The sequence below is a fragment of the Kushneria aurantia DSM 21353 genome (assembly GCF_000382245.1).
In the GTDB taxonomy this organism is placed as follows: Bacteria; Pseudomonadota; Gammaproteobacteria; order Pseudomonadales; family Halomonadaceae; genus Kushneria; species Kushneria aurantia.
Genome location: NZ_KB907881.1, coordinates 1 through 57,671, shown reverse-complemented (window position 1 = coordinate 57,671; position 57,671 = coordinate 1). Strand labels below are relative to the sequence as shown.

The 57,671-nt window shown below is 62.6% G+C and carries 50 protein-coding genes and 2 pseudogenes (1 of these 52 running past the window's edge); 32 read left to right on the top strand and 20 right to left on the bottom strand.

The window, feature by feature from the left end:
• The 6 genes from H146_RS0113465 to H146_RS0113440 all read right to left on the bottom strand — a co-directional run.
• On the bottom strand, nt 1-126 hold the 5' end (the start) of the coding sequence (locus tag H146_RS0113465; protein WP_019952406.1) for an oligopeptide/dipeptide ABC transporter ATP-binding protein. Its footprint begins 858 nt before the window's first position; 126 of the gene's 984 nt are visible here — the first part of the coding sequence; its start codon is at nt 124-126; the stop codon falls past the left edge of the window.
• Complete coding sequence (locus H146_RS0113460; protein WP_019952405.1) at nt 123-1,136, bottom strand: ABC transporter ATP-binding protein; 1,014 nt, start codon at nt 1,134-1,136, stop codon at nt 123-125. Before H146_RS0113460 ends, H146_RS0113465 begins: the two co-directional genes overlap by 4 nt.
• Nucleotides 1,136-2,044, bottom strand: coding sequence for an ABC transporter permease (locus H146_RS0113455; RefSeq protein ID WP_019952404.1), 909 nt, complete (start codon nt 2,042-2,044; stop codon nt 1,136-1,138). The genes H146_RS0113460 and H146_RS0113455 overlap by 1 nt, the downstream gene beginning before the upstream one ends.
• A 2-nt stretch (nt 2,045-2,046) precedes the next feature.
• Complete coding sequence (locus H146_RS0113450) at nt 2,047-2,985, bottom strand: ABC transporter permease (RefSeq protein ID WP_019952403.1); 939 nt, start codon at nt 2,983-2,985, stop codon at nt 2,047-2,049.
• 19 nt (nt 2,986-3,004) lie between these two features.
• Nucleotides 3,005-4,588 (bottom strand): ABC transporter substrate-binding protein, encoded by a 1,584-nt coding sequence (locus H146_RS0113445; RefSeq protein ID WP_019952402.1) that lies wholly within the window; start codon nt 4,586-4,588, stop codon nt 3,005-3,007.
• A gap of 170 nt (nt 4,589-4,758) precedes the next feature.
• Complete coding sequence (locus H146_RS0113440) at nt 4,759-6,771, bottom strand: CocE/NonD family hydrolase (RefSeq protein WP_051091023.1); 2,013 nt, start codon at nt 6,769-6,771, stop codon at nt 4,759-4,761.
• A 115-nt stretch (nt 6,772-6,886) separates the two neighbouring features.
• Between H146_RS0113440 and H146_RS0113435 the strand changes: the two genes are divergently transcribed.
• From H146_RS0113435 to H146_RS0113410, 6 genes are all read left to right on the top strand, one after another.
• Nucleotides 6,887-7,693: a helix-turn-helix domain-containing protein gene (locus tag H146_RS0113435; protein ID WP_019952400.1), complete on the top strand. Its 807-nt coding sequence runs from the start codon at nt 6,887-6,889 to the stop codon at nt 7,691-7,693.
• 106 nt (nt 7,694-7,799) lie between these two features.
• Entirely contained in the window at nt 7,800-11,300 is a 3,501-nt protein-coding gene (smc, locus tag H146_RS0113430; protein WP_019952399.1) for a chromosome segregation protein SMC, read from the top strand.
• Nucleotides 11,301-11,489: 189 nt separating this feature from the next.
• Nucleotides 11,490-12,791, top strand: a complete 1,302-nt coding sequence (locus tag H146_RS0113425; RefSeq protein WP_019952398.1) for a cell division protein ZipA — start codon at nt 11,490-11,492, stop codon at nt 12,789-12,791.
• A gap of 115 nt (nt 12,792-12,906) precedes the next feature.
• Nucleotides 12,907-14,952: an NAD-dependent DNA ligase LigA gene (gene ligA / locus H146_RS0113420; RefSeq protein ID WP_019952397.1), complete on the top strand. Its 2,046-nt coding sequence runs from the start codon at nt 12,907-12,909 to the stop codon at nt 14,950-14,952.
• Nucleotides 14,949-15,218, top strand: coding sequence for a YheU family protein (locus H146_RS0113415; RefSeq protein WP_019952396.1), 270 nt, complete (start codon nt 14,949-14,951; stop codon nt 15,216-15,218). Before ligA ends, H146_RS0113415 begins: the two co-directional genes overlap by 4 nt.
• A gap of 54 nt (nt 15,219-15,272) precedes the next feature.
• Nucleotides 15,273-15,866 carry a pentapeptide repeat-containing protein gene (locus H146_RS0113410; RefSeq protein WP_019952395.1) on the top strand — a complete coding sequence of 198 codons (594 nt, stop codon included), beginning with the start codon at nt 15,273-15,275 and terminating at the stop codon, nt 15,864-15,866.
• A 35-nt stretch (nt 15,867-15,901) separates the two neighbouring features.
• Here the strand turns inward: H146_RS0113410 and H146_RS0113405 are convergent, their stop codons facing one another.
• From H146_RS0113405 to H146_RS0113395, 3 genes are all read right to left on the bottom strand, one after another.
• A complete protein-coding gene (locus H146_RS0113405) occupies nt 15,902-16,207 on the bottom strand; it encodes a helix-turn-helix transcriptional regulator (RefSeq protein ID WP_019952394.1) in 306 nt (101 codons plus the stop codon).
• Complete coding sequence (locus tag H146_RS0113400; protein WP_019952393.1) at nt 16,200-16,403, bottom strand: hypothetical protein; 204 nt, start codon at nt 16,401-16,403, stop codon at nt 16,200-16,202. The genes H146_RS0113405 and H146_RS0113400 overlap by 8 nt, the downstream gene beginning before the upstream one ends.
• Before the next feature lie 222 nt (nt 16,404-16,625).
• Complete coding sequence (locus H146_RS0113395; protein ID WP_019952392.1) at nt 16,626-17,939, bottom strand: 2-hydroxycarboxylate transporter family protein; 1,314 nt, start codon at nt 17,937-17,939, stop codon at nt 16,626-16,628.
• A 269-nt stretch (nt 17,940-18,208) separates the two neighbouring features.
• Here H146_RS0113395 and H146_RS0113390 point away from each other — a divergent pair, with 269 nt between their 5' ends.
• A complete protein-coding gene (locus tag H146_RS0113390; protein WP_019952391.1) occupies nt 18,209-19,879 on the top strand; it encodes an ATP-binding protein in 1,671 nt (556 codons plus the stop codon).
• A 14-nt stretch (nt 19,880-19,893) separates the two neighbouring features.
• Nucleotides 19,894-20,598: a response regulator gene (locus H146_RS0113385; protein WP_019952390.1), complete on the top strand. Its 705-nt coding sequence runs from the start codon at nt 19,894-19,896 to the stop codon at nt 20,596-20,598.
• 23 nt (nt 20,599-20,621) lie between these two features.
• Here H146_RS0113385 and H146_RS20325 read toward each other — a convergent pair whose 3' ends face one another.
• On the bottom strand, nt 20,622-21,167 hold the full coding sequence (locus H146_RS20325; protein WP_019952389.1) for a bactofilin family protein: 546 nt from the start codon (nt 21,165-21,167) through the stop codon (nt 20,622-20,624).
• Nucleotides 21,168-21,548: 381 nt separating this feature from the next.
• On the opposite strand from H146_RS20325, the gene H146_RS20320 reads away from it, so the two are divergent.
• On the top strand, nt 21,549-22,136 hold the full coding sequence (locus H146_RS20320; RefSeq protein WP_019952388.1) for a polymer-forming cytoskeletal protein: 588 nt from the start codon (nt 21,549-21,551) through the stop codon (nt 22,134-22,136).
• On the opposite strand, the gene mnmC is transcribed toward H146_RS20320, so the two are convergent.
• From mnmC to H146_RS0113360, 3 genes are all read right to left on the bottom strand, one after another.
• On the bottom strand, nt 22,131-24,131 hold the full coding sequence (gene mnmC, locus H146_RS0113370; protein ID WP_019952387.1) for a bifunctional tRNA (5-methylaminomethyl-2-thiouridine)(34)-methyltransferase MnmC2/FAD-dependent 5-carboxymethylaminomethyl-2-thiouridine(34) oxidoreductase MnmC1: 2,001 nt from the start codon (nt 24,129-24,131) through the stop codon (nt 22,131-22,133). The two genes, H146_RS20320 and mnmC, sit on opposite strands and share 6 nt — an antisense overlap.
• 183 nt (nt 24,132-24,314) lie before the next feature.
• Complete coding sequence (locus tag H146_RS0113365) at nt 24,315-24,614, bottom strand: YciI family protein (RefSeq protein ID WP_019952386.1); 300 nt, start codon at nt 24,612-24,614, stop codon at nt 24,315-24,317.
• A 32-nt stretch (nt 24,615-24,646) separates the two neighbouring features.
• The gene (locus H146_RS0113360; RefSeq protein WP_019952385.1) at nt 24,647-25,192 is read right to left on the bottom strand and encodes a septation protein A; all 546 of its coding nucleotides are present in this window, start codon (nt 25,190-25,192) and stop codon (nt 24,647-24,649) included.
• 132 nt (nt 25,193-25,324) lie between these two features.
• Here H146_RS0113360 and H146_RS0113355 point away from each other — a divergent pair, with 132 nt between their 5' ends.
• Nucleotides 25,325-26,239 carry a PHP domain-containing protein gene (locus H146_RS0113355; RefSeq protein ID WP_019952384.1) on the top strand — a complete coding sequence of 305 codons (915 nt, stop codon included), beginning with the start codon at nt 25,325-25,327 and terminating at the stop codon, nt 26,237-26,239.
• Nucleotides 26,236-26,856, top strand: a complete 621-nt coding sequence (locus H146_RS0113350) for an L-threonylcarbamoyladenylate synthase (protein ID WP_019952383.1) — start codon at nt 26,236-26,238, stop codon at nt 26,854-26,856. Before H146_RS0113355 ends, H146_RS0113350 begins: the two co-directional genes overlap by 4 nt.
• A 23-nt stretch (nt 26,857-26,879) precedes the next feature.
• On the opposite strand, the gene H146_RS0113345 is transcribed toward H146_RS0113350, so the two are convergent.
• Entirely contained in the window at nt 26,880-27,911 is a 1,032-nt protein-coding gene (locus H146_RS0113345) for an ion transporter (protein ID WP_019952382.1), read from the bottom strand.
• A 287-nt stretch (nt 27,912-28,198) separates the two neighbouring features.
• Here H146_RS0113345 and H146_RS0113340 point away from each other — a divergent pair, with 287 nt between their 5' ends.
• Nucleotides 28,199-30,001: an EAL domain-containing protein gene (locus H146_RS0113340; protein ID WP_019952381.1), complete on the top strand. Its 1,803-nt coding sequence runs from the start codon at nt 28,199-28,201 to the stop codon at nt 29,999-30,001.
• 7 nt (nt 30,002-30,008) lie between these two features.
• Here the strand turns inward: H146_RS0113340 and H146_RS19385 are convergent, their stop codons facing one another.
• Entirely contained in the window at nt 30,009-30,908 is a 900-nt protein-coding gene (locus H146_RS19385; protein WP_083920880.1) for a CYTH domain-containing protein, read from the bottom strand.
• Nucleotides 30,909-30,997: 89 nt separating this feature from the next.
• On the opposite strand from H146_RS19385, the gene H146_RS0113330 reads away from it, so the two are divergent.
• The 8 genes from H146_RS0113330 to H146_RS0113295 all read left to right on the top strand — a co-directional run bounded on the left by H146_RS0113330 (nt 30,998) and on the right by H146_RS0113295 (nt 42,549).
• Nucleotides 30,998-31,678 (top strand): TIGR00153 family protein, encoded by a 681-nt coding sequence (locus H146_RS0113330; protein ID WP_019952379.1) that lies wholly within the window; start codon nt 30,998-31,000, stop codon nt 31,676-31,678.
• Between the two features lie 39 nt (nt 31,679-31,717).
• The gene (locus H146_RS0113325) at nt 31,718-32,986 is read left to right on the top strand and encodes an inorganic phosphate transporter (RefSeq protein ID WP_019952378.1); all 1,269 of its coding nucleotides are present in this window, start codon (nt 31,718-31,720) and stop codon (nt 32,984-32,986) included.
• A gap of 131 nt (nt 32,987-33,117) precedes the next feature.
• Nucleotides 33,118-34,431: an amino-acid N-acetyltransferase gene (argA, locus tag H146_RS0113320; RefSeq protein WP_019952377.1), complete on the top strand. Its 1,314-nt coding sequence runs from the start codon at nt 33,118-33,120 to the stop codon at nt 34,429-34,431.
• A 699-nt stretch (nt 34,432-35,130) separates the two neighbouring features.
• Nucleotides 35,131-36,660, top strand: a complete 1,530-nt coding sequence (locus tag H146_RS0113315) for a sensor histidine kinase (protein ID WP_019952376.1) — start codon at nt 35,131-35,133, stop codon at nt 36,658-36,660.
• Entirely contained in the window at nt 36,660-37,211 is a 552-nt protein-coding gene (locus H146_RS19380) for a hypothetical protein (protein ID WP_019952375.1), read from the top strand. The genes H146_RS0113315 and H146_RS19380 overlap by 1 nt, the downstream gene beginning before the upstream one ends.
• A gap of 53 nt (nt 37,212-37,264) precedes the next feature.
• Entirely contained in the window at nt 37,265-38,665 is a 1,401-nt protein-coding gene (locus H146_RS0113305) for a sigma 54-interacting transcriptional regulator (RefSeq protein WP_019952374.1), read from the top strand.
• Between the two features lie 409 nt (nt 38,666-39,074).
• Nucleotides 39,075-40,502, top strand: a complete 1,428-nt coding sequence (locus H146_RS0113300; protein ID WP_245558741.1) for an MFS transporter — start codon at nt 39,075-39,077, stop codon at nt 40,500-40,502.
• 76 nt (nt 40,503-40,578) lie between these two features.
• Nucleotides 40,579-42,549: a glycoside hydrolase family 127 protein gene (locus H146_RS0113295; protein ID WP_019952372.1), complete on the top strand. Its 1,971-nt coding sequence runs from the start codon at nt 40,579-40,581 to the stop codon at nt 42,547-42,549.
• A gap of 154 nt (nt 42,550-42,703) precedes the next feature.
• Here H146_RS0113295 and H146_RS0113285 read toward each other — a convergent pair whose 3' ends face one another.
• Both H146_RS0113285 and xseA read right to left on the bottom strand, forming a co-directional pair.
• Nucleotides 42,704-42,961: a helix-turn-helix transcriptional regulator gene (locus H146_RS0113285; RefSeq protein WP_019952371.1), complete on the bottom strand. Its 258-nt coding sequence runs from the start codon at nt 42,959-42,961 to the stop codon at nt 42,704-42,706.
• 100 nt (nt 42,962-43,061) lie between these two features.
• Nucleotides 43,062-44,399, bottom strand: a complete 1,338-nt coding sequence (gene xseA / locus H146_RS0113280) for an exodeoxyribonuclease VII large subunit (RefSeq protein ID WP_019952370.1) — start codon at nt 44,397-44,399, stop codon at nt 43,062-43,064.
• Between the two features lie 187 nt (nt 44,400-44,586).
• On the opposite strand from xseA, the gene guaB reads away from it, so the two are divergent.
• The 3 genes from guaB to H146_RS0113265 all read left to right on the top strand — a co-directional run bounded on the left by guaB (nt 44,587) and on the right by H146_RS0113265 (nt 49,251).
• Entirely contained in the window at nt 44,587-46,053 is a 1,467-nt protein-coding gene (guaB, locus tag H146_RS0113275; protein WP_019952369.1) for an IMP dehydrogenase, read from the top strand.
• Nucleotides 46,054-46,147: 94 nt separating this feature from the next.
• Nucleotides 46,148-47,722, top strand: coding sequence for a glutamine-hydrolyzing GMP synthase (gene guaA / locus H146_RS0113270; RefSeq protein WP_019952368.1), 1,575 nt, complete (start codon nt 46,148-46,150; stop codon nt 47,720-47,722).
• Between the two features lie 308 nt (nt 47,723-48,030).
• Nucleotides 48,031-49,251: a tyrosine-type recombinase/integrase gene (locus H146_RS0113265; RefSeq protein WP_019952367.1), complete on the top strand. Its 1,221-nt coding sequence runs from the start codon at nt 48,031-48,033 to the stop codon at nt 49,249-49,251.
• Here the strand turns inward: H146_RS0113265 and H146_RS19375 are convergent.
• Nucleotides 49,240-50,273: pseudogene (locus tag H146_RS19375) on the bottom strand (IS30 family transposase). The gene H146_RS0113265 and the pseudogene H146_RS19375 overlap by 12 nt on opposite strands.
• Before the next feature lie 610 nt (nt 50,274-50,883).
• On the opposite strand from H146_RS19375, the gene H146_RS21465 reads away from it, so the two are divergent.
• Nucleotides 50,884-51,090, top strand: a complete 207-nt coding sequence (locus tag H146_RS21465; RefSeq protein ID WP_156826819.1) for a hypothetical protein — start codon at nt 50,884-50,886, stop codon at nt 51,088-51,090.
• A gap of 92 nt (nt 51,091-51,182) precedes the next feature.
• On the opposite strand, the gene H146_RS20780 is transcribed toward H146_RS21465, so the two are convergent.
• Nucleotides 51,183-51,422, bottom strand: a complete 240-nt coding sequence (locus tag H146_RS20780) for a hypothetical protein (RefSeq protein ID WP_156826818.1) — start codon at nt 51,420-51,422, stop codon at nt 51,183-51,185.
• Between the two features lie 128 nt (nt 51,423-51,550).
• On the opposite strand from H146_RS20780, the gene H146_RS19365 reads away from it, so the two are divergent.
• The 7 genes from H146_RS19365 to rpiB all read left to right on the top strand — a co-directional run bounded on the left by H146_RS19365 (nt 51,551) and on the right by rpiB (nt 56,941).
• A complete protein-coding gene (locus tag H146_RS19365) occupies nt 51,551-51,838 on the top strand; it encodes a hypothetical protein (RefSeq protein ID WP_019952364.1) in 288 nt (95 codons plus the stop codon).
• 138 nt (nt 51,839-51,976) lie between these two features.
• Nucleotides 51,977-52,225, top strand: a complete 249-nt coding sequence (locus H146_RS0113240) for a hypothetical protein (RefSeq protein ID WP_156826817.1) — start codon at nt 51,977-51,979, stop codon at nt 52,223-52,225.
• A gap of 621 nt (nt 52,226-52,846) precedes the next feature.
• Entirely contained in the window at nt 52,847-53,617 is a 771-nt protein-coding gene (locus H146_RS0113235) for a FadR/GntR family transcriptional regulator (protein ID WP_019952362.1), read from the top strand.
• A 7-nt stretch (nt 53,618-53,624) separates the two neighbouring features.
• Nucleotides 53,625-54,611 carry a TRAP transporter substrate-binding protein gene (locus H146_RS0113230; protein ID WP_026351981.1) on the top strand — a complete coding sequence of 329 codons (987 nt, stop codon included), beginning with the start codon at nt 53,625-53,627 and terminating at the stop codon, nt 54,609-54,611.
• Between the two features lie 110 nt (nt 54,612-54,721).
• Nucleotides 54,722-55,189, top strand: coding sequence for a TRAP transporter small permease (locus H146_RS0113225; RefSeq protein ID WP_019952359.1), 468 nt, complete (start codon nt 54,722-54,724; stop codon nt 55,187-55,189).
• A gap of 9 nt (nt 55,190-55,198) precedes the next feature.
• Entirely contained in the window at nt 55,199-56,473 is a 1,275-nt protein-coding gene (locus H146_RS0113220) for a TRAP transporter large permease (RefSeq protein WP_019952358.1), read from the top strand.
• 21 nt (nt 56,474-56,494) lie between these two features.
• A complete protein-coding gene (rpiB, locus tag H146_RS0113215) occupies nt 56,495-56,941 on the top strand; it encodes a ribose 5-phosphate isomerase B (RefSeq protein WP_019952357.1) in 447 nt (148 codons plus the stop codon).
• 101 nt (nt 56,942-57,042) lie between these two features.
• Here the strand turns inward: rpiB and H146_RS21460 are convergent, their stop codons facing one another.
• Nucleotides 57,043-57,180 carry a hypothetical protein gene (locus H146_RS21460; protein WP_019952356.1) on the bottom strand — a complete coding sequence of 46 codons (138 nt, stop codon included), beginning with the start codon at nt 57,178-57,180 and terminating at the stop codon, nt 57,043-57,045.
• 322 nt (nt 57,181-57,502) lie between these two features.
• Between H146_RS21460 and H146_RS22180 the strand changes: the two are divergent.
• Nucleotides 57,503-57,671: pseudogene (locus H146_RS22180) on the top strand (IS5/IS1182 family transposase); the annotation flags it as partial.

Sequence of the window (57,671 nt, the reverse complement as noted above, 5' to 3'; positions counted from 1 at the left end):
GGCTTCGAGGGTGAAGGAGACGTCACGCACGGCCTCGAAATCGTGTGGCTCGCCGCGCAGTGCTGCAGCGATGCGCCCCTGGCGCGGGTAACGAATGTATAGCTTGTCGACCTCCAGCAGGCTCACGTTTTGCCCTCCTCGGGATTCAGCAGATGACAGCGTGCGCCGTGATGCGTCTGTGCGACGTAAAGCGGCGGATGGTCGCTGGCGCAGCGCCCCCACGCCTGCGGGCAGCGCGCGCGGAAGGCACAGCCGACAGGTGGGCGACGCAGGTCGGGCAGGCTGCCCGGAATGGTCGGCAGCTGTCGGGTAGCGATGCCAATACGGGCCGGGTCGCACGCCAGCAGCGCCTGGGTATAGGGGTGCTGCGGGTGGTGAAAAATCTGCCTGGCGCTTCCCTTCTCGACCATCTCACCGGCGTACATCACCGCCACGTCGTCGCAGAGCTCGGCCACCGTGCCGAGGTGGTGCGAGACAAACAGCACCGCGCAGCCAAAGCGCTGCTGGAGCTCGCGCAGGAGATCGACGATCTGCATCTCGAGCGTGGCATCGAGAGCCGTTGTGGGCTCATCGGCGATCAGCAGGTCGGGGCGGGTCAACAGGGCCATGGCGATACAGACGCGCTGCCGCATGCCGCCCGATAGCTGGTGTGGATAGACGTCGAGTCTGGCGGCCGGATCGGGAATCTGTACCTGACCCAGAAATTCGATCGCGCGCGCACGTTTTTCGGCTTTCGAGAGTGACTCGCGGTACTGGATGTCGATCATTTGCCGCCCGATGTTGAGCACCGGATTAAGCGCGGTCATCGGATCCTGGAAAATCATCGCGATGCGTCGGCCGCGCAGATCGCGCCAGCCGGCGGCGTTCAGACCGGCCAGATCTCTGTCCCCCATGCGGATCGCTCCATTGACCACCCGGGCGTTATCGGCCAACAGGCCGATCAGTGAGTAGGCGAGGGTGGACTTGCCGCAGCCGCTCTCTCCCACAAGGCCCAGCACGCGCCCTTTCTGTACCTCGAGGGAGACATCGCGCAGCGCATGAACGGTACCGCCGGCGGTGTCGAAGTCCACCGACAGCGAATCGATGGCCACCAGCGGCCCGGCGTCAGCCGCCGTCGTATTCCCGGTGAGCGCCATTAGTGGGTTCTCCTCAGTCTGGGGTCAAAGATGTCACGCAGCGCTTCGCCCATGAAAGTGAATCCCAGGGTAACCAGAATAATCGGAATCGACCCGCTGATGACCGGCCATGGCGAATTGCGGATGAAGTTGTAGCCATCGTTGAGGATGACGCCCCATGAAGGCGTTGGCGGGCGTACTCCCATACCCAGAAAGCTCAGTCCTGCCTCGGTGGCAATCACCAGGGGGACATCCATGGAGGCAAGAATCAGCAGTGGTCCCAGCACATTGGGTAGTACGTGTACGAAAAGAATGCGTGCTATGCCGGCTCCCATGGCGCGCTCGGCGAGAATGAATTCGACGTTTTTCAGTGCCAGCGTCTGGGTGCGCACGATGCGGGCATAGATGGGTATCGAGGTGATCGCCACGACCAGAATGACGGTGAACAGGCTGGGGCCGATAATGGTCACTACAGCAAGGCCGAAGACGATGGTTGGAAAGGAGCGCAGGGCGTCGAAGATCAGCAGCAGGGTATTGTCCAGCCAGCGCGGCCCCAGTCCTGCTATCAGACCCAGCGACAGACCACCGGTAAGTGCTGCACCAAGGGCGGCAGCGGCAACCAGCATGGCGACGCGGCCGCCAGCAATGACGCGACTCAGCAGGTCGCGACCGAGATTGTCGGTCCCCAGCCAGTGTTCTGGCGAAGGGGGCGCCATACGCGGACCGGTCATGATGGCGGTGGGGTCGTAGGGAGCAAGCCAGGGGGCAAAAATGGCGGCGAAGACGATCAGCGCAACCAATACAAAGCCGATCGCACCGCTGCGGTTGCCGCCAACAAGGCGCAGGCTGCGCGTGAGCAATGAGGGTTCCGACAACAGCCTGTCGTCGGCATCCGGCGCTGTGGGGGAGGTGGCCGAGGTCTCGTTCATGGTTATAGCTCCTCACGCTGACGCGGGTCGAGCCAGGCGATGACAAGGTCCGAGATCAGGGTGGCCAATACGATGATGGCGGTGGTAACCAGCACCGCACCCAGCACGATCGGATAGTTGCGTTCGTTCACCGACTGCACGATCAGCGCGCCGATCCCGGGACGAGCGAAGATGACCTCGACAAAGACGGCGGCCGAGAAAAGATGCGCCACGCCAGTGCCGATCAGGGTGACGGCCGGCTGCACTGCGATACGGAGAATGTGCGAGGTGGTGATAAGCCGCTCGCGCAGGCCGAAGGCGCGGGCCATGCGCACATGGGCATAGCTCATCACTTCGAGCATCGAGGCGCGCACCATGCGCGCGACATAGCCCACCCACGAGATACCGATCGCGAATGCCGGCAGGATCAGATGGATAATGCTGCCGCCCAATCCTTCGCCGGCACCGATCGAGGGTAGCCAGCCCAGCCACACGGCGAACACCAGCACGGCGTAGAGGGCCATCACGAAAGAGGGAATCGAAATGGTGCCGACCGATAGAATGCCGCTCAGGGTGTCGAGCCAGGTGTTACGCCGCAGCGCCGAATAGCAGCCCAGTGCGATACCCAGCGCGGCCGACCAGAGGATGGCGACCGAGATGAGCACCAGGGTATAGGGCAACTGCTCGAAGACGATCTGTGCCACCGAGCGGTTGGTGAACACATCCCGCCCCAGATCGCCGTGCAGGATATTGCCGAAAAAGGTCAGAATCTGGATCGGCAACGGCTGGTCGAGCCCCATCGACTGTCGCGTCTGCGCGATCAGTTCGGGAGTGGCGCGGGGACCGAGAATCATGACGGCGGGATCCCCGGGCACCACATGCAGCATCACAATAAGGATAGCGATCGCAACCATGACGATCACCACCGACAGGGCGAAGCGTTGCAGAGCGTAGCGTAGCAAGGTGGTTGACCTCCCGGGGCTAGAGCGTGCCGGAAAACTCGGGGTAAAGCGGCTGGCCGTCGGGGCGCAGTGCCGGCTCGAGCCCCTTGCGATACATCACCGGCGTGCCTTCATGCGTGATGAACTTGTAGGCACCGCTGGCCTCCATGAGATCCTGCATGCGGCGATACATGGCCGCACGCTTGTCGGGGTCGGTCTCGCTGAGGGCCTGCTGCTGGAGCCTGTCGAACTCCGGGTTGGAAAAGCGCTCCCAGTTCCAGATCCCCACCTGGTCGCTGGTAAACCAGCTGGTGGCGTAATAGGGATCCGGCAGCATCGAGAAGCGGTTGAGCACCAGCTGCATTTTTTTCCAGCGATCGCCTTCGCTCTCCATGCCAATGGTCCAGAAAGAGCCGCTATCCTGGACATTGATGCGTGTCTGGATACCGATCTGCATCAGCTGTGCCTGGATGACTTCGGCCATGGTCTTCCACACCGTGGCGTTGAGTGCGTCAATGGTCAGCGGCTCGCGAGGTGGGCCGCCGCCGGCGGCGAGAAATTCGCGTGCCTTGTCGAGGTTGCCATCAATCGGCACCGTCGGCTTCTCACGATGTCCCGGCAGGCCCGGTGCGATCAGCCCGTTCGCCGGTTTGGCCTCGCCGAAATAGGCGGCGTCGATGATCTGGTCGACATTGATGGCGTACTGGATCGCCCGCCGCAGGTTGATATCGCTCAGCGCCGGATTATCGATATTCATGCCCAGCCACACATAATAGAGAGAGGGGTATTCCTCGATCACGGTGTTGGCGGGCCTGTTGTCTCGGAACTGGGCCAGTGACGATAGCGTGATTCGGGTGAAGTCCAGATCACCGGCCTCATAGGCACGCTCGGCGGTCTTGGTATCATCCATGGGCAGAATACGAATGTTGTCGAACCCCGGAGCCTCTCCGTTCCAGTCGGGATTGCGGACCAGATAAATAGATTGGTTGGGTTTCCACTGCTCGAGAATATAGGGACCGGAGAAGCAGGGCGGATTCATGCCAAAATCGCCACCGTCGCCGGCTTCCAGCACTGCCTTTTGGGAGACGATATGTCCGGTACCGTAGGGCAGAGCGATAGTCCACAGCGGCACGAAAGGCTTCTTGAGCACGATGGTGCCCTCGTACCTGCCGGTCACCTCGACATGGTCCAGCGGCCCCCAGTCGCTTTTTACCGGGCTGTCGTGGAGCAGCACTCGCTCGAAGGAGAATTTGACATCCTCGGCGGTAATTTCGCCGTAGCCGCCGGTAAACATGAGACCCGGTTTGAGTCTGAAATGAATGTGGGTGTCGTCGACCTGCTCGATCGTCTCTGCCGCCTCCAGTTCCCAGTCCCATTCGCGCCCGGGCTTGTAGCGGATCAGTTTGGTATAGATGCAGTTCATCACATCGACGTTGTAGCCGTTCTGATAAAACCCCGGATCGAGTTCATCGATGTCGGCGTAGGCACTGACCCGCAGGGTCTGTCCCTGCTGCGCCCAGATCCGTGCGCTGATCGGCATGGCAGCAGCGATGCCGGTGGCCGCGACACCTTTCAGAAAGCTGCGGCGGCCGATCCCGGGTATGAAAGAGGGGTGATGCGGCATAGGGGCTCTCCCATGGTCCTTGTAACGGGACACTTTGTTGTTGGCTTCAGGGCGCACGATGCACGCCATGTTGCGTTTCATCATGATCCCCTGAATCGATCACGCCAATTTCGCAATTTTCGCAAATTGACGCATATTGAGCGTCATATTGCGCAATCTGCTTGACAGACTCAGGCGAGATCGCGGGGTATTTCCAGATCCCAGCGCTCTTCATGAGCGACTTCGTCGCTTTCGCAGGCGCGCAGATGGGCGCGAATCCGAAAGTGAGTGGCGCTGGCCGTCACTTCGGTCTCGGTATGGCTGGTAATGCCCCATCCCTCGCGTCCAAAAGCCAGCTCACTGACCACATGGCCGCGGCAGGAGCGCCAGTCGGTAGCGTTAAAGGAGTAGCTCTCTACGGTAGTGGCATCGCTGATGACACCATTGTCGATAATGCGCTGGGCGCCGCTGTCGTTGGTCACTACCACCCGGGTTTCACCACTGGCGAGGCTTTCGTGCACCACCCAGTCGCTATGCGGCGAGCGCAGGGTTTCCACTGCCAGCGGCGGTGCGCCCTGAGGTGTGTCCGGATACGCAGAGGGGCGATCATCCCCTGCATGTCGTACCGGCAGCTCAAGCAGGGTCGCACCGGTATCGAGGGTGAGAGTGACCGGCTGCGGCGATGGCCAGGCCACCGGGAAGTAACTGGTGGACAGTGAGAGGCGCAGGCGGTGGCCGCGACGCAAGCGTTGAGCGATATGCTTGAATGCCAGGCTGGCACGACAGGTTTCGCCGGGCACCAGTGCCTCGGGAGTTTCATGGCCATGGCGATGAGTCAGGTTGAGCAGTCCATAGCTCACCCTTGTCGCCGCGCCGTCGGGGGCGATATCCACCAACCTGGCGGCAAGCTGCGCCACCGGCTGGTCAACGCTGAAGGTGAGATCGAGGCGAGCATCGCCAAGAATCTCGAGGTCAGACGTCAATGGTGCGGTCTGAAACACAAGGCTGCCAGCGTCGTCGCGGCGCTGGTCGACCGGCTGATCGCCCGGGCGGGCATAGGAGCACCATTTGCCGCCGGCGATTCCCGTGGAAAGTGGCGAGTGGAGGGCAAGTCTGCCTGCCTGATGCGATGCCACGCCTTCGACCAGACTGGCATCCGCTCCCGGGGCGTAAAACACGCGATCAACGTTGGGCGATGGCCACGCCGGCTCTTCGATCCAGCGACCGTCGCGATGGGCATAGTAACTGGCCGGCCGGGCGTGATCCTGCATGTACAGGCGCAGCGGTGGCTCCGACATAATGCCGGTATCAATACCCTTGAGCCACTGGTCCCACCAGCGCAGTTCTTCCTGTAGCCAGTCGATGGCCGGACCGGGCACGCCGATATGCGGATACTTGTGGGCCCAGGGTCCGACAAGGCCTTTTCTGGGGCCCTGCAGGGTTTCCATAAGGCGAAATACGGTACGGGTATAGCCATCGGCCCAGCCGCTTACCGCATAGACCGGCACCTTGATCTGCGTAATATCCTCGCAAACCGAGCCGTGTTTCCAGAAGTCGTCGCGGCGCTGATGCTCCAGCCAGTTTTTCAGCCATAGGCCGGAACCACGCAGGCGGTCCAACCACATATCGCGCCAGCGGTCGCCGACCAGTTCGGGATCGGGAGGCAGGGTATTGATGGCGAACATGTGCGATGCCCACGAGATCTGGTCGATCACCATGGTGCCGCCCATATAGTGGACATCATCGGCGTAGCGGTCATCGGTAGAGGCGATCGAGACGACCGCTTTCAGTGCCGGCGGCTGCAGCGCAGCAATCTGCAAACCGTTGAAACCGCCCCACGAGATTCCCACCATGCCGACGTTGCCATCGCACCAGACCTGTTCGGCCAGCCAGGCGATGACTTCGCAGCCATCCTGTAGCTCACGATGAGTGTACTCGTCTGTCATGATGCCCTCGGACTCGCCGCTGCCGCGGATATCGACGCGTACATAGGCGTAGCCGTGAGCAGCTATCCACGGCGCGCGTACCGCATCTCTGGGCAGGGTATGGTCGCCCTTGCGATAGGGGAGATACTCGACGATGGCGGGAACCGGTATCGTGTTGCGCGGACGCCAGATTCGGGCGGCAAGGCGACAGCCATCGGCCAGTCTGATTTCGACGTGTCGCTGTTCGATGACCTCTTGCCGGGCGGTAGAATGTTTCATGATGACAGGGCTCTCCAATCCGAAGCCCTGAAAGATTGTCATGGGTATCTCAAGCCCACCATTTCGCTGCCTTTCGCAAGTTGACTTTGTTTGTGCTTCAGTTAGCTTAAGCAGGATGAGTGACGACAATCTTGCGCTTAATCTGGCCTGCGCCTGCAGCGTGCTGCCTTCGATCGCCGAAGTCTGCCGGCGCGTCGGCATCAACCGTCAGCAGTTCAACAAATATCTTGCCGGCAGCGTCCATCCGTCGCGCTACAACATGCGTCGGATCTGCGATTTCTTCGGCGTTACCGAGGCCGAACTCCTCATGGAGCCGTCTCGCTTTGCCGAACTTGTGTCACTGCGCCGCCGCCCCGGGCTCAGCGAAAAAGCCGATATTCTTGGCCCTACCTTCAGGCGTCTGTGCAACGCCTCGGCACCGCTTGACCGCTACTGCGGCGCCTATTTCCGTTACTTTTATTCCTATAGCCATCCCGGTCTGATTGTCCGCTCGCTGGCGGTTCTGGGGCACCGTGACGGCCACTATCTGTGGAAAAATATCGAACGAGGCCCGCCGGGCGCGCACGGCGCCCGGGTGGTCTCCAGATACGAGGGCATTGCGTTTCTGCTGGGGGAGCGTATCACCGTGGTCGAGAACGAATGCGTACTCTCCTCGTCGATTACGCAAATGACGCTCTACCCCTCCTATCACACCGGCGTTGATTACCTGCTGGGCATTCAGACCGGCGGCCCCCTGAAGCGCGGTCGCAAGCCGGCGGCCTCACGGGTTCTGCTCGACTATCTCGGGCAAAACGTGGACTTTCGACGGGCACTGGCCCAGTGCGGCATGTTCGATCCGTCCGAGCTCGAGCCCTGGGTGGTCACGCTGGTGAATAACCGTATGCCACCGGACGCCTCGGTTTTTGATGTCGAGCAGCTCTGATCTACTTCTGCGGGTGTCATGTGGGTTGAGTCTCAACGTAGAGCGCATCCGCCGTAGGGTGTAAAGTGGCGCGTTTGATCGCCCTTTCCCGGAGCAGACCGCCGGCATGCGCCTGACATCCATCAAGCTGGTCGGATTCAAGTCCTTCGTCGACCCCGTGACGGTGCCGTTCGATACCGATATGACGGCGATTGTCGGGCCCAACGGCTGCGGCAAGTCCAATGTGATCGACGCCGTGCGCTGGGTGATGGGCGAGTCCTCGGCCAAATACCTGCGCGGCGAGTCGATGGCGGATGTCATCTTCAATGGCTCCACCGCACGCAAACCGGTGGGGCAGGCTTCCATCGAGCTGACCTTCGACAACCGCGAGGGGCGGCTGGGCGGTGCCTGGGCGCAGTACGCCGAGATCGCCGTGCGCCGGCTGGTGACGCGCGACGGCCAGTCGCAGTACTTCTTCAACGGCCAGAAGTGCCGCCGCCGCGATATCGCCGATCTGTTCATGGGCACCGGGCTGGGGCCGCGCTCCTACGCCATTATTGGTCAGGGCATGATCTCGCGGCTGATCGAGGCGCGCCCCGAGGAGTTGCGCGCCACCCTCGAAGAGGCCGCCGGCATCTCGCGCTACAAGGAGCGCCGCCGCGAAACCGAAAACCGCATGCGGCGCACCAGCGAAAACCTCGAAAGGCTCGACGACCTGCGCGAGGAGCTCGACAAGCAGCTCGAACGGCTCAAGCGTCAGGCCGAAGCGGCGCGCCGCTATCGCGAGCTGAAAAATCGCGAGCACCAGTTGAAAGGCGAGCTGGCGCTGATTCGCGCCCGTGCCCTGCGTGCCCGTCAACACGCTCGCGAAAGCCAGCAGCGCGAGCTGGAAAACGGCGTCGAGCGCAACCTGCTGGGGCTGCGTGAATGCGAGAACCAGCTGGAACAGTCCCGCGAACGCCACGATGAACTGAGCGAAAAACTGGAAGCGCGCCAGCGCGCCTTCTACGACACCGCCGCCACCATCGCCCGCCTTGAACAGCAGCTGGAGAGCGCCCGCGCCCGGCGTCAGCAGGGCGAGGCGGATATCGCCAGCGCCGAGCGTGACCTGAACGAACTGGCCGAGATGAGCGGCGACGATGACCGCCGTTTTGGTGAGATCGACCGCCACCTCGAAGCGCTGACGCCGCAGCTGGAGGAGGCCGGCGAGGCGCTCGAAGTGGCCGAGGCGAGCCTCGAGGACGCCCGCGAGCGCGAGCAGCAGGCACAGGAGCAGTGGCAGGCGTTCAACGACAGCGACAGCGAAGCGAAGCACGGCGCCGAGCGCAGCCGCAGTGAAGTGCAGCGGCTGGAGGAGGCGATCAATGACCTCAATGCCCGCATCGCCAGACTGGAGAGCCAGCGCGCCGAGCTGCCGTCGCGCACCGCGCTCGAAGAAGAGCGCGAGCAGGCCGCCGAGCGCCTTGCCGAGCGCGACCTTGAACTCGAAGGGATCGAATCGCAGCGTCTCGAACTGCGCGAGGCCCAGCAGCAGCACGAAAGCGAACTGGAACGGCTTTCCGGCGAGCGCGAACATCTCGCCGGCCGGCGCAGCGTGCTGGAAGGCGAGCGCGCCTCGCTGGAGGCGCTGCTGCGCGCCGCACTGGAGAGCGACGACGACAGCCTGGCCGATCATCTTGCCAACAGTGGACTGGCGGATGCGCCGCCGTTGGCGGAGCGATTGAAGGTCGCCGAGGGCTGGGAGACAGCGGTGGACATTGTACTCGCTCCCTGGCTGTCGGCGCGGCTGGTCGACGCCGACGCCTTCCGCGCCGCGCTCGACCCGCTGCCCGGCGGCGCGCTGACCCTGCTCGACGCTGCGGCGCCCGCCGCCGTGGCTCCCCCCGACACGCTGGCTGCCCGGGTCGAGGGTGCCGGTGCGCTGGCGCCGCTGCTCGAACGCATTCATACCGCGGCCGATGACGACCGGGCCTGGGCATTGAGCGCGCGCCTCGACGTCGGCGACAGCGTCATTGCCCCCTCGGGACTCTGGCTTTCGCGCCACTGGGGGCAGCGCCGGCTGGAGGAGAGCGGCGGCGGCAGCGTGATTGCCAACCGTCAGCGGCGCGACCGTATCAATGACGAACTGGGCGAGCTCGACGAGCGGCTGGTGCAGATCGAAACGGATATCGAGGCGCTCAGGGAGCATCGCACGCAGCAGGCCGAGCGGCTGGAGACACTGCTCGGTGAGCAGCGCGAACACCAGCGCGGCCGTGAACAGCTGGCGCTGGAGGCGTCGCAACTGGCCACCCGGCTCGAGCACCTGCGCGGACGTGACACCGAACTGACCGAGGAGCTCGAGGAACTGCGCGAGCGGCTGGAGGAGCGCCGTCTGGAACTGGAGAGCGCTCGTGAGCAGTGGGACCGCGCGCTGGCCGCCGTGGAGGACAACAGTGCGCGGCGCGAGACGCTGGAGCGCCAGCGCCGCGAGGCGTCGGAGGCGCGTCAGGCGCAGAGCGAGCGGCTGGCGCCGGCGCGCGAGCGGCTCAACGCCCTGACGCTCGAGCGCCAGCGGCTGACCACCGAGCGCGAAGGACTCGGAGCCCAGCGACAGCGTGCCCACGAGCAGCGTCAGCGGCTGGAGGAGAAACTGGCGACGCTGCGCGAGCAGCGTGAAGAGGTCGACGAGCCGATCGAAACCTTCGAGCAGTCGCTGGAGGAGGCGCTGTCGCAGCGCAGCGACGAGGAGCGCCGTCTCAACGAGTGCCGCGACAGTGCCGGCGAGGTCGCCAATACCCTGCGCGAACTGGAGCAGACCCGCCAGACTCACGAGCGTGAGCTGGCGTCGCTGCGCGAGCGCCTCGAGGGCGAGCGTATGGAGGTGCAGGCGCTGCGCCTCAAGGCCGAAACCCAGGAGCAGCAGCTCGTCGAACTGGGCCATGATGCCGCCGCGCTGGGCGAACAGCTGCGCGAGGATGCCGAGGAGGCCGGCTGGCAGAGTGAGCTGGAGTCGGTCAGCGACAAAATTCGTCGGCTGGGGGCGATCAATCTGGCGGCGATCGAGGAGTACGACCAGCAGCTCGAGCGGCGCGACTATCTACAGGGCCAGCACGATGAGCTGACCGAGGCGCTGGAGACCCTGACGCGGGCGATCCGGCGCATCGATCAGGAGACCCGCACGCGCTTTCGTGAAGTGTTCGACGACATCAACCGTCGCCTCGGCGAGCTTTTCCCGCGCGTGTTCGGTGGCGGCTCGGCGTGGCTGTCGCTGACCGGCGACGATCTGCTGGAGACCGGCGTGGCGATCATGGCCACCCCGCCGGGCAAGAAAAACAGCACCATTCACCTGCTCTCCGGTGGCGAAAAGACGCTCACCGCGCTGTCGCTGGTGTTTGCCATCTTTCAGCTCAATCCGGCCCCTTTCTGCATGCTGGACGAAGTGGACGCACCGCTCGACGACGCCAACGTGGGGCGTTATGCAAAATTGGTGCGCGAGATGTCGCAGGACGTGCAATTTATTTATATTACGCATAACAAGGTGGCGATGGAGGCTGCCGATCGCCTGATGGGGGTCACCATGCAGGAACCCGGCGTGTCGCGGCTGGTGTCGGTGGGCGTTGAACAGGCGGCCGAGCTTGTCGAAGTCTGATGCCGTGCACTCACCGTCTGGTCGGCGGCGGTTACACGGGCCTATACTGACGCCATAATTGCGCTATATGGCCTGATCGCGTCATATTTGCAGATATCGGGCGGCATGACCCACCCGGGTTGACCGCTCAAGGGATTAAACGATCGCACTATCCAGGGACAGTATGGTGCCAACAACGGGCAGGCGGACATGGAATTGAGAGAGTGGCTCATCATTCTGGGGCTGGTTCTCGTCGCCATTATTCTGGTGGATGGCGTACGGCGACTGCAGCGCCAGCGACGCGGTCTGCGCATGGATCTCTCCAGGGATATCAATGCCGACGATCCGCCGCGGGACCAGCAGGACATCGAGCGCGAACGGCAGATGAGCTGGGAGCTGCCCAACGGCGGCGCGCGGGTTGTCTCCCGCCATGATGACGAACGACCTGAGCCCGAAGCGGGCGCGCGCCGCACTGCCGCTTTCGATGAGGAACCTTTCGACGATGATCGTTTCGACGACGGCCGCTTCGAAAGCGACCACTTCGATGATGATCGCTTCGACGATCATCCTGACGATCGGCGCCGTGAAACCCGGCGTGGCCGTACCGAGGCGCCGCGTTTTACCACGCCGTCGCTTGACGATGATATCGAGCCCGACGATGACGACCGTTTCGCAAATGACGATCGCCGCGATGAACCACACTTCGAGGATGAGCCGCCGCGGCGACGTCACGACATGGCGCGGCGTTTCAAATCGGTACTGCCGTTCGGACGTGGTCGTCACGATGAAAGCGAAGAGGACACCGATCGCAGCGCACCGTCGATTGAACCGTCGCATGAGCCCGACCCGCTGTTCGAGCGTGAAGAGCCGCGCCTGAAAACCTCCGCGCCGCGCGATGACGCCCCACCGCCAGCGGATGATGTTGCTCATCAGCCCGCCGGCGTTCACCGCCGTGCGGCGTTTGACGCGCCTACCGACGCGCCCCCCGAAGAGGCGCCGCGCCACCCGGCGGTGGAGCGCGCCGCACGCAGTCGGGTCAACGGTGAGAAAGCCTGGCAGGTGCTGAGCGACGCCGAAGAGGTTGTCGTTATCAGCGTCATGTCGCGTGATGACGAAGGTTTTCGCGGGCCCGATCTGCTGCAGCTGGTGCTGGCCTGCGGCCTGCGCCTCGACGAGCGCGGCGTGTTCCACCGCTTCGAGGCCGAATCCGGTCGCAGTCCGCTGCAGTTCTCGATGGTCAACGTGCTCAAACCCGGGGTTTTCGACCTCGCTGACATCGAGGAGGAGGGGGTGCCCGGTGTGACCTTTTTGATGCCGCTGCCCAGTGCCGACTCCTCGCGTGATGCCTTCGAGGCGATGTTTGAAACCGCCATGGTGCTGGTACGCAACCTGGGCGGCGAACTCAAGGATGAAAACCACAGCGTGATGACGGCGCAGACGGTCGAGTTCGCCCGCCAGCGCGTGCACGAATTCGAGCGCCGCTGGCGGCTGCATCGCCACCAGGCCAACTGACCGCCGCCATGCCAATCGCAGGCCGCGGGATTCGGCATCGCTCGCACTCCGGGCGCTGCCGATAAATTCCCCGTGCGGTGCTGCCCCCCCTTTTGTAACGGAAACGCTTGCCGCCATGTGTGCCACCCGCCACCCCGAACCCGCCGATGAGGCCCGCGAGCTGCGTGGTCGTCTCGAGGAGGCCAACTACCGCTACTACGTCGAGGACGCACCGTCGATTACGGATGCCGAATACGACCGTCTGCTGAGGCGCCTGCAGGATCTGGAAGCGGCGCATCCCGAGCTGGCCACCGCCGACTCGCCGGCGCAGCGCGTTGGCGCACCGCCTGCCGAGGGCTTTCCCGAGGTGAGGCACGCTATCGCCATGCTGTCGCTGGACAACGCCTTCGACGAGGACGAGGTGCGCGCCTTCGCCCGCCGCGTCGCCGAGCGGCTGGAGCGCGACGAGGCTGACATCGACTTCTGCTGCGAACCCAAGCTCGACGGCCTGGCGGTATCGCTGGTGTATGAAAACGGCCTGCTGGTGCAGGGCGCAACGCGCGGCGATGGCCGCAGCGGCGAAGGTATCACCGCCAATCTGCGCACGCTGCGCTCGATTCCACTGCGCCTGCGCGGTGAATCGCCTCCCGAGCGCCTTGAGGTGCGTGGCGAGGTCTATATCAGCCACTCCGGCTTCGAACGTCTTAACGACCAGGCCCGCAGGCTGGGCGGCAAGGTATTCGCCAACCCGCGCAATGCCGCCGCCGGCAGCCTGCGCCAGCTCGATCCGGGTATTGCCGCCGCGCGGCCGCTGGAGTTCTGCGCCTACCAGGTGGCGGATATCGACGCCGACCGTCTCGAAGCTACTCACTCGGCACTGATGGCGCGCCTGCGCGAGTTCGGCTTTCGCGTCAGCCCCGAGCTTGATGCCGTGCGCGGTACCGAGGGATTGCTCGACTTCTGCCGGCGCATGGGGGAGAAGCGCGACACGCTCGATTACGATATCGACGGCGCGGTGATGAAGGTCGATGACCTGCGCGCCCAGCGTGAACTGGGCTTCGTCTCGCGCGCCCCGCGCTGGGCGATGGCCTGGAAGTTTCCCGCCCAGGAGCAGACCACCACTATTCGCGACGTCGAATTTCAGGTCGGGCGTACCGGTCGGCTGACGCCGGTGGCGCGGCTCGAACCGGTGCAGGTCGCGGGCGTCACGGTGGCCAACGCCAGCCTGCACAACATGGACGAGATCGCCCGCCTCGACGCCCGCATCGGTGACAGCGTCATCGTGCGCCGCGCCGGCGACGTGATTCCGCAGATCGTCAGCGTGATCGTTGAGCGCCGTCCTGCCGATGCGCGCACCATCGAGCTGCCCGAACACTGCCCGGTATGCGGCGCACGGGTCGAGCGTATCGGCGAGGAAGTCGACGCCCGCTGCGCCGGCGGTCTCTACTGTCCGGCGCAGCGCAAGGAGGCGCTCAAGCACTTTGCCTCGCGCCGCGCGCTGGATATCGACGGCCTTGGTGACAAGCTGATCGACGCTCTGGTGGCGCGTGAGTGGGTGCGCACGCCGGCCGATCTCTATCGCCTCGAGGCCGAGCGGCTGGCCGAACTGCCGCGGCTTGCCGAGAAGTCCGCCAACAACCTCGTGGATGCGCTGGCGCGCTCGAAGCAGACCAGCCTGGCGCGCTTTATCTACGCCCTCGGTATCAGCGAAGTGGGTGAGGCCACGGCTCTGGCGCTGACCAACCACTTCGGTGAACTTGAAAAGCTGATGAACGCCGAGCGTGACGCCCTGGAGCGGGTTGCCGATATCGGCCCGGTGGTGGCCGAGCACATTCACACCTTCTTCGCCCAGCCCCATAACCGCGAGACCATCGAGGCGCTGATCGCGGTCGGGGTGAGCTGGGAAGAGGTCGAAATCGAGGATAGGCCGCAGCCGCTGACCGGCCAGAGCTGGGTGCTGACCGGCACCATGGAGGCGATGACCCGTGATCAGGCGAAGGCGCGCCTTGCGGCACTGGGGGCGAAGGTGACCGGCAGCGTGTCGAAAAAGACCCACGCCGTGGTCGCTGGCGAGGCCGCCGGCAGCAAGCTGGAGAAGGCACAGCAGCTGGGCGTCGAGGTGCTGGCGGAAGCTGCTTTCATTGCACGCCTGGAGCGCCTGGAGCAGGGAGAGAGCGAATGAGCGACGGCCGTTTTATCGAAGTGCCCCACCGCATGCTGCCGGCTGACACGCTGCAGCGTCTGCTGGCCGAATTCGTCACCCGCCAGGGCTACGACACCACCGACACCGGCGCGGGCGAGCGCGGCTGGACCGACAGCCTGCGAGCCCAGCTCGAGCGCGGTGAGCTGCTGATCGTTCACGATCTGCAGACCGAGCTGACCGAGGTGATGACGCTGACGCAGTGGCACGCCTTCGGTCGCCAGCTCGGTGACGACGAAGAGGGGTAGCCGCCGGCCGCGGCCGGCTAAACGACTGCCGCAGGCGTTGAGAGGGAGCGCATCATGATCGACAGCAACGGGGACTACGACAATATTGCCTTCAGCGAGGAAGTGCTGGAGGGCCGGACTCTCGAGAACAGCCGTTTCGACAGCTGCTCTTTCACCGCCTGTCACTTTGCCGAGTCGCTATTCAAAAGCTGTCGATTCGTGGAGTGCTGTTTCAGCGACTGCAATTTCAGCATGGCGCAGTTCGATGGCACCCTTTTGAGCAACGTCGATTTTCAGCGTTGCAAACTGATCGGTATCGACTGGACCCGGGCGCGCTGGCCCTCGATCAACATTCCGGATGCGCTGTCATTCGAGGAGTGCGTGCTCAACGACAGCTCTTTCTTCTCACTCTACCTGGCCGGCGCGAAGATGGTCGGCTGTCGGATACATCGGGTCGATTTCAACGAGGCCGACTGCGAGGAGGTCGACTTCTCCGACAGCGACCTCGAAGGCGCCGCATTTCGCCGTACCTCTCTGCGCGGCGCCAATTTTGTCGACGCCATCAATTACAACATCGATATCTTCGAAAATGACCTCAAGGGCGCGAAATTCGCGCTGCCGCAGGCGATAGCGCTGCTCAACGCTCTGGATATCGAACTGTATCAATAGGTGTCGGATGGAGGCATTGGATTGCCGCGCCGACGTCAGGACGCCCGCGTCAGCAGCTTTCGGCGCATGTGTCGATCGCGCGGCAGCAGGCCGATGCTCAGCCCGAAGGGGCGAAAGGCACGGTTGAAGGTGTCCAGCGTGTGCTGATTGCGGTCGGTCTCGATCGCCGACAGCGTGCGGCGGCTGATCGAGGCGAGGGCAGCGTACTCCGTCTGATTCATGCTCAGTACCTCGCGGCGCAGGCGTTTGAGCAACTGCCCGGGTGTGATCTGCTCGTCGAACAGCTGGTCAAGCAGTTCAAACAGCAGCGTTTCGCGCTGCTGCGGGGATAGTTCACTCATGGTAGCGTACCCTCAGTTCCACCGGCATGTTCAGGCTGCAGGCGTGCTCGTCGTCGCGCGCCATCCAGTCGATAGCGTAGCGACTGCAATAGCCGAGACTAACCGCAGCGCGTCGGCCGCTTTCGGGGTCACTGAACGTCAGCTCGGCGGCGTCGTGCCACTGGCCGTGGTGGTGGATCTGCAGCGTCAGGGTCATGGCGAGATTCTGAGCAAGAATGCGCTCAATTATTACGGCAAAGGTGACTTATGCGCAAATCATTACTCAAAAATAGAATAGAAATGGGTATTTTGAGCAAAAATGTGCGTATCACCTTGATGGCAGGCGCTTGTCCTGCCCTCTGTACGAAAAGGTAAGCCCCAATAAAAACCGCCGCCGGAGCGACGCCGGCGGCGGTTTTGCGGGCATCGGTATGGGCCGTCAGCCAAACAGCAGCGGCACGATAATGCTCGAGAGCAGCAGGATCAGTGCCCCGCCAAGGCGCGAGGAGATCTGGGCAAAGGGCATCAGCTGCATGCGCCGCGCCGCAGAGAGCACCGCCACGTCGCCGGTGCCGCCCATGTTGGCCATGCACAGGCCCGCAGTAATCGCCGACTCGATCGGGTAAAAGCCTACCAGCTTGCCGACCAGGCCGGCACCGAAGGCGGCGCCCGCCACGACGGCAAAAACGATCAGTACGTAGGTGATGGAGATGGCGTCGATCACCTGACCGAGATCGGTGTAGGCGATGCCGATACCGAACAGCAGGGCGAAGGTCCAGTTTTTGGCGACGAACTTGAACCACTGCGAGGCGGCCTCGTTGATCGACTCCGGCATCAGGCCCGCGACCTTGACCAGCGCTACCAGAATGATCATCAGGGCGTAGGGGTGCAGCGGAATGAAGCTGCCCAGAATCTCGCCGCAGACGAAGAAGGTCAGGGCGGCCACCAGGCCGATACCCAGCTTGCCGAGATCGGGGCGCTCCGCCTTCTCCTCGATCTGAACGCCCGGCATCATCTGGCCGTCGCCGGTCAGCCCCTTGAAGCGGTTGCCAAGGCCGTTGAGCAGTCCGGCGATGATGATGGCGAAGACGTTACCCAGCGCCAGAGCCGGCACCAGAATCGAGATGTAATAGCTCGCCGGCTGGCCCAGCAGCTCTTCGTAGATCTGGCTCAGCGGCACCGCGCCGGCGCCCATGCCGCCACCCATGATCGGCAGAGTGATTACCACTACCGCATCCTGTGGCGAGAAGCCCATGATCAGACCGACAATGACGGCGAACAGGGCAGCACAGGCGACCGCGCAGATCAGCGGCAGCGCGAAGCGCGACCCCACCTTGACCAGCACCTTCGAGTCCATACCCAGGATACTGCCGGTGATCAGGGCGGCAATGTAGAAGTTGAGAAAGCCGCCGCCCTTCATGAACTGGGTGACCGTTTCGTTGACGCTCTGCGGCAGCCAGCCCAGATAGACCAGCGCTGCGGCGCCGAAGATGGCGAGAATGGCACCGCCGCCCAGATAGCTCTTGAGAATCGGCGTACGGTCACCGATAAAGCCTAAAAGCTCGCCCAGCACCATCATCACCAGCAGGGCGCCGATCATGCCGGCGGGTAGCGCACCCAGCGACATGGCGGCGATCAGCACCAGGGTGGCGATAGCGAAAAGGGGCAGCGGCAGACCAAAAATTGTCGTCTCGCTCAAAAAGCTGCCCTGCTTCGATGAGGAGACGGACGTGGCCGTTTCACTTTGTGACATGGTGGATAACCTCGGTCCCTGTACGCTCCCGAGCGGAGCGTTCGGCAAGCATGGAGATCTGCAGGACGGAGCAGATGGTGTGTCGTTGCAAGCGGCGAGGATACGAGGTGCTGCCGTTCAACCAAGGTTTTGAAACTAAAAAAACCTTTGCGTAGCTATTAAAAACAAAATGGCGCCGACCGCCATATTGTGGCTCGGGGAGAAATACCACCATGGTCGATACGCCTTCGGTTGTACTTCCCCATCGTCAATTCAGGCAGGAGATTTTGATGTCACAGCGGGCACAACAGTATGCCTGGCCGGCGCGGTCGCCGATACGTCTCAATGCGCTGGCGGCGCTGCTGGCCTTTGCCATGATCGCGGTGTCGCTGCTGGTCGCCTGGGCGGTGTTCAGTAACCAGCTGTGGCGCAGTACCGCCAGCGCCCAGGCGCAGCGGGTGGTCAATGTGGCCACCGTGCTGGCGCAGAGCGAAGCGGTCATCGCGGCACTCGAAAGCGATACTGCACCCGCCGCTGACAGCGCCATTCAGACGCGCATGAGCGCGCTTCGACAGCAACTCGACGTCAACTTTATCGTCATCATCGACCGCCATGCCAATCGCCTGACGCATCCCGACCCGCAGTGGATCGGGCAGCACTTCCGCGGCGGCGACGAACAGGCGGCGCTTGCCGGGCAGCGCTACAGCTCGCAGGCGGTCGGTACGCTGGGCACCAGTATCCGCGGTTTTGCGCCGGTCCATAACGCCGACGGCAACGTGATCGGTGCCGTATCGGTGGGCGTCACCCTGTCGCATCTGGAGCTGCTGCTGCAGGCCTCGCGGGATCGGCTACTGCTGCTGCTTTTGGTCATTCTGGCCATCGGCGGGCTGGGGGCTGCCTGGCTGGCGCGTACCATCCGACGTCGACTGATGGGCATGGAACCGGACGAGATCGCGCGGCTGGTGGCGGAGCGGCGCGCCACCCTGGATGCCATCCACGAAGGGGTGATCGCGGTTGACGCCGAGGGTCGGGTGACGCTGGTCAATCCGGCGGCGCAGGCACTGCTGGCCGACAGCGGCGCCGAGGAGATTTTGCCGGGAAGAGCGCTCGATACGCTGCGGGTCAATGCCGAACACGAACCGCCGCGATTGACCGCCGGGCCGATGATCAACCGCCGTCTGCCGCTGGGCGGGCGCTCCTTTCTGTGTAACTACCAGCCGATACTGGCCGAGCCTGTGCCGGTTGGTGCAGTGATCACCTTCCGCGACAGCGGCGAGATGCAGACGCTGGCCGAGGAACTGACCGGCGTGCGCCGCTACGCCGAGGCACTGCGTGCCTCGACCCACGAGTTCAAGAACAAGCTGCACGTTATTCTGGGGCTTACCCGGTTGCGCGACATGGAGACGCTGGAGCGTTATCTTCACGAGCTGGTCGACTACCGTGATGCGGTATCGACGCCGATCATCGAGCAGGTGCGCGAGCCGCTGCTGGCCGGTTTTCTGATCGGCAAGCAGAGCGAGGCGCGCGAGAAGGGAATCATCCTCGAGGTAGTCGCCGAGACCGCGATTCCGCCCGCCGACGAGAGCACGACACTGCACGCGCTGGTCAGTATTATTGGCAATCTGCTGGAAAATGCCTTCGAGGCGATCGGCGACCGACCGCAGGGCCGGGTAGCGATCCATATGGCGCTGGAGGCGGGTGTGCTGTCACTGCAGGTGCAGGACAACGGTGGCGGTATGGCGCCCGAACAGGAGGCGCGCATTTTCGACAAGGGGTTTTCCAGCAAGGGAGAGCAGCGCGGCCTGGGGCTGTGGCTGGTGCGAGAGCAACTCGATGCGGTCGAGGGCAGCCTGTCGCTCTACTCATCCCCGGGCGAGGGCACTCTGATCGAGGTGAGCTATCCTTATCGCGTTGCCGGCGACGGAGTGCCTCGCGGTCGCTCCGGCCGGGAAGGGCGCTGACGAATCGAGGAGCCATGAGAGTACTGATCGTCGAAGATGACCCCATGGTCATGAAGCTCAACGTCGACTATTTGGCGCGACTGGGAGATATGACCCTGGTGGGGCGCTGCAGCGATGTCACTACCGCGTTGGTGGTACTCGAGCGCGAGCCGGTGGATGTGGTGCTGCTGGATATCTATCTGGGGCGGCGCAGCGGTCTCGAGATTGCCGGCTGGCTGCGCGAGCGAGAAATCGACACCGATGTGGTGCTGATTACCGCCGCCTCGGAGGGCGATACGGTGCGCGAGGCGCGGCGCCTGGGGGTCACCGACTTTCTGATCAAGCCGTTCGAGTTTCGGCGCTTTCGCGAGGCGCTGGAAACCTGCCGGCAGCGGCGCCGTACGCTGGAGGTGCTGGGCACGCAGGTGGATCAGCAGGCGCTGGATAACCTGTTTCGCGCCGACAGTCAGCGCGCCGGGCGCATCAGCGGGCTGCCCAAGGGGCTGACCGCGCACAGCCTCGCCCAGGTGTGCCAGACGATCCTGTCACTGACGGCGGAGGAGTTTTCCACCGAGCAATTGGCGGAGGCGGCCGGCATGTCGCGGGTGTCGATCCGCAAGTATCTCAAGTACCTCTCCGATCGTGACATTCTGAGCGAGTCCTTCAGCTACGGTCAGGTGGGGCGTCCCTCCTTTTCCTACCGCTGCGTTGACCGCGAGGCGCTGGCTAGGCTGGTATAGGCGCTGCCCCTGTGTCAAAACGCTCAATCGCGGCGCTCGTCGACTTCCTCCTGCGTATCGTCACGGTCCGCGGTATTTCGCGCCGCTGAAGTGACGTCGGGTTCGTCGCTCTCGGCAATCCGGTGCTTGTGCTCGGCGACCTCGTCAAGCAGGGGATTATCCTCGTTCATGTCGACGCTGCCGTGGAAGGCCGCTCCCTCTTCCAGTATCAACCCGGGCGTGTGCAGCTCGCCCTCGACATCGGCACCGGCGTGGATGGTGATGCGTCGGGCGGCGATCAGGCGTCCCTTGACGTGGCCGGCTACCGCCAGCGTTTCGGCGTACAGATCTCCCAGCACCTGCCCCTCCGGGCCGATGCTGACGCTACAGTCGCGACACCAGACGTTGCCCTCGACCTGGCCCTCGATGCGCAGATCCTCGTCGCCGATGATATCGCCCACCACCCGGGTGGCGCTGCCGATCAGGGAGCCCCTGGAGGCGGCATCGCCGGCAGTGTGGGGCAGGGGCTCGACATTGCTCGATGCCGTGCTTCGCGGCCTGTTGGCCTCGCTGGCCGATTTTTGGAACATGCGCTGTGTCTCCTGGTTCGGGTTGGACGGTGCCGAGTCGACCCTTTTACGTTCTCACAATCGTCTCATGCCGGCGAGTGGTAACCGCTGTGAGAGGGTCATGGCGGCGATATAGCGGTGCCCGCTACTGTCATGATCGACATCGGGGCGGATGACTTCAGGGCATTGCCGGCGAAATTTGCCGCCATTTATCCACCGTTATCGACACTTCAGTTTCGGTGCGAACAGGTCGATACTGGTCAACGCAAGCGAGCCGGGTATCGGCGTGCGAACATCGCTCGGCCAGGTGCCGACTTCAGCGTACTCCCATTCAGCCGATGGGCTGAATGGTTTCCCGGCGCCACGAATGCCCTGATGCCCTGTAGACCAGCAGGAGTAAGCATGGAACCCGTGCAGTGGTTGATACTGTTGGCGGCGGTAGCCGGCGTGCTGATCCTGGCCGATGGCCTGCGCCGCGCGCGCCGCACCGTCCGCGACGAGCAGCAAAAGCATGACCGCACGGCGTTCGGCGAAGACGCCGCAATGCCTGCTGTTCCGCACCGCGTGGCGGACGAGCCGGCAGCGCCGGTTGTGGCCGCCGACTCCGACTCACTGCCGCTCGCGTGTAGCCGTATCGGTCCCCGTCTGAGGGTGGTCGGTCATATCGAAACGGCGGAGTCGCTGGTGGTAGCGGGTCGGGTCGAGGGCCGGATCGAAGCCGACGGGCAGGTCGTTACGCTGCTTCAGGGGGCCAGCACCGGCCCTTTCCTGCACGCTCGTCAACTGATCGCTGCGGGGCACCTCAGCGGCAGAGCGGTGGTAACCGAGCGCGCCAGCCTGCTGGCCGGCGCCTGCTGTGAAGGGCAACTGGATGCCGCTCGCCTCGATTGCCGTGAAGGGGCCCGGCTGCAGGGGCGCAGTGATGTCGGCGAGGTTGACGCAGATCGGCGTCCCCGCAAGATGCTGGCAAAACGGCAAGCGGCGCTATAGCGTCCTTCTGATCATCGCCCTGATCAAACGCCGCCCCGGATGCAGGTGCTCGACCAGTTCGTCCTCCAGCGGCAGCGCCTCGTCGCACAGCTGCGAGGCGATCAGTTCGGCGCTCAGCGGCGCGCTCACCAGCCCGCGCGAGCCGTGGGCGAGATTGACCCATACCCCCGGCAGATAGCGGCCGTGGCGAAACGGCATGCGCGTGGCGTCAAAAGCCAGCGCCGCGTAGTCGTGACGCCAGGCGTTCGCCGCCGGCAGCGGCCCCACCCAGGGGGACTTGTCAGGGCTGGCGCAGCGCACGGCGCTGCGCGAGGCGAGCGGCTTGCAGCTCTCGAGCGCTTCGTCAAGCGCCGGCAGGGCGCGTGCCAGCTCCGCCCGGTTGGCGCTGTCCTCCGCCGCGCGCAGGCCGCTGTCGGCGTCGTTGGGTACGAAGGAGGCGCCCAGGCTCTGCACGCCGTCGAGCGCCGGCGGTACATAGCCGCCGGCGCACACCACACAGCGCGGCGACAGTGCCATGCTGCTGTCATTCAGACGAAAATGGCTCACCTGACCGCGCACCGCCTGTAGCGGCAGAAAGGCGTCGTCAAACAGTGCCGCCGCGCCGCCGGCGCAGGCCACCACGACGCGATCCGCCGACAGCGACTCGCTGCCGTCGAGGGTTACCAGCGGCCGTTCGGCGTCGTCGTGGCCAATCCGGGTGACGGCGGCGCGCCGGAACGTCACTCCCGGGGTATCGGCGAGCCGTTCACAGAGCCGTGCCGGGCGCACCCAGCCGGCGGTGGGATAGTAAAGCGCGCCTGCCACGGCGTCGGCCAGCGGCTGGCCGGCCAGCTGCTCGGCTTCCCTGCGGTCGACACCGCGCACCAGCTCGGCCGGCAGCTGCCAGTGGGCCAGGGTGCGCCGTTGGCGCTCGGCCTCGCGCGGGCCGCCGGCCAGCTGCAGCACGCCGCAGGGCTGCCACAGCCGCTGCGCCGGGTCCAGCTGCGCCAGCCAGCGCAGCGTCCAGCCCAGTGCGGCGAGATAGAAGCGACTCTGCGGATTACGCTCGGCGGCAAGGCGAATATAGAGCGCGCCCTGGTGATTGCCGGAAGCACCGGCGCCGGGCGCCGCGGCGTCGACAAGCGTGACCCGTCGGCCGCGCCGGGCCAGGGCGTGGGCGGTGGCGCTGCCGGCGATACCGGCGCCGACCACGACAATATGGGCATCCTGTCCGACAGCCCGGTGGACAGCGCCGAAGCGCCAGGGCGCGCGATGGTACGCCAGCGGCGACGCGGCAAAATGGCCGCACAGCATCTCCCGCTTGCGGCCGAAGCCCGGGCGCTTGCCGATTTGAAATCCCACTGCCTTGAGACCGCGCTTGACCACCCCGGCGCAGGTGAAGGTAGCAAAGGTGGCCCCGGGGCGGCTTGCCTGTGCCAGTGCCGCGAACAGTTCGGGGCGCCACATCTGCGGATTTTTGGCCGGCGCGAAGCCGTCGAGACACCAGGCGTCGATCCGGCCGACCAGCTGTGTCAGGCGTTCGGCGGCGTCGCCGAAGTGCAGATCGAGGGTGATGCGCGGATGCAGCAGCAGCCGATGCACCCCCACCTGCGGCGGCGGCCACTGCTCGATCAGCGCTTCACGCAGGTCGGCAAGATCCTCCTGTGCACTCAGCGCGCGGGCCAGATCGGCGGCGCTGAAGGGGTGGCGTTCGCTGGAAACGAGGTGAAGACGCGCGCGCTCGGGGGCGCAGTCGAGAAAACAGCGTGCCACGCACAGCATGTTGAGCCCGCTGCCGAAGCCGCTCTCACCGACCACAAAGGGACGCGCCCGCTGCCACTGTGAAAAGCGCGCCGGCAGGTCGTTGCCGTTGATGAAAACGTGCTGCGTCTCCTGCCGCCCGCTCTCGCGAGAGAAGTAGATATCGCCGTAGTCGAGCGCCTCGGGGGCGTTGTGCTCGCCCCAGCCGAGGTGCGCGTGCTCGAGGGCGAAGGGTTCGGGGGGTGGAGTATCCACAACGCGCTTCCGATTGCTCAATAATTAAACAATTATGACAGGGCCGGCGCTGATAACGGCTGGCGCAATCTGTTCGCCGGCCCCGCACAGCGTTGTCACAGTGTTATCCACCGCCGGTGTGCATAACGCATATCCTTTGGATGAATGGCGGTACGAAGGGGTCGCCATGTCAGGCGAACGCCTTCAGGGCAGCACCTTTTTGAAGGGTTTGACGCTGACCTGTGAATAAACGCCGGCGCCCATGTAGGGGTCGGCATCGGCCCATTCGCGCGCCTGCGCCAGCGATTCGAACTCGGCCACGATCAGGCTGCCGGTGAAGCCCGCCTCGCCCGGGTCGCTGCCATCCACTGCGGGAAAGGGGCCGGCCAGCAGCAGGCGCCCCTCGTCGCGCAGTGCCTCGATGCGCGCCAGGTGGTCGGGGCGTGCGCGGTGGCGCGCCTCGAGGCTGTCGTCCACATCCTCACCGATAATGGCGTAGAGCATGTTGTGCTTCCTCCGTGGTTGAAAACAGGTGATCAGTCACTGCGCTCGTCACGAGGCAGGTAGCGGGCCATATAGGCGCCCTGGGCGAGCACGAACAGCAGCGTCAGCCCCATCATGCCGAACAGCTTGAAGTTGACCCAGGTCTCCTCGCTGAACTGCATGAAAACGGCGATGTTGACCGCGCCCATGGCAATAAAGAACAGCACCCAGGCGAGGTTGAGTCGTCGCCAAACGGCCTGTGGCAGGCTCAGCGTCTGACCCATCATGCGCTCCAGCAGCACTCGGCCGCCAAACAGCGGCGAGACGAGAAAGGCCACCGCGAATAGCCAGTTGACCACGGTCGGTTTCCACTTGATGAAATCGCCGTCGCCCAGCAGCACGGTAGCGCCGCCCATAACCACTACCAGCGCCAGGGTGACCAGGTGCATCTTCTCCAGCCGCTGCCAGCACCACCAGCTTACCAGCACCTGGAGCACGGTGGCCGGAATCAGCACGGCCGTGGCCAGGACAATATTGTGAGTGACGTGATAGACCACCACGAAGATCGCGATGGGGAGAAAATCGAGCAGCATTTTCATGGCGGTGTCTTCAGGACTCCCTGTATGACGGTGAGATTGATTCTCCTCGATAGCGCCCGCAACATGACGCTATTCGGGGCGTGCGCCCCATCGAATTCGAGGAGCCCGGCTATCGACGTTTTCTCTACGCGGATGTCGCTCGGCGAGACGCGCCATCTCGATCTGCACATGCACTCCACCGCCTCCGACGGCCGGCTTGCGCCGGCGGCGCTGATCGAGCTGTGTCAGCGGCGCGGTCTCTCCTGCGTGGCGCTGACCGATCACGATACCATTGACGGCGTCGATGAGGCAGGGCAGCGCGCCGCCGAACTGGGGCTGACGCTGGTGCCGGGGGTGGAGCTGTCGACCCGCTGGCAGGGCGTGGGTATTCACGTGGTGGCGCTGTGGTGCGGCGCGCCCGGGGCTGCGCTGGGGGCATTGCTGGCGCGCCAGGCGCAGGCGCGCGAGGTGCGCGCCGAGGAGATCGCCGCGCGGCTGGAGAAGATCGGGCTGGATAACGCCATGGCCCGGGCCCGCGAGCAGAGCGACGGCGCGCGTCTGCTGGGCCGCCCCGATTTCGCCCGCGCGCTGGTCGAAGCCGGGCTGGTGCCCGATATACAAGCCGCCTTCAAGCGCTACCTGGGGGCCGGCCGGCCCGGCGATGTGAAGCTGCACTGGCCGGATTTGGGCGAGACGCTGACGGCGATCGCCGACGGCGGTGGTGTGGCGGTACTGGCGCATCCGCTTCGCTACCGCCTGACGCGTCGCAAGCTGAGCATGCTGCTGGATGACTTCGTCGCCGCCGGTGGCGAAGCCGGCGAGCTGGTCAACGGTTTTCAGAATGATGATCGCAGCCGCGATCTCGCCTCGCTGTTGGCCAAAAGGGAGCTTTACGCTTCGCTGGGAAGCGACTTTCATTATCCCGGCGGGGCGCTGGCGCCGGGCACCTTTTCACCGCCGCCGCGCAGCGCGCTGGCCCCCATCTGGCAGCATTCACGGCTGGTGAGCGCTTTTACAGCGGCCGAGCGCACTGGCGCTGCCGACACCCTGTCAGGAGAGACACCATGAGCCAGTTCTTTGCCCTTCACCCGGAAACGCCGCAGAAGCGGCTGCTGGACCGCACCCGCGATATTCTCGAGCAGGGCGGGGTGATCGCTTACCCGACCGACTCCGGCTATGCGCTGGGCTGTCTGCCCGGCAACAAGAAAGGGGTGGAGAAGATCAAGTGGCTGCGCGGCCTGGACGACCGTCACAACTTCACCCTGGTGTTTCCCGATCTCAACGAGATCGGCAGCTACGCCCGTATGGACAGCCCGGTGTTTCGCCTGCTGAAGGCGCACACCCCGGGCGCCTATACCTTCATCCTGGATGCCACCAGCGAGGTGCCGAGGCTGCTGTTGCATCCCAAAAGACGCACCATCGGTATTCGCGTGCCGGATCACCGCATCGCCCGCGCCATCGTCGAGGCGGCCGGCGCCCCCTTGATGAGCGTGACCCTGATTCCTCCCGGTGAGGAGTTGGCAATGACCGAGGCCGAAACGGTGCGTGAGCGCTTCGGCGCCCATCTGGAGGCGGTGATCGATGGCGGCGCCTGTCCCATGGAGCCGACCACGGTGCTGGATATGCGCACCCTGCCGCCCGAGGTGCTGCGCGAGGGCAGGGGAGATCTCGCCCCCTTCACCTGACGGCAGCGGTCCCCCGAGAGCCTTCAGCGGCGCTCGTCGCTGTTGTCTTCGGGGGGCTTGTCCTCATCGGCGTCGTCCCCCTCTGCACCGCTCTCATTGTCGCGCTCTTCCGCTTCGCTACGTTCGCGCTCGACCTTCGCGGTTTCTTCCTTGAACGCCTCGCGCTCCTCGCGCAGTTTCTCCTTTTCGCGCTCCAGCGCCTCGCGGTTGGGGTCGTCGCTGTCCTCGTCCAGCCAGGTGCCGCACAGCCGGCAGTATTGGGCGTCCTTTTCGTGGCCTTCGTGGCCGCAGCCCGGGCAGGCCTCCTCGGAGTAGCGGTTCTGGCGAATCGAACGCATCACCTCGGCGGAGAAGACCCCGGTGGGGACGGCGAGAATCGAGTAGCCAAGAATCATCATCATCGCCGAGATGAACTGCCCCAGCGGCGTGATCGGCGCGATATCGCCATAGCCGACCGTGGTCATGGTGACGATTGCCCAGTAGATGGAGCGCGGAATGCTGGTGAAACCCGCTTCGATCGGCTCGATCAGATAAATCATGGCGCCGAACACGATGACCAGCGCCATTACGGTCAGAAAGAACATCAAAATCTTGGCGTGGCTGCGCCTGAGCGCTTCCATCAGCAGATGCCCCTCGCCGACGAACTCCATCAGCCGCAAGACACGGAAAAGCCGCATGATGCGCAGTACGCGTACCACCAGCAGCGAGTTGGCGCCGGGTATGATCAGGCTCAACCAGGAGGGCAGAATGCTGATCAGGTCGATCAGCCCATAGGGACTGCGGGCATAGCGCAGCGGTCTTTCGAGACAGTAAAGGCGCAGTGCGTATTCGAGTGTGAAAATCAGCGTAAAGCCCCACTCGAGGGTATGGAAAAGCGTGCCGTACCGCGCCCGCCACGCGGCCACGCTGTCGAGCATGACCACCGTGACACTGAGCAGTATCAGCACGATCAGCACGATATCGAAGCCCCGCGCCATCGGCGTATCCGATTCGAAGATGACATGAAAGAGGCGGTCGCGCAGGGAAGGTCGTTTCTTTTGTGAGGTTTCGTTCACGCTCTCTCCGTTGGCGCTTGCCTGCAGGCGTTTACCTGCATCCGCGTAGACGCTTCAGGCAAAAACGCAATGTCATGAGATGCAGGCTTCAAGTTTTTGTCCGAACGGCCGTTACACAATATGGCTGATAAACCGGTAGGCAGGTCAGCCCTGGGTCGAGGCCGCTAACAGGATAGCCTCTTGATCGTGAGCCGTCCGAAGACGTTTACCTGTGGCCGGACATTATAGAGTTAATGGGGTAGAGCATGAGTCCTTCGCAACCAGCACTGCGGCAGGAGGTTCGTCGCTTGACCGACGAGCTGACAGCAGTACTTGAAAGCGATAGCAATGACGCCCGCACAGAGCTGACGGCCATGCTGGTGCGCTGTAGCTCGCTGCTGGATCGGCTCGAGCAGGCCGACGGCCACCCCCCTGACGAGCCCGCCGGCAGTGATACCCTCGAGCGTCTGCTGGTCGGCGAAAGCGATGTCAGCTGGGAGTGGAATCCTCGCCACGACAGGCTGGTCATGTCACCCCAGTGGTGCGCGCTCTATCACTACGATAATGATGCCCTGGAGCAGACCATCGAGCAGTGGTGTGAGCGCGTCTATCCGGCGGACAGCCACCTGGTGCGCCGGCTGTGTCATAACGCTCTGAGCGGTGAGGGGTTGCAGTGCGTGGCGCTGCGACTGCGCGACGGCAACGGCAGCTGGCGCTGTGTGGCGCTGCGCGCCCTCGGTGTGCGCGGTGAGAAGTCCGGCAGGCCGATAGTGGTTGGCGTTTTGAATGACATTACCGATCAGCAGTTTCGCGATTCGCAGACCGGTTTCGGTAATGCCGAGCTGCTCGAACAGCTGATCGAAGACGGTCTGCTGGCCGAGCCGCACCAGCAGCATGCGCTGATCAAGATCAGCATGGTCAATGCGCTGATGCTGGTGGAGTCCAATCACTTCGCCACGACCTGCGATCTGCAGCGTCATATCGCCGCCATGCTGCGCGGCCTGTTGCCGGATGCCGAGCTGATCGCGCTGCCGGATTTCAACTATGCGCTGGTGCTGCGGGTAAGCACCCCTGACACCCTCGAGCAGTATCTTGACCCGCTGACCCGGGCACTGAACCGTCCCCTCGAGACCCGCATGGGGCGGGTATGGCTGTCGCATGTGATCGGGGTGGTGAGATTCGCCGCCGACTGCGGGCTGAGCATCGAGGAAGTGCGCAAGCGTGCCAGAATGGCACTGCACAGCGCCAGAGACGCCGGCGTGGGCAGCGTGCATCACTATGACGAGCTCCTTCAGGAGCGTGTCAACCGCGCCAGCCGCGGTGAGCAGCTGATTCGCGCCGCGCTCGCCAACGACGGGGTGCTGTGTTTTTTACAGCCGATCGTCAGCCTCTCCAGGCAGGGCCGGGTGGTCGCCTTCGAAGCGCTGATGCGCCTCGCCGACGGCGAGGGCAATATTGCCAATCCGGGTGTCTTCATCGAGGCAGCGGAGTCTACCGGGCTGATTCACATGCTCAGCCAGCAGCTGATCGACAAGGCACTACTGCTGCTCAAGGATGACGCCTTCGCCGAGCGCTTCGGCAGTGATTTCGTCATCAACATCAATCTTTCCCGTCAGCAGCTCAAGGACCCGGCGCTGGTCGATAACATCATGGGCATGATCGGCCACCATGAGGTGGACCCCAGACGGGTCAGCCTTGAAATCACCGAATCGGCGGTGCTGGCCGAGCCGACACTCGCCCAGCGTCATCTGACCCGGCTGCGCGAGGCGGGGGTATGCGTGGCGCTGGACGATTTCGGCAGCGGCTACTCGTCGCTGTCGCAGCTCTGCGAGCTGCCGCTGGACTGCGTCAAGATCGACCGACGCTTTGTGATGGATCTCGAACACGATTCGCGCAAACGTCATGTCATGACGGCGGTGCTGGATCTCTGTCGCCGGCTGTCGTTCGACGTGGTGGTCGAGGGGGTCGAGGAAGCCGGCACCCTGGAAGCGGTGCGTCGCATGGGGGCGGAGCAGATTCAGGGCTTTATCTATGCCCGGCCGATGTCCTCACCGGATGTGCTGTCACGGCTGCAGTCCAACCTGCAGCCGCTGCCACGGCCGATGATGTGAGCCGCCCTCAGCGGCCACGCAGCGCCCGCATCAGCACCAGCCAGTACTGCCCGAAGCGCTGGTCGAGCCAGTTGCTGCCGGTCAATGCCTGCACCAGCCGTGACGCTGCCCCCGCGACCACCGCGTCGTCGTGGTGGCTCAGCAGGGTCAGCGCCCGGCGCGCCGCCAGCAGATAGTCATTGTCGCCACTGTCCTGAAAAGCATCGAGCGCTGCAATGGCGCGCTCCAGGCACGCCTCGGCCTCGAGCTCGGCCGAGTCACCGCCAGGCAGTGCCGGTTGACCGTCGCGCAGTGCTACCGCTCGCGCAGCCTTGCTGGCGTTGGCGGGACGCATCGGGCAGTGCTCGGCCAGCGTTTCCACCAGTGCCCAGAGATCGGCCTCTTCTCCTGACTTGAGCTCCAGCTCCAGCTCGAAAATCGAGGTGCGACGCTCGCCCGCGACGATCTCTCCTTCATCCAGTGCCAGCTCGATGTGGCTGCTTTTGAACGCGACTTGCCAGCTACGCCGGTCGAAATCGGTACGATAGACCGGCATCAGTGACTCACGCAGCGCCGCATCGTCGAAGGGCGCGATACCCAGCCGGGCCAACCAGTGGGTATCAAGACATTCGCGCTCGCGCTCGACTTCCCATTCGCCGCGGCTGTGAAGGCCGCCCCGGCCACTGCCGGCGGTCTTGACCGTTTGTACGCAGCGCTCGCCGTCAGCGCGCAGGCGCAGCGCGATGCGGTGGCGCTCCAGCGATCGTTCGGGCGTATCGAAATAGACGTTGGCCAGCCGCTGACGCTGCGGCGCCAGCCCGGCCAGTGGCGGATGAGACGCCAGCGCCTCTGCGGCGCCGGTGCCCAGCGCCATCTTGAGTTCCACTTCCTGCGGGGCGGCGCTCGCCGATGATAGGCCTTGTGACATGTTGATCGGATCCGTTGATGCAAATTTTCATGACGACAGGATGACGGGCGCGTACCATGGCGGCGTCATTTACACCGCAAGATAGAGCCATGGTGTCATCCAACCCTTTTTCCGCACTGTTTGGACGTTCGCCGTTCCAGCCACTGATCGAGCATATCGACAAGACCGTCGAGTGCGCCGATCTGCTGCCACCCTTTTTCGAGGCCACTCTGGCCGGCGACTGGCAGCGGGCGAGCGAGCTGCGTGATCGCATCAGCAACGGCGAGCGCGATGCCGATGAGCTTAAAACGCGCATCCGTATGAGTCTGCCCAGCAGCATCTTTCTACCCGTGTCACGCTCCGATCTGCTTGAACTGATCAGTGTTCAGGACAAGATCGCCAACAAGATCAAGGATATCGCCGGCATTATGCTGGGCCGGCAGATGCAGATCCCCGCAGCGATGGTGGAGACTTTCAGCGAATACCTGGGCACCGCCGTGGCCTCGGTCCACCAGACCCGCGAGGCGATGGCGGAGATGGACGATATGCTGGAGTCGGGCTTCGGGCGCAACGTCTCCGAGCTTCTCACCGATCAGATTCGCAAGCTGCATGATCTTGAGCATCAGGCCGACGAGCAGCAGGTGATGATTCGCCGTCGGCTGTTCGAACTGGAAAAGACACTGCCGCCGGTAGACGTCATGTTTCTCTACAGGATCATCGACTGGATCGGCGAAGTTTCCGATCGTGCCGAACGCGCGGGCAGCCGCCTGCAAATTCTTCTTGCCCGCTAGGTACAGGTGGCCGGGCCCTGGCTGGACTTCTGATCGACCATGGATATCATCGCACAGCATGGCGGGCTCTTCATTCTGCTCGCCTGTCTTTTTGGTTTTTTCATGGCCTGGGGGGTGGGGGCCAATGACGTCGCCAACGCCATGGGAACCTCGGTGGGCTCAAAGGCCATCACCATCCGTCAGGCGATTATCATCGCCGTCATCTTCGAATTTCTCGGCGCCTGGCTGGCCGGTGGCGAGGTTACCTCGACCATTCGGCGAGGCATTATCGACCCCGGGTTGCTGGATGAAACGCCACAGTTTCTGATCTACGGCATGCTCTCATCGCTGTTGGCGGCGGCTATCTGGCTGCTGATCGCCTCGCGCAAGGGCTGGCCCGTTTCCACCACCCACTCGGTGGTGGGCGCTATCGTCGGTTTTGCCATCGCCGGGCTGGGGCCCGCCTCGGTGCAGTGGGGCGCGGTCGGCATGATCGCTTCCAGCTGGATCACGTCGCCGCTGGTGGCCGGGGTGCTGGCCTTTTTGCTGTTTCGCTCGATTCAGGCGCTGATTTTCGAAAATCAGGACCCCTTTGCCGCCGCCAGGCGCTACGTACCGGCCTACATGTTCATGGTCGGCTTCATTATCGCCATGGTGACGCTGCTCAAGGGGCTGAGCCATGTGGGGCTCGAGCTGAGCTTCACCGATGCCCTGCTGTGGTCGCTGGGAATCGGCGCCACCATCACTGTGCTGGGTATTTTGCTGGAGCAGCGTATCAGCGTCGACACGCACAATGGCAGGGATCGTTTCCACTTCTCCGGGGTGGAGCGCATTTTCGGCGTGCTGATGATGTTCACCGCCTGTGCAATGGCCTTTGCCCACGGCTCCAACGACGTCGCCAATGCGGTAGGTCCGTTGGCGGCGGTGGTCAGTGTGGTGTCGCATCACGGCGAGATCGGCGGCAGCGCGGTACTGCCCTGGTGGATTCTGATTCTCGGCGGCGGCGGTATCGTGGTGGGGCTGGTCACCTATGGCCATCGGGTGATCGCCACCGTCGGCACCGGCATTACCGAACTGACGCCGTCGCGTGGCTTTGCGGCCACCCTGGCGGCAGCGACCACGGTGGTGATCGCTTCCGGCACCGGCCTGCCGATCTCCACCACCCATACGTTGGTGGGTGCAGTGCTGGGCGTCGGCCTGGCGCGCGGCATGCGCGCGCTCAATCTGCGCGTGCTGGGCACCATCGTCATCTCCTGGCTGGTGACGCTACCGGCCGGCGCGGGTCTGTCGATCATGTTCTTTTTCATGTTCAAGGGCATGTTCGGCTGAGCGGCCCACCGCGGGCGCTGTCGCGGCCGGTGATGAACACTGCTCGTGCAGTGATATAGTGGATCGGCATCTTCCGCTCGGTCGGCATTGCGTCGCCGACCGCTATCCCCCTGCCCGCGCCCGGAGTCGCCTTGGACACGTCATTTCCCTTCGCCGACTGGTTTCGCAGCTCATCGACCTACATCGACGCGCACCGTGGTCGTACCTTCGTGGTGCTGATCGAGGGCGAGGGATTGGAGGCGGAGCGCCGAGCGCCGCTGATTCAGGATCTGGCGCTTTTGCACACCCTGGGCGTGCGGCTGGTGCTGGTGTTCGGTGCCAGGACCCAGGTGCGCCGCGCGCTGGCGCAGGCTCGGGTCGAGCCGCGCCGCCATCAGGGGCGGTTCGTGGTCGACGAGCAGGCCATGACGATTATCGAGCGCGAAATCTCGGCGTTGCGACTGGCGATCGAGGCGCGGCTGTCGCCGGGACTTTCCAACACGCCGCTGCACGGTGTCGAGATCAACGCCATCAGCGGCAACCTGGTCATGGCGCGTCCGCTGGGCATTCGCGAGGGGGTCGATTTCCTGCGCGGCGGTGAGGTGCGCCGGGTTCGCACCGCAGCGATCCGCAACCTGCTCGACCAGCGTTCACTGGTGGTACTGCCGCCGCTGGGCTATTCGAGTACCGGTGAGGTGTTCGATATCGACGCCGCTGATATCGCGCGCCACGCCGCCGTTTCACTGGTCGCCGACAAGCTCATCATTCTCGGCCATGCCCGCGGCCTGTATGACGCCCAGGGCGGTCTGCTGCGGCAGTTGAGCCCCGGCGAGGCGCAGGGACTGGTATGTGACGACGACGGCGAGCTGGCCGAGCACGTACATATCGCCTGCACGGCCGCTCGTCAGGGTGTAGCACGCACCCACCTGCTGTCGTGGCGCGACCGCGATGCGCTGCTGGCCGAGCTGTTCACTCGCGACGGGGTGGGCACCATGATCACCCGCGAACGCTACGAGCAGCTGCGCACCGCACGCATTGACGATATCGGCGGCCTGCAGGAGCTGCTGCGCCCGCTGGAGGAGCGCGGCATGTTGGTAGCGCGCTCCCGTGAGCGCCTCGAGCAGGAGATCGACGACTACGTGGTGATCGAGCGCGACGGCATGGTGATCGGCTGTGCGGCGCTATACGCCTACCCGGAAGCGGCCTGTGGCGAACTGGCCTGCGTGGCGGTGCACGGCAGCTATCGCGGCAGTGACCGCGGCAGCACTCTGCTGGCAGAGGTTGAAAAGCGCGCCAGGGCGGCAGGGCTTGAGCAGCTTTTTGCTCTTACCACGCATACGCTGCACTGGTTTCTCGAGCACGACTTTACGCTTGCCGACCTTGAGGCGCTGCCCCGGCGGCGGCGCGAATGCTACAACCTTCAGCGCAATTCTCGCGTGCTCATCAAGGCGCTGGCGGCGGCGTGACGGGTGGCATCTGTCGCTTTTTGCCGACAGCCCGCGGCAGGCTGTCGCCGTGGAGAGACAGCATAAACGCCTTCCTGGTCAATGGCTTGATCAAAAAACAACTTCACGCTGTCGCCGATCAGCGACGCTTTGCGCTCTCTTCTGGCCGCCAGTGTCCTGGATGGGCGCATCCGGGCCTGCTTTTTACCCGTATGCTTTTGAATTAAAAATATTATTTTGATTGTGGCACGGTTCTGGCTATTCGACTGGTGAAGTGTCGGTAAAGTTTCCGCCGCCAGGGCGGCGCGATCGGCTTTCGATGAGGCTCATTGAAGGGACGCTACGGCATGGATAGCCGGGCATGGATGCCCCCGACATTGCACGACACCAGCGGCAACGCCTCCGACCGACGCCGTTTGTCATTGTGATTTTTCAGTTCCCTGCGTACTTATGGCCGGCTATCGTCGGTCTTTTTTTTGTACCCGGCCATCCCTGGCGGGTACCCGACGGGCCGCCTGCGGCGTCAAAAATCGCTCCCGGCGATTTTTTGTTGGGCGATGTTGTGCATGTTGTTTCCGAAGCCCATTCGGGCGCTCATCCGACAGGCTCGAAGGGTGTAATACAGTATCGTTGCGTTATCGAGCGTTGGGTTTATCGGTTATTCTTTGTCTGCAGGTATATTTTGTATCGTTTGACCCGCCTATCGGAGACCGCTCGCCAATGGCCTCAAGTGAAAAGCGTCTGTGGCGCCCTCGCTCCTTGTTACAGCAGGTGCTGACCGCCTTTTTGCTGGTGATGGTACCGATCGGCGTGCTGATCCATCTGGCCAGCCAGAGTTTTTCCGAGATTTCCCAACTGGCCGACATCAGCGCCCGGGAAGCCGTCGATCAGACGCGCCGCGCTCGCCAGCTCAACAACCTGGCCACCGACATGGAGCGCAGCGCCCGCCAGTATGCGGTGCTGGGCGACCGGAGCATTCTGGATATCTATGACGACCGCCAGCAGCGCTATCGTGAGCTGCTGGGCGATCACGCCGCCTTCCTCGGTGACACGCCACTGATCGATTCCCTCAGGCGTCAACTGGACGCTTTGCGGCCGCCGGCAGAAGACGCGGTCGAAGGCGACAGTGCCGGTCTGAGCGATCAACTGGCGCGTTTTCAGCGCTTCTCCGAACAAACCGAGCAGCTCGCCGATCAGACGCAGCAGCTGGTGGATGCGCGTATCGACAGTATTCGCGCTCGCGCTGAGCGCGTCTCGAGCAGACTCTGGCAGACGACGCTGGTGCTGGTGTCGCTTAGCCTGCTGCTGATTCTGTTTTTCACCTGGCGCATTATCCGTCCTATTCGCCAGCTCGAAGCCCGCATACAGAGCATTGGCGGCGAGCCCGAGTCGCAGTACCGCAAATCGATCAAGGGGCCTCTGGAGCTGGTCAATCTGGAAACCCGGCTCGACTGGCTGTCGCAGCGGCTGCGTGAGCTGGAGGAGCAGAAACAGCAGTTTCTGCGCCATATGTCTCATGAACTCAAGACGCCGCTGGCCAGCATCCGCGAAGGCTCGGGGTTGCTGGCCGATGGGGTGGTAGGGGAACTGAGCCAGCGCCAGCGAGAGATCGTGCTGCTGATCGACGACAGTGGTCAGGAGCTTCAGACGCTGATCGAACAGCTGCTCGATTACAACCTGCTGCAGCACAATCGGCGCCTCAATGTCAGCAGCTTCGATGTGGCCGGCGTCATCCGCGACGCCCTGGCCAAGCATCGGCTGGCGCTGGAGCAGAAGGGCATCAGCGTGGTCGAGCGCCGCGCGCCGCTTTACTGGCAGGCGGACCGTGCCCGCACCATGCGCATTATCGACAACCTGGTGTCCAATGCGGTGGCCTACGGTGCCGATAACGGAGAGCTCTACCTGTCGGCCAGCGCCGATCAGCAGCATTTGACCGTGGAAGTGGCCAACACCGGCACGCCGATCGCCGCGCAGGACCGGGCTCATCTCTTCGAGCCCTTCTATCAGGGCGCCAGCCAGCGCAAGGGGCCGCTCAAGGGCTCCGGTATCGGCCTTTCGGTGGCGGCCGAAAGCGCTCGTGCCCAGCACGGCAACCTGGCCCTGATCGATGACCCGGCACAGCGCTGCGAGGTCTGTTTCCGGCTGGTACTGCCCTGGATCGACGACGCCTCTTCGGGCGACAATTCTTCGGGTGACAATATTGCTTCATCAGCGATGGATACATCTCAAGAAACGCTGGCAGGAACATGATGATCAGGCACAACCGATACGCTGCAGGCCTGCTCGGCCTGACGCTGTTGCTGGGCGGCTGCTCGCTCACCGATAGCCGCCTTTCCGGTACGACCGAGCAGCACTGTGTGACCCACGGCATTCCAAGCCTCGTGGACGACGAGTGCCTGCTGCCCACCTGGGTGGCCTTTGGCCGTACCGCCCAGACCGGCAGCGCCCAGTGGCGCGATGAGGTACTGCATTACATGCAGGACGACTCGCCGCGCGCAGGGCTGGTGCGCGCTCTGGTTTATGCCTACCAACAGCCGGCGCAGTGGTCGCAGAGTGTGGCACTGCTGCGCCGCTACAGCGCCGAGGCACCATCCTCCATTCAGCCGCTGCTGCAGCAGTGGCGCCATGACGTTGAGCAGCGCATTGCGCTGAATGCGCGCCTCGATGAGCAGCAGAGCCGCAGCAGTGCCGGCAACAGCCGCCAGCGCGGACGCATTCGTGAGCTGGAGGCGCAAAACGCCGAACTGCGCCGAAAGCTGGACGCCCTGACGGCGATCGAGCAGAGCATGAATCAGCGCTAGTCAAGACGTTGCAACGGTCACCCCTGCATGGCCGGCACCGGCAGGCGCTGGCGATGAATTCCTTTGAAGTGGATACCCTGCAGTATGAAGCGGGGAGCGGAGTCAAGATGGCCCATCTGCTGTTGGTGGACGACGATCCCAGCCTGCTCAAACTCCTGGGCATGCGGCTGGAGAGCAGCGGCTACCGGGTGACGACTGCAGAGAGCGGTGACCGGGCGCTGGCCCTGATCGAACGTCAGCGCCCCGACCTGGTGCTCAGCGATCTGCGCATGGATGGCATGGACGGCATGGCGCTGTTTGGCGAGATACAGTCGCGTCATCCCGGCCTGCCGGTGATCATCCTGACCGCCCACGGCTCGATTCCCGAAGCGGTCAGCGCCACTCGCCAGGGCGTGTTCAGCTTTCTCACCAAACCGATCGACCGTGACGAGCTGTTCGCCGCCGTGCGTCAGGCGCTTGCCGAGGCCTCGCCGGGCGGTGAAAGCCACCTGGAAAGCGACTGGCGCCAGCCGATCATTACCCGCAGCCCGGCGATGGAAGAGGTGCTGGAGCAGGCCGGGCGCGTGGCCGACAGCGACGTCAGCGTATTGATTTCCGGGCCTTCCGGCTCCGGCAAGGAGCTGCTCGCCCGCGCCCTGCATCGCGCCAGCTCGCGTGCCGCGCAGCCCTTTGTGGCGATCAACTGCGGTGCGCTGCCCGACCAACTTCTGGAGAGCGAACTTTTCGGCCACACCCGAGGCGCCTTCACTGGTGCGGTCAGTGCCCACGACGGCCTGTTTCGCGCCGCCGATGGCGGCACTCTGTTTCTCGACGAGATCGGCGATATGCCGCTCGCCCTGCAGGTCAAACTGCTGCGCGTGCTGCAGGAGCGCTGCATTCGTCCGCTGGGCAGTACGCAAAGTATCGAGGTGGATGTACGGGTGGTCTCGGCCACTCACCGCGACCTGCAGACGGCGATGACGCAGGGCGACTTTCGCGAAGACCTTTTCTACCGCCTCAACGTCGTCAATCTACGCCTGCCGTCACTGGCCGAGCGCCCCGAGGATATCCCCCTGTTGGCGCGCCATCATCTCGAGCTGGCCGCCCGGCGCCATCGCCCCTCGGTGCGGCGGTTTTCGCCGCAGGCATTGAACCTGTTGGCTTCCCACAGCTGGCCGGGCAACGTGCGCCAGCTGATCAACGTGGTGGAGCAGTGCGTGGCGCTCTCCAGTGCTGCAGTGATTCCCCATGCGCTGGTCGCCCGGGCGCTGGCTTCCGAGGAGAGCAGCCTGCCGTCGTTCAACGAAGCGCGGTCAGGTTTCGAGCATGGCTATCTGGTCAAGGTGCTCAAGATCACCGAGGGCAACGTCAGCCAGGCGGCGCGCATCGCCGGGCGCAACCGTACCGATTTCTACAAGCTTTTGGCCCGCCATGAGCTCGACCCTGCCACCTTCAAGCCGGCACCGACGTCGTAGCGCTGCTGTTGGCCGGTGCTATGAACCGACCGACACCAGCATGCACCTGCTCTTTCTCGCAAACGACTGATATTGTTTTATTCGTTTGCGCAAAATGGCGCTGATTTGCGCATAATTGCGCTTTTTCTTTTCCGCTACCTTGGTCGTGCAAGGGTATTCGTTGTGATGCTGTAACCATCTGTATTGCAACTCTATTGTTTTATTTTTCAATGAAATGGTATGGAAGTATAACAAAAGTAATATTAGGCGCTTCTCCTCAGACGTAATAGCTTCGATTTCGATAAAAGAGCGCGAAGCCTGCCGTGATATCAACACAGGCGCGCAGTGCAGATCGGTGAACGCCGGCTTGCGGAAAGGATTCGATGTCGAAGTAACGCAGCGGATTGCGACATCCGCTGGAGGAGGGGGTATGCAGTCCCGTGTGTCTTCCGTCATGAAGGATAAACAGGAGGTGGCCGAAGCCGATCGCGTGTCGCGCCGTGAAAAGATCGGTTACGGCCTGGGTGATGCCGGGGGCACCATCGTTACCGCGCTGATCGGCAACTTTCTGACCTTTTTCTATACCGACATCTTCGGTCTGGCGCCGGCCGTGGTTGGCACCATGTTCATGGTGCTGCGCATTCTGGATGCCTTTACCGATCCCATGATGGGCATGCTGGCCGACAGGACCCGCACCCGCTGGGGCAAATATCGCCCCTGGCAGCTGTGGATGGCACTGCCGATGGGAGTGATCGTTTTTCTGGCCTTCTATTCTCCCGCGCTCGACGGTACCGCGCTGATCGCCTATGCGGTGATGACCTATTTCCTGCTGTCGCTGACCTATACCGCCATTAACGTACCCTACTGCGCGCTGATCAATGTGATGACCAAAAGTTCGCGCGAGGTGGTCTCCTGTCAGTCGTATCGCTTCGCACTGAACGGCGTGGCGGCCTTTTGTGTGATGGTCGGGTTGCCGCTGCTGGCGGAGTGGTTGGGGCAGGGCAACCGGGCCTTTGGCTATCAGTACGGCGTGGCACTGCTGGCGGTGCTGGCAGTGGTGGCCTTTCTTGTCTGTTTTGCCACCGTCAGGGAGCGCATTGACACTCGCGATATGCAGTACGGGCTGAAGACTCTGATCGCCAACACGCTCAAAAACGATCAGCTGGTGCTGATGTTTTTGATCACCTTTGTGGTCATGAATATTTTCAACGTCAAGGGCGGGTCGGCGATCTACTTCATTCAATACTACCTTGAAGGTTCACCGTCTTTCGTGTCGTTCTTTTTTGCCGTGGCGACGCTGTCCGGCATCGTCGGCAGCATTGTCGTCAACTACCTTGCCAAACGTATGGAGACGGTCAGGCTCTTTATTCTGACCAATGTGGTGCTGGGGGTGGGCTCCTGCCTGGCCTATTTCGTACCCGGTGAATATCATATTATCTGGGTTGGACTCAACCTGGTAGGCTGCATGATTCTGGGATTTCTGCTGCCGCTCTCCTTCTCCATGATGGCCTTTACCGATGAGTACGGTGAGTGGAAAACCGGCAAGCGCACTTCGGGTATGACCTTTGCCTTCAACCTCTTTTTTATCAAGCTGGCCTGGGCGACCGGCGGCGCTATCGTCAGCTTTACCCTCGCCCTGGTCAGCTATCAGTCGGGTATGGATAACCAGACGGCCTCGTCTCTCAATGGTATCGCGCTGCTTGCCACGGTCATCCCCGGTGTCCTGCATTTTCTACTGGCGCTGATCACCTGTCTTTTCAAGGTTAACGAACCCTTTCTCGAGACCATCAAGCGCGATCTTGAAAAGCGTCATGACAGGTCGGCCGACGGTGAGGAAGGCGAAGGTCAGCGGGCCTGATCGTGTCGCCATCCGCCATCGATTCTCAACGGAATACATTCACTTTTAACGGCAATACAGCTCGCGAGGAGTCAGCATGAATCAGGACAGAACAGGCGACGTACGCACCGAGGGCTATATCACCGACGGTTTCTGGTCACGCTATATCGAACTGGTGCGCGATGTGGTGGTGCCCTACCAGTGGGAGGTGCTCAATGATCGCGTGCCCGATGCCGCGCCCAGCCACGCGATCGACAACTTTCGCATCGCCGCCGGCGAGAAGCAGGGCGACTACTACGGCATGGTGTTTCAGGACAGCGACGTCGCCAAGTGGCTGGAGGCGGTGGCCTACCTGCTGCGCCGCCAGCCCGATGCGACCCTGGAGCGCCAGGCCGACGACACCATCGAACTGATCGCCCGCGCCCAGCAGCCCGACGGTTATCTCAATACCTACTATATCTGCAATACGGCGGAGCCGCGCTGGAGCAACCTCTGCGAGTGTCATGAGCTCTACTGCGCCGGCCACATGATTGAGGCTGCAGTGGCCTATTTCGAGGCCACCGGCAAGCGCCGTTTGCTGGAGGTGATGTGCCGTTTCGTCGAACATATCGACGCGGTGTTCGGTCATGAGGCGGGGCAGATCGCCGGCTATGACGGCCACCCGGAGATCGAACTGGCGCTGATGCGGCTCTATGAGGTGACCGGCAACGAGCGTCACCTGGCACTGTGCCGCTTTTTCGTCGACGAGCGCGGCCGGCAGCCGCACTTCTACGACCGCGAGTGGGAAAAGCGCGGCGGCACCCACCACGACTTCGGCGCCGGAGGCGACGGCGTGCAGCCTTTCATGCTGCACGACAAGGGCTACAGTCAGGCGCATCTGCCGGTCTACGAGCAGGACCGCGCCGTCGGTCACGCGGTGCGTTTCGTCTATCTCTGTACCGGCATGGCCCAGCTGGCGCAGCACAGCGGCGACGAGAGGCTGATGGCGGCCTGCCGGCGGCTATGGGACAACATGGCCACCCGCCAGCTCTATGTGACCGGTGGGATCGGCGCCCAGGCGCCGCGGGAGTCCTTTACCTGCGACTTCGACCTGCCCAACGATGCCATCTACGGCGAAACCTGCGCCGCCATCGGGCTGATGTTTCTCGCCCGGCAGATGCTGATGGTGGAGACCGACCGACGCTATGCTGACGTGATGGAACGCTCGCTCTACAACAACGTGCTGGCGGGCATGGCGCTGGATGGGCAACACTTCTTCTACGTCAATCCGCTGGAGGTCGACCCGAAGGTTCTGGGTGACAATCTGGTCCTCCAGCACGTCAAACCGGTGCGTCAACGCTGGTTCACCTGCGCCTGCTGCCCGCCCAATCTGGCGCGACTGATCGCGTCGCTGGACCGCTACGTGGTGGGCTGTGCCGACAATACCGCCTTCGTGCATCTCTATATCGGCGGCGACTACGCGCTGCCGCTGGCGGACGGTACACTGAGGCTGCACCAGCAGAGCGAGCTACCGTGGGGAAGTAACGTGAGCATGACGGTACAGGCCGACAACGCGGTGAACGCCACCCTGGCGCTGCGTATCCCCGCCTGGGCGGCCGGGTTCAGCCTCGATATCAACGGCGAGGCGAGCGATATCAGCCCCGGTGATAACGGCTATCTCAGCATCGAGCGCCAGTGGGTCGATGGCGACCGTATCTCGCTCAGCTTCGAGATGCCGATACGTCGCGTCTATCCGCATCGCGCCGTGCGCCACGACGCCGGCCGAGTGGCGCTGCAGCGCGGCCCGCTGGTCTACTGCATGGAGCAGGCCGACAACGGCGAGCAGCTGCACAATATGGCGCTCTACCAGGGCGGCACACTGGAAACCGCCGAGGGCAGCGACGAGCTGGAGGGTATGACGCTGATTCGCGCCGCGGCGGTGCGCGACGCCGAAGCCGACAGCGACAGCCTCTACCGTTTCGACAGCGCGCCGATGAAGAGCGAATGCACGGCCACCTTCATTCCCTACTTCGCCTGGGCCAACCGCGGCGAGGGTGAAATGCGGGTGTGGGTGCGCGAAGTTCGATAGGCAGGTGCGGGTGTCTGTCGTCGGTCACTTTGACCATCGTGTCTGCATTCGGCGGGCCTGACGCGAAATATGGCGTATCAAAAGCGCAGGGGATGTTCATCGAACAGCGTGCCTACCTGCTGATCAAGGGCATAGAGATCGAGACAGCGCGAGCTCATTGCGGCTTGTGCCTGGGGCTGATCGTGACCTCCAGGCCCATCAGGTCCAGCACATCGAGTACCTTTTGCATCTGAAGCGTTGGTTTGCCTCGCTCAAGGTCAACAATGAAGCGGTTACCCGTGCCCGCCAGCCCGGCAAGGTCCATCTGTAGCAGGCTCTGCTGCTGCCTCATCTGCCTGATGACGTCGCCTATGTCCGCAGTGGAGCGAATGTTGCGAGGCCAGTGGTGCGATGAGACGTCTTTGCTGGTCATAAGGTCTCCCTGGGTTACCGTTCGGTAATAATATAGGAGCAAGAAACTTTTCCTGGCCAATAATTACCGATCGGTAACCCAAGCCTCGTCAAGGGAGGCGTCAGCGCTTCAACCGCCGCTTCACTTCCACCTTCAGGCACCCCTCGCCCAGCCGGGCGGTCAGTTGATCGCCCGGCTGGACGTCGTGGGCGTTGCGCACCACGCCCTGTGACGACTCTATAATGGCGTAACCGCGCCCCAGCACCGCCAGCGGGCTGACCGCGTTGAGCTCGCGCGCGAGGCCTTCGAGCTGCTGGCGACGCTGCGTCAGGAGACGCTGCGGCGCAGCGTGCAGACGCTGATCCAGTGTCTCGAGGCGGTCGCGCAGGGCGGGCAGAGCGCGTGCCGGCGAGGCCTGCTGCAGGCGCTGCGCCAGCGCTGCCAGCCGCTGGCGCTGCCAGGCCTGCTGCTGATCGCAGGCGCGCGCCAGTCGTGCTTCCAGCCCCTCCAGGCTGCGGCGCTGGGTGGCGAGCTGCTCACCGGGGTGGCGCAGGCGGGCGGCGGCGTGGTCGAGGCGCTGGCCGTACTGCTCGATCAGCCTTTGTTGGGCGCTGCGCAGCTGCCGTCCGAGCGCGTCAAGCTGCGCCAGCAGGTCGCGGCGATCCGGCACCAGCCGTTCGGCGGCGGCAGAAGGGGTGGGCGCCCGTGCATCGGCGGCCAGATCGGCCAGGGTGGTGTCGATTTCGTGGCCCACCGCGCTCATCACCGGCAGCGGGCAGGCGTGGATGGCGCGCGCCAGCCGCTCGTCGTTGAAACACCAGAGATCCTCCAGGCTGCCGCCGCCGCGGGTGATCAACAAGGCATCGAAGCGGCCATGGCGCACGGCGGTCTCGAGCGCCGCCCGTATCGCTGGCGCCGCCTGCTCGCCCTGCACCGGCACGGGCAGCAGACACACCTCGAGTGGCGGCCAGCGCGTGTTCAGCACCGCCAGCACATCCTGCAGCGCCGCGCCGGAAGCGGAGGTGATCACTCCCAGCCGCCGCGGTGGGAAGGGCAGCTGGCGGGCATTGGCGAATATCCCTTCACCGTCGAGCGTCGTCTTCAACCGCTCCAGCGCCGCCAGCAGGGCGCCGCGGCCGGCTTCCTGCACCGCCTCGACAATCAGCTGAAAATCGCCACGCGGCTCGAACAGCGATACCTTCGCCCGCAGCCGTACGCTGTCACCCTCGCGCAGCGGCGCGGCAACAAAGCGTGCCCGATTGCGAAACAGCGCACAGTTCACCTGGGCGCGATCATCCTTGAGGGTGAAGTAGATGTGCCCCGAGGCGGGGCGCGATACCCGCGAGAGCTCGCCTTCGACCCACACCTCGCCGAAGTTCTGCTCCAGCGCGCCGCGGGCGCGGCGATTGAGTTCGCTGACGGAGAGCGGCGGGGTGGTTGGATCGGGTCGGGACGACATGGCAACTCCGCAGGTGAAAACGAGGCGCTTTATGATGCGCCATTCGGGTAGGGTGAGGCGAGGGTGGCAGGGCGTTGCCGAACGGCGCGGTTTTTTGTCTGGAAAAGCGAGGGCCTCGGGCGTTATAATGTGCGATTAATTTCCCGCCGCCGCGCAATAGTACAACCTGTTTCAGTGGACGCCCGTTATGCTGCGTATAGCCCAGGAAGCGCTTACGTTTGACGACGTATTACTCGTTCCCGGTTACTCCGATGTTCTCCCCAAAAACGTCTCCCTCCAGACCCGCCTGACCCACAAGCTCGTGCTCAACATTCCGCTCGTCTCCTCGGCGATGGATACCGTGACCGAAGGTCGGCTGGCGATCGCCATGGCGCAGGAGGGTGGTATCGGCATTGTGCACAAGAGCATGAGCATCAGCGCTCAGGCCGCCGAGGTGCGCAAGGTCAAAAAACACGAGAGCGTGATCGTCAAGGACCCGGTGACCGTCAGCCCGGAGACCAAGCTCAATGACCTGCTGGCGATGGCCGATGAGTACGGCTACTCCGGTTTCCCGGTGGTCGACGGCGATCGCCTGGTGGGCATCGTCACCGGCCGCGACATGCGTTTCCAGCCCAACTACAGCGACTCGGTGTCGGCCATCATGACGCCGCGCGAAAAACTGGTGACCGCCCGCGAGGGCACGCCGCTGGAGGAGATCAAGCGCCAGCTGCAGGAGCACCGCATCGAGAAGATTCTGATCGTCGGCGACGACTTTCAGCTGCGCGGGCTGGTCACCGTGCGCGACATCGAAAAGGCGCGCACCTACCCCAATGCCGCCAAGGACAGCGACGGCCGCCTGCTGGTGGGTGCCGCCGTGGGGACCGGCGAGGAGACCCCGGAGCGCATCCAGGCACTGCATGACGCCGGCGTCGATGTCATCGTCATCGACACCGCTCACGGCCACAGCGCCGGGGTGATCGACCGGGTGCGCTGGACCAAGCAGCACTATCCCGATCTGCAGGTGATCGCCGGCAATATCGCCACCGCCGCCGCCGCCAGGGCGCTGGCCGAGGCGGGGGCGGACGCCGTCAAGGTGGGTATCGGCCCCGGCTCGATCTGCACCACCCGCATTGTGGCAGGCGTTGGCGTGCCACAGATCACCGCGGTGGCCGACGTCGCCGAGGCGCTCAAGCCCTTCGACCTGCCGCTGATCGCCGACGGTGGCATCCGCTTCTCCGGCGATATCGCCAAGGCGATCGTTGCCGGCGCCCACTGCGTGATGGTCGGCGGCCTGCTGGCCGGTACCGAGGAGGCGCCGGGCGAGGTCGAACTCTACCAGGGGCGCACCTACAAGGCGTACCGGGGCATGGGCTCGATGGGCGCCATGTCGCAGACCCAGGGCTCCTCGGACCGTTACTTCCAGGACAAGAACGAGGGCGTCGAGAAGCTGGTGCCGGAGGGCATCGAGGGTCGCGTGCCCTACAAGGGGCTGATGAGCGCCATCGTGCACCAACTGATGGGCGGCGTACGCTCCTCGATGGGCTACACCGGCGCGCACAGCGTCGACGAGATGCGCACCGTGCCGGAGTTCGTGCGCATCACCGGCGCCGGTTTTGCCGAGTCCCACGTGCACGACGTGCAGATCACCAAGGAAGCGCCCAACTACAGGAGTTGATGGCGTCGCTGCCGTCCAACCCCTGTCGGAGCGGGAGGCGAGAGCTTCCCGCTCGCTGTTTTAAAGGCCCAATGCCCGCAAAAAAGAGCTCGCCATGACCGACATTCACGCCCACAAGATCCTGATCCTCGACTTCGGCTCGCAGTACACCCAGCTGATCGCGCGGCGCATCCGCGAGATCGGCGTCTACTCGGAAGTGCGCGCCTTTGACATCACCGAGGCGGAGATTCGCGACTACAACCCCAACGGCATCATCCTCTCCGGCGGGCCGGAGTCGGTTGCCGAGCTGGACTCGCCGCGCGCCCCCGAGTGCGTGTTCACCATGGGCCTGCCGGTACTGGGCATCTGCTACGGCATGCAGACCATGGCGGCGCAGCTGGGCGGCGCCACCGAAGGCTCCGACAAGCGTGAATTCGGCTACGCGCGCATCAGCGTGGCCGGCGAAGACACCCTGCTGGGCGGCATCAAGGATCATATCGGCGAGCGTGGCGACGCCCTGCTGGATGTCTGGATGAGCCATGGCGACAAGGTCGCTCATGTGCCCGAGGGCTTCGCGGTCACCGCCTCCACGGAGAGCTGCCCGATCGCGGCCATGAGCTGCGAGGAACGCCGGCTCTACGCGGTGCAGTTCCATCCGGAAGTGACCCACACCCCCCAGGGGCAGCGCATCCTCGAGCGTTTCGTGGCGGAACTCTGCGGCTGCGAAAAACTCTGGACCCCGGCGCGCATCATCGAGGACCTTGCCGAGCGCGTCCGCGAGCAGGTGGGCGATCGCCACGTGCTGCTCGGCCTCTCCGGCGGCGTCGACTCCTCGGTAGTGGCAGCGCTGCTGCACAAGGCGATCGGCGACCAGCTCACCTGCGTGTTCGTCGACAACGGCCTGCTGCGCAAGGACGAAGGCGCCCAGGTCATGGACACTTTCTCTCAGCACATGGGCGTGCGCGTCATCCGCATCGACGCCGAGGATGAATTCCTCGGCAGGCTCAAGGGCATTGATGATCCGGAGCAGAAGCGCAAGCTGATCGGCAACACCTTCATCGACGTGTTCGACCGCGAAGCGATGAAGATCGACGGCGTCGACTTCCTCGCCCAGGGCACCATCTACCCGGACGTGATCGAATCCGCCGCCAGCAAGACCGGCAAGGCCCACGTGATCAAGTCGCACCACAACGTCGGCGGCCTGCCCGAGACCATGAAGCTCAAGCTGGTCGAACCGCTGCGCGAACTGTTCAAGGACGAAGTGCGCAAGCTCGGCCTCGAACTCGGCCTGCCCTACGACATGGTTTACCGTCATCCCTTCCCGGGACCGGGCCTCGGCGTGCGCATCCTCGGCGAAGTGAAGAAAGAGTACGCCGACATCCTGCGTGAAGCCGACGCCATCTTCATCGAGGAACTGCACAACTTTGAGTGGTACCACAAGACCAGCCAGGCCTTTGCCGTCTTCCTGCCGGTGAAATCGGTCGGCGTGGTCGGCGACGGCCGCCGCTACGAATGGGTCATCGCCCTGCGCGCCGTCGAGACCATCGACTTCATGACCGCACGCTGGGCCCACCTGCCCTACGACTTGCTGGAGAAGGTCTCCGGTCGCATCATCAACGAGATCAGCGGCGTGTCGCGGGTGACCTACGACGTGAGCAGCAAGCCGCCCGCGACGATCGAGTGGGAATGATCACACGTTAGGCACTAGCTGGTACTAACTGGCATTAAATGACACTTAAGCCCATGTTTACATGGGCTTTTTTGTTTTTGTGTCTGGCAGTATTTGGCAACTGATAGCAGCGGGAAGCACCGCTTGAGCGTGGTATCCAAGGTGGTATTATCGAGACATGATGCCATGAGTGATAGCCGATACCATGCTGCTTGATCCTGTGTGTTCATGGTATCAAAATTATTTAACTTACTGTTTTAATTGATCTTATGGCCTGATTTTTGGGTGATCTTTCAGCATGGTATCGGAATCGAAGAAGGATAAGACTCTTGCTGACCGATACCAAGCTGCGCAACCTCAAGCCGAGGGATAAACTCTACAAGGTGAATGACCGGGATGGCCTCTATGTGGCTGCCACCCCTGCCGGTTCCATCTCATTCCGTTACAACTACTCGATCCATGGCAGGCAAGAGACAATCACCTTTGGCCGCTATGGCGTTGGGGGTATCACTCTGGCAGAAGCCCGTGAGCGGCTAGGAGAGGCCAAACGGATGGTCGCAGATGGGAAGTCGCCAGCTAAGGAGAAGGCCCGTGACAAGGCGCGCGTGAAAGGGGCTGAAACCTTTGGTGCCTGGGCGGAAAAGTGGTTACGTGGCTACCAGATGGCCGACTCTACCCGTGATATGCGCCGCTCAGTTTATGCGAGAGAGCTGGAAACGAAATTCGGCAATCAGAAGCTGACAGAAATCACCCACGAAGATTTGCGGGCGCTAACCGACGCCATTGTGGAGCGAGGCGCGCCTGCTACGGCGGTTCATGCGCGCGAGATTGTACTCCAGGTATACCGCTGGGCCACTGAGCGAGGCCAGAAGGTTGAGAATCCGGCAGACCTGGTTAGGCCAGCAAGCATTGCCAGGTTTGAGCCGCGAGATCGAACCCTAACGCCCGAAGAAATCAAGATTATGTACCAGTACATGGGGCGTATTGGTACATCGCCATCGATTCGGGCAGCGGTTAAGCTGCTGTTGTTGACGATGGTTCGTAAAAGCGAGCTGACGAATGCCACCTGGAGTGAGATCAACTTCAGCGAAGCGCTCTGGACGATCCCCAAAGAACGGATGAAGCGGCGAAACCCTCACCTGGTGTTTCTATCCAGGCAGGCCATGGACATCCTCATCGCTTTGAAGACGTTCTCTGGTGGGTCGGAGTATGTTCTGCCGTCGCGTTACGATTCTGACGTACCCATGAGCAGTGCCACGCTGAACCGGGTGATGACGATGACTTACAAGCTGGCCCAGAAGGAAGGGCAGCCCCTTGCCAAATTTGGACCCCATGACCTGAGGCGCACAGCCAGTACCTTGCTCCATGAAGCTGGCTACAACACCGACTGGATAGAGAAATGTCTAGCGCATGAGCAAAAAGGCGTGAGGGCAATCTATAACAAAGCCGAATATCGTGATCAGCGTACAGCGATGTTGCAGGACTGGGCTGATATGATTGATGAATGGGGGCGGATGCAGCCTCTGAATGCAACACCGTTAATGCGTTGATGACGGAGCCTCATGGTACTGCACCATCAGTTCACTCATCATTTCAATGGGACATTTGAAATCGAACCGCTTCCGCGGGCGCATGTTGAGCTCAAGCGCTATCTCATCCAGTTCTTGCTGGCTGTAGACCGATAGATCTGTTCCCCTGGGCAAGTACTGCCGTATGAGCCCATTGATATTGAGGGGGCGGCCATCCGCTTGGCACCTCTTTGCCACGGGCTATGCGGGTCAGCGAAGTAGATCGCCGTGCCGGTTTTCTGCGAGATCTCGGCATGCTTCACCATCTCTCTACCCTGGTCGTAGGTCATGGACAGCCGTAGGGCTCGCGGCACCTCATTGAGCTTATCGCTGAAGCCAACGGCCGCCGCCGTGGCCGTGGTGCCATCCACTTTCGCCAGGATCACCAGGCGTGTGGTGCGCTCCACCAGCGTACCGACAGCGGAGCGATTGTTGGCCCCCATGATGAGGTCGCCCTCCCAGTGGCCAGGCATCAAGAGGTCTTTGATCTCAGGCGGGCGCATGTGGATGCTGACCAAATCGGGAATCTGCTGGCGTCGATCCTTGCCACGACTGCGTGAGCGACGCTTGCCGTTGCCCTGCCGCAGGCAGGCGATGAGCTCTTTCTTGAGACTGCCGCGGGGCATCACGTAGAGCGCGTTGTAGATGGCCTCATGCGAGACCTGCCGATGTGAATCGTTGGGAGACATGCGCTTCAGTGTGCGGGCTATCTGCTGCGGTGACCAGTACTTGCGCAGCAGGTAAACCACCACCTCGAAGAGTTCCCCGTCTGGGTGCAGCCTGGGACGTCGACGTGGCCGATGTCGTGTCAGACGAGCCCGATAGCCGGCCAGGCTGGCATCGTAGCCCTTGATAGGATCGACCGAATGGCGAGCCATTTCTCGCGACACGGTGCTCGGCGCACGCCCCAGATGAGTGGCAATGGCCCGGATCGAGTGCGTGGCTCGCATCATCACGATGGCGGCCCGATCTTCAGCAGAAAGATGGCGATAGCAGTAGTTCATGGCAACACCGTACCTGATGGATCATGTGTTGCACTTGGTCATTGAGACCGCCGTTCCGAGTCCAGCTCAAAGCACTGATGAAGGATTACGACATCAGCGACGCGACGGTCGTCGAGTGGCTGAAACTGGGAATCCTCAATGAAGTACGAGAGTGACGTTGCCAGCTATCTGACTCTACTCTCAATGAAACCTATCCCTGCCTGCTGCGCCTAAACGGCTACGATCATCGTCCAATAAGAAAAATTAGGACCAGTAAATATAGGTAACTCAAGTAACAAGATGAAGACAAGCATTACCCGTCTGTTCCTGAATTACCTAAATCAAAGAAGGTTAAATTAAAGCTGAATAACTCCCATCGACTTTAACTTCATACCGGCTCACTAATGCACTTGAGGGTTTTCTAAAACATTCTTGAGGGTTATAGCCATGCAGACTCGTCTCAAGTTTTTCCTCCCCGCAGTCATCCTCTCAGCCGGTATTTCCACTGCTGCTCAGGCCAGCACCCCAATCGTCGATGAACATCCTTCGATATCCGATCACGGAGGCACTGATATTACCCAGTCTTCCAGTCATTTGCTGGTCGCGTCCAGTGATGGAGGGGATGGTGGAGATGGTGGTGACGGCTCCGCCGGTGGTGATGGTGGCGACGGCGGTGATGGTGCCGGGTCAAGCGGCGGCGATGGGGGCAATGGTGCTGCTGGTGGGGATGGGGGCGATGGCTCATCCGGTGGCAGCGGTAATAGCGACGGCGGCAACGGCAATGGCAGTGGCAACGGCTCGGGCAATGGTAACGGCACCGGGAACGGCAACGGAATAGGTTAACGTTTTCGCCTCGAGCGAACATGGAGACAACGCATGAAGCCTTTGAAAATTGTCATGCTGGGCTTGAGCGCCTGCATTCTGAGTGGCTCAGGCATCGCATTGGCCAGTGACGGCAGCAATACCGATTGCACCTATCTGGATGGTTCCGCCGGTCAGGATGGTGCCAATGGGACCGTCGACTGCCCGGATGGTGGCCATGGTGGCGACGGTCAGGCGGGTCAGGATGGCGGCGATGGTGGTGATGGTGGTGACGGCGCCAATGGCGGGGATGGCGGCGACGGTGGTAACGGTGGCGCCGCTGCTGACGGCAAGGATGGCTAAAACCATGAAAAAACCAACGCTCCCCTGGCAAGGTTTGCTGATAGTTCCACTGGTGGCCCTTTCAGTCCTGCCCGCAGTGTCGCAGGCCGATCCTGCGCCACACACCACGATTACCCTGGCGGCCAACGGAGGTAATGGCGGCAATGGCGGGGCTGGTGATGCGGGCGGTGACGGTGGCGATGGCGGTGATGCCGGCTCCGGCAGCAATGCCGATGGTGGCAATGGCGGCAACGGTGGCGATAGCGGTGCCTCTGGTGCTGGCAGTGGCGGCGGCAGCGCTGGCGACGGTGCTGATGGCGGTGACGGTGGCGACGGTGGTTCAGGAGACGGGGCCAGCGGGGGCGATGGTGGCAATGGTGGTGACGGCGGGAATGGCGGTAGCTCAACGGGGTGACAACGATCACGGGAGTCGGCAATCATGATCTTGAAGGTGTCAAAAAAGCAGCTGTTGTCAGCGTCCTTGCTGGCCGTATCTCTTCACATGGCACCAGCGCTTCTGGCGCCAGTGCTGGATGCCGGAAGTTCACAAGCTCATGCCAGTGATGGGGGGAGTGGAGGAGATGCCAGCGGCAGTGGCAATGGAGGTAATGGCGGCGATGCCGGGGCCGGCAGCAACGGGGATGGTGGTGATGGCGGCAACGGCGGTAGCGGAGGCGGCAACGGGGGTAATGGTGGTAACGGCAGTGGGTCGGGTGACGGAGGTGACGGCGGCGATGCTGGACCCGGAGGTGAAGGTGGTCAGGGCGGTTCCGGCGGCCCGGATGGAGGACAGGACGGGAGTGACGGCAGCGACGGATGATCCTCGTTGACGTACCAACCCTGAATGGCCCCTGATGGGGCCATTCTCATTGGCAGGCTTTCAAGGGCAATGTCCACCGAGGCTGCTGTGCGGCATCAGCATATGCCACCCGGACAGGCCTGCCTTATATCGGCACATCGTAGTGTATGGAACGTTTTAGATAACGCGCCAGAATAATCGCGGTCGAACGTTGGCGCCTCAATACCACTGCCCTGCAGGAAGTGTTTCACGTTACGGCAGTCCCACATTTGCGCGACACTGCAGCGCCAGACCGGCGCCGATTAGCAGCGCCCGCTCCCTTTTGCTGGTTTCTCTCTACGACCCCGATCGGCGTAGCATTATGCTGAAACTCCTCGCTCAGATCGGTCACGTGCGCCAAAATCGATAGCCCGTGTTATGTGAGAAAGGGTGTCGAGACCAAGGCTCGGCTCTCGGTGGCATCAACAACACGCTAAAGAGGTAAGACCAGTAATGACGACTAAAGTCCAATTGTGGCGATAAATGAATCGCCTTAGCTTTATTCCATGGTCGAAAGGGGAGATTTTTATTTAAAGCTTTTGTTTGTAGCCCCTTTAAAAATAATTTTTCGATTAAAGAAGCACGCTAATTGGTAAGACCAGTGGAGAGATAAATGGCTGAGTGGGCAGACGAAGAAGGCAACGACACACCACGCGGTGCTGAAAAGGTGTTTGGTTATTTTCGCGATCAGATTCTGTCAGGTGCTCTGGCGCCCGATGATCGGTTGCCCAGTGAGCGGGAGCTGGCACTGTCGCTGGGGGTAGGGCGGCCGCTGCTGCGCGAAGTGATGCGTTCGCTGGACATGCTGGGCGTGCTGGATATTCGCCACGGCAAAGGCGCCTTCGTGGCGCGTGCCAATTTTGGAATGTTGTCGGACTTTTTCACCCTGTACCTGGCTCAGGAAAAAAGCGCGCTGGATGACGTGATGCAGGCGCGTATCGCCATTGAATGTCAGGCCATTCGGCTGGCCTGTGACAGAGCCACGGATGCCGATATTTCCTGCATCGAGACATGTTTCACGCAATTGACGCAGACCGTGGACGACCCGGAGCGTGGCGGTCTCTCGGACTACGAGTTTCATATCGCCATTGTGGAGGCGAGTCACAGCAAAACGTTGATCGCGCTCTACCACGCCATCTCCACGATGCTGTTGAAAAGCCACGTCGAGCGGCGCAGAACAACGGCCAACTCGCCCGAGATCGTCGAAAGCCATATCGACTCCCACCGCCAGGTCTTTCTCGCCATCGTTGAAGGCGACGGCGAGATGGCGCATCAACGGCTCCGCGAACACTTCGCCATCGGTGATGAACTGCGTCGGCGAAGCATCATTGCCGCTCATCGAAAGAGTGGCTCCAGCATTTGCTCAATCGATAATGAAAAGTGAGGCGCATATGTTTACTAAAATCGGTATGGGGTTGGCGATGGCAGTACTGTCGCTGGGTCTGAGTACCTCTGCATTGGCTGAAACCTTGCGCTATGCCCACGTGGGGGCAGAAGGTGATCTACAGACTCGATACGCTTCGGAGGCGGCACAAGCCATCCAGGAGGCCACCGATGGCAACATTAATGTCCAGGTTTTTCCTGCCAGCCAGTTGGGCGGGGTGGCGGAAATGGTGGATGGCGTCCGTATGGGCTCCATTGATCTAGGCCATCATGATTTTGCTTCGTTGGCGAGAGTCGTGCCAGAGGCCGCCGTATTCAATGCGCCTTATATCTATCGCAACGCTGAGCACGCCCTGCATGCTACCGCGCCGGATTCGCCGGCAGTACAAAAAATCAATCAGCAGCTTATCGAGAAGGGTGGCGTACGGATTATTGGCAGAATTTATCGAGGTAAACGCCATATTTCCTCTAATTTTGCGGTCAAATCTCCTGATGACCTCTCCAGAGAGCCTTTCCGCGCTGTGCCGCTGGATCTCTGGGTCTCCATGGTCAAGGGGTTTGGGGCTACTCCGACGCCAGTCGCGGTCTCGGAGCTGCCCACGGCACTGATGACCGGGCTGGTGGTCGGCCAGGAAAACCCGCTGACCATGATCAATGCCAACCAACTCTATGAAGTCCAGTCGCATGTGTCGCTTACCGGCCACATGGATTCGGTGCTGGCGATCTTCATGAACGAGCGCAAGTGGCAGTCGCTGGAGGAATCGGACCGACAGGCCATTGAAACGGTGCTTGATGACAAGGCCGAGCAGTCGCTGCAGTGGGCGCAGACATCAGAGAGCGAACTGATCCAGACCCTGCAGGACAAGGGCATGACCATTCTTGGCGAAGAAGATGGTTTGGATGTGGCCGCCTTCCGCGACCAGGTGCGGGCGCAGATCGACAAGGACTTCCCGGACTTCAAGCCCTATATCGAGATGATCGCCGAGGTCGAGTAATCGATCGCCATGAGCCACCATATCCGTGGCTCACGGCTCACGATAAAAGCGTCGCTAACAAATAGTGGCGCACGGCAGGCGGTGAAATCGTCGCGAAAGGAGAAGCGGGCATGCATCTGATCAGGCGGCTGCTGGAAGGAATATGTGCCCTGTTGCTGGCCGGCATAGTGCTGGTGCCACTGCTCCAGGTCGTTTTACGGGAAGTCTTCGTCAGCCCGATGGTGGGGGCGGAAGAGTTTACCCGCTTTCTGCTGGTCTGCCTGGTGTTCATGGCCTATCCGCTGGTGGTCGACAACGGCGAGAACATTGTCATGACCGAGCTGCGCGAATCACTGCCGACGGCGCTACGCAAACCGTTGAAGCTGTTGATTGTGGTTTGCGCGATCCTGACCAGCGGTTTTATCGCCTATGCCACGTTCATGACGGTGCAGACCAATCTTGGCAATACCACACCGACGCTCAAGATTCCCTTCTGGCTGTTTTTGGGATCGACCCTGCTGGGGTTTAGTGGCGCGTGCCTGCTGCATCTGGTTCACGGTGTTCACCCGCCTGCCTCGGAAGTCGGACCCAACCAATAAGGGGGAATCATGGGTATTGCCTTGATCATCGGCTTTCTGGCCCTGTTCGTTCTCGGTTTTCCGGTCGTTTATTCCATTCTGATTCCCTCCATTGGCTATGTCCTGATCGAAGGCTTTCCCAATGGGTTATTGGCTCAGCGCATCACCTACGCGCTCGACAGCTTTCCGCTGGTCGCCGTGCCGATTTTCATCTTTGTGGGCAACATCATGAATCTGGCCGGCGTCACGGAGCGTATCTTTCGGTTTGCTGACACGCTGGTCGGACGCGTACCGGGCGGGCTGGCTCAGGTGAATATCTTCTCCAGTCTGATCTTTTCAGGCATGTCCGGGGCGGCGCTGGCCGATGTCGGTGGGCTGGGCAAGATCGAGATCGAGGCCATGCGCAAGCGCGGATTTTCAGCACCATTTGCCGGTGCCATCACGGCTTCTTCGGCGGTGGTGGGCCCCATCTTTCCGCCCAGCATTCCGTTGATCGTCTATGGCTCGGTGACCAGTGTCTCAATCGTGCAGCTGTTGATTGCGGGCATCGTTCCGGCCCTGATCTGTATTGCGCTGCTGATGATCACGGCGGCCATTCTGGCGCTGCGTCACAATATGCCGCGGGCGCCACGCCGACCCACTCTGGGCGAGATCACTGCATCGCTGATGCCGGCACTGCCGGCACTTCTGGCACCGGTACTCATGATCGCCGGGATGATGAGTGGCCTGTTCACGCCGACCGAAGCGGCGGCAGTAACCGCCGGCTATGTCCTGTTGATCAGTGGGCTGGTGTATCGCGAATTGACCTGGGCACACCTCTGGAGCGCCATGATGGTTACCTTGCGCAGCACCAGCGCCATTCTGATCATTGTGGCCGCCGCCTCGCTGTTTGGCTGGATTCTGGCCGTTGAACAGATTCCGCAGGCCTTCGCCGGCTGGATACTTCAGGTTTCGAAGGACCCGTTGATGCTGCTGCTGATCGCCAATCTGATTTTCTTTGTGGTCGGCATGTTTCTGGATTCCACGACGGCTACGCTGCTGGTCGTTCCCGTGATCGCACCGCCGATGGTGCTGGCGGGGGTGGATCCCGTGCATCTGGGTATCGTGGCGATCTTCAATCTGATGATCGGTCTTTTGACACCGCCCATGGGGCTCTCCCTGTATCTGATTGCCTCCATTGCCAGAATTTCCCTGCGTCAGCTACTTTGGGCACTGCTTCCCTTTTATATACCATTGCTGACCACCCTGGCGATCATCACGTTTGCCTCGGACCTGGTGCTCTGGCTGCCCGGCATGCTTCGCTAAACAAACCCCAGGAGTAAACCAATGAAGATAGTGATTGGCTCGGACCACGCAGGCTATCGGCTCAAGGCGTCAGTGGTGGCCTTTGTTGAATCGCTTGGGCATGAGGTGATCGACGTGGGTTCACATGACGACGTCCCGGTGGATTTTCCAGACATCGCGAAAGCACTGACGAGCAAAGTGACGAGTTGCGAGGCCTCCCGAGGGCTGATGGTGTGTGGCACCGGCGTGGGGGCTGCCATTGCCGCCAACAAGGTCAGGGGCATCCGCGCAGCGGTGTGCCACGATATCCACTCGGCCCATCAGTGTGTCGAACATGACGACGTCAACGTGATGTGCATCGGGGCACAGATCGTCGGTTCCTGGCTGGCCAACGACTTGATCAAAGCCTACCTGGATGCCGAGTTTTCCACGGACGAAGCGTTTCGTCGGCGCGTGGAAAAGCTGCACGCCATGGAAAATGATGGGTAGTGGCGTCAAATGGAGAGTGACAAGGCGACCTCTTGTTAATCGTGCGCTCCATTAGCATTTTGGGTGAGAGCGTTTTCCCATGTCTCATGTGACCTACGGTGTCAGCAGCAAGGGCGGGAAAGGTATTCCGTGGCGGAATGCTGAAAATCGAGTGCCCCGATCCGGTCCGACCCCGACTCGAGCAGATAGCCGAGTTCGGTGATGTCGCCGGTTTCGGTCTCGGCGGCGCTGGCGCTCATCAGACGACTCTGCGGCCCCGGGCGTCGGGTGAGCCGTTACACAGGCAGACGGCCATTGACAGGTCGGTGGCCGGTTAGATCAGGCCGCGACGCAGCGCAAGTATTCGGTCGCCGACATCGAACAGAGTGACGCCAACGAGTGCGGCTACCTCGAAAGCGGTGCCGACCTCACAACCCGCTTCATCGCCACTCCGTCGATTTGAGTAATTAGTCGGTCCTGAAAAACCAAAAATCACCGTGAAATCATGATTATGCGCCTGGATGATGCTCCCTTTTCGGCGTAAAATCTGGTCTATCCTCGCCAAAATCGTGAGAAATCGACATGACTCCCCGCGATCAGCGCCAGAATCCACAGCGTGACCTGCTCAACATCTACCTTGATGACGTCATCAACATGCGCCACGAGTTGGTGCAAATGAGTCAGAGAATCGACTGGTCCGATTGCGAGAACATTTTTGCATCAGACTACACCAGCAACAACGGTAGACCCG

Coding starts and splice junctions, on each gene's coding strand:
- smc (WP_019952399.1), top strand. CDS start 7,800: ATGCGCCTGACATCCATCAAGCTGGTCGGATTCAAGTCCTTCGTCGAC.
- H146_RS20780 (WP_156826818.1), bottom strand. CDS start 51,422: ATGGTTTTAGCCATCCTTGCCGTCAGCAGCGGCGCCACCGTTACCACC.
- H146_RS0113240 (WP_156826817.1), top strand. CDS start 51,977: ATGCCAGCGGCAGTGGCAATGGAGGTAATGGCGGCGATGCCGGGGCCG.
- H146_RS0113405 (WP_019952394.1), bottom strand. CDS start 16,207: ATGAGTGAACTATCCCCGCAGCAGCGCGAAACGCTGCTGTTTGAACTG.
- H146_RS0113385 (WP_019952390.1), top strand. CDS start 19,894: ATGAGAGTACTGATCGTCGAAGATGACCCCATGGTCATGAAGCTCAAC.
- H146_RS0113400 (WP_019952393.1), bottom strand. CDS start 16,403: ATGACCCTGACGCTGCAGATCCACCACCACGGCCAGTGGCACGACGCC.
- guaB (WP_019952369.1), top strand. CDS start 44,587: ATGCTGCGTATAGCCCAGGAAGCGCTTACGTTTGACGACGTATTACTC.
- H146_RS0113410 (WP_019952395.1), top strand. CDS start 15,273: ATGATCGACAGCAACGGGGACTACGACAATATTGCCTTCAGCGAGGAA.
- H146_RS0113415 (WP_019952396.1), top strand. CDS start 14,949: ATGAGCGACGGCCGTTTTATCGAAGTGCCCCACCGCATGCTGCCGGCT.
- H146_RS0113455 (WP_019952404.1), bottom strand. CDS start 2,044: ATGAACGAGACCTCGGCCACCTCCCCCACAGCGCCGGATGCCGACGAC.
- H146_RS0113435 (WP_019952400.1), top strand. CDS start 6,887: ATGAGTGACGACAATCTTGCGCTTAATCTGGCCTGCGCCTGCAGCGTG.
- H146_RS0113350 (WP_019952383.1), top strand. CDS start 26,236: ATGAGCCAGTTCTTTGCCCTTCACCCGGAAACGCCGCAGAAGCGGCTG.
- H146_RS0113315 (WP_019952376.1), top strand. CDS start 35,131: ATGGCCTCAAGTGAAAAGCGTCTGTGGCGCCCTCGCTCCTTGTTACAG.
- H146_RS0113355 (WP_019952384.1), top strand. CDS start 25,325: ATGTCGCTCGGCGAGACGCGCCATCTCGATCTGCACATGCACTCCACC.
- H146_RS20325 (WP_019952389.1), bottom strand. CDS start 21,167: ATGTTCCAAAAATCGGCCAGCGAGGCCAACAGGCCGCGAAGCACGGCA.
- rpiB (WP_019952357.1), top strand. CDS start 56,495: ATGAAGATAGTGATTGGCTCGGACCACGCAGGCTATCGGCTCAAGGCG.
- H146_RS19380 (WP_019952375.1), top strand. CDS start 36,660: ATGATCAGGCACAACCGATACGCTGCAGGCCTGCTCGGCCTGACGCTG.
- H146_RS0113390 (WP_019952391.1), top strand. CDS start 18,209: ATGTCACAGCGGGCACAACAGTATGCCTGGCCGGCGCGGTCGCCGATA.
- H146_RS0113460 (WP_019952405.1), bottom strand. CDS start 1,136: ATGGCGCTCACCGGGAATACGACGGCGGCTGACGCCGGGCCGCTGGTG.
- H146_RS0113285 (WP_019952371.1), bottom strand. CDS start 42,961: ATGACCAGCAAAGACGTCTCATCGCACCACTGGCCTCGCAACATTCGC.
- H146_RS0113220 (WP_019952358.1), top strand. CDS start 55,199: ATGGGTATTGCCTTGATCATCGGCTTTCTGGCCCTGTTCGTTCTCGGT.
- H146_RS0113300 (WP_245558741.1), top strand. CDS start 39,075: ATGCAGTCCCGTGTGTCTTCCGTCATGAAGGATAAACAGGAGGTGGCC.
- H146_RS21465 (WP_156826819.1), top strand. CDS start 50,884: ATGGTGGTGACGGCTCCGCCGGTGGTGATGGTGGCGACGGCGGTGATG.
- H146_RS0113360 (WP_019952385.1), bottom strand. CDS start 25,192: ATGAAAATGCTGCTCGATTTTCTCCCCATCGCGATCTTCGTGGTGGTC.
- H146_RS0113325 (WP_019952378.1), top strand. CDS start 31,718: ATGGATATCATCGCACAGCATGGCGGGCTCTTCATTCTGCTCGCCTGT.
- H146_RS0113365 (WP_019952386.1), bottom strand. CDS start 24,614: ATGCTCTACGCCATTATCGGTGAGGATGTGGACGACAGCCTCGAGGCG.
- H146_RS0113395 (WP_019952392.1), bottom strand. CDS start 17,939: ATGTCACAAAGTGAAACGGCCACGTCCGTCTCCTCATCGAAGCAGGGC.
- H146_RS0113425 (WP_019952398.1), top strand. CDS start 11,490: ATGGAATTGAGAGAGTGGCTCATCATTCTGGGGCTGGTTCTCGTCGCC.
- H146_RS0113295 (WP_019952372.1), top strand. CDS start 40,579: ATGAATCAGGACAGAACAGGCGACGTACGCACCGAGGGCTATATCACC.
- H146_RS19365 (WP_019952364.1), top strand. CDS start 51,551: ATGGCGGCAATGGCGGGGCTGGTGATGCGGGCGGTGACGGTGGCGATG.
- guaA (WP_019952368.1), top strand. CDS start 46,148: ATGACCGACATTCACGCCCACAAGATCCTGATCCTCGACTTCGGCTCG.
- H146_RS19385 (WP_083920880.1), bottom strand. CDS start 30,908: ATGTCACAAGGCCTATCATCGGCGAGCGCCGCCCCGCAGGAAGTGGAA.
- H146_RS0113305 (WP_019952374.1), top strand. CDS start 37,265: ATGAATTCCTTTGAAGTGGATACCCTGCAGTATGAAGCGGGGAGCGGA.
- H146_RS20320 (WP_019952388.1), top strand. CDS start 21,549: ATGGAACCCGTGCAGTGGTTGATACTGTTGGCGGCGGTAGCCGGCGTG.
- xseA (WP_019952370.1), bottom strand. CDS start 44,399: ATGTCGTCCCGACCCGATCCAACCACCCCGCCGCTCTCCGTCAGCGAA.
- H146_RS0113230 (WP_026351981.1), top strand. CDS start 53,625: ATGTTTACTAAAATCGGTATGGGGTTGGCGATGGCAGTACTGTCGCTG.
- ligA (WP_019952397.1), top strand. CDS start 12,907: ATGTGTGCCACCCGCCACCCCGAACCCGCCGATGAGGCCCGCGAGCTG.
- H146_RS0113445 (WP_019952402.1), bottom strand. CDS start 4,588: ATGCCGCATCACCCCTCTTTCATACCCGGGATCGGCCGCCGCAGCTTT.
- H146_RS0113235 (WP_019952362.1), top strand. CDS start 52,847: ATGGCTGAGTGGGCAGACGAAGAAGGCAACGACACACCACGCGGTGCT.
- H146_RS0113440 (WP_051091023.1), bottom strand. CDS start 6,771: ATGAAACATTCTACCGCCCGGCAAGAGGTCATCGAACAGCGACACGTC.
- H146_RS0113330 (WP_019952379.1), top strand. CDS start 30,998: ATGGTGTCATCCAACCCTTTTTCCGCACTGTTTGGACGTTCGCCGTTC.
- H146_RS21460 (WP_019952356.1), bottom strand. CDS start 57,180: ATGAGCGCCAGCGCCGCCGAGACCGAAACCGGCGACATCACCGAACTC.
- H146_RS0113225 (WP_019952359.1), top strand. CDS start 54,722: ATGCATCTGATCAGGCGGCTGCTGGAAGGAATATGTGCCCTGTTGCTG.